Below are 55,433 nucleotides of genomic sequence, written 5' to 3'. Positions count from 1 at the left end.
GCAGCAAGACAAACTCTTCGGCAGACTTTCGGTCCATCGGGCTGGGGCGTCGGGGAACGTCAAAATATGCGACACGGGCGCTTGCCGGTTTTGAGCGCCAGAGGCCGGCTCAGGCGTACTGCTTCGCGATGGCCTGGGCTTGGTCGCGCACGGCCTCGCGCAGCGACTCCGGCTCGATCACCTCGGCATCGGTCCCGTAGCGGAGCAGCCACCGGGCCACGTAGTTCGCGTTCTCGAACTCGAACGTGGCGCGCACCCAGCCGCCTTCCTCGCGCAACTCCTGTTCCACGTCGGCGGGCACCTGGCGGCGGGCCCAGCGCCACGCGCGTGAGCGGAAGCGGACGGTCATGCGCACGTTTTGCGGGCTCTCGCCGCGCTCCCGGAGGTGCGATTTGAGGTCGAAGCCCTCGGGCGCCTGGAACGTCTCAAAGCGCGTGCGGAGCTTTTTGATCTGGTCCAGCCGGAAGTTGCGGATGTCCTCGCGCAGGTGGTCGTAGCCGATCAGGTTCCAGTGGTCGGAGTAGTACACGAGTCCCAGCGGGTCCACCAGGCGCACGGTCTCCTCGTCGCGAGAGGCCACGTAGTAGGTCATCTTGACGCGCCTCTGGCGCGCGACGGCCTCGGAAAGCTCGAACCAGAGCCCCTGCTCGTCGCCAGAGGCCGCGCGTTGGTCTTGCACCTCGTTGAACGGCGAGAGCACGGTCCGCTCCTGCAACCGGTCGATGTAGTCCCGGACGGAGTCGGGGAGGACCGATCGGATCTTCATCGCCACGGCGTCGGCGTCGGTGCGGAGGCTGGCGTCGGGCTGGAGCTTGGTAAACGCCGTGCCGACGAGGAGCGTGGCGGCCTCTCGCGCGCTGAACATGAGCGGGGGGAGCTGGTAGCCCTCCAGGATCTCGTACCCGCCCGCCTCGGCGTAGGTCAGCGGCACGCCGCTCTCGCCCAGCGTCCGCAGGTCGCGGAAGATGGTGCGGCGGCTGACCGCGAAGTGATCGGCGAGATCACGCGAGGTCATGTTGGGCCGGTTCTGCAACAGCAGCACGAGGGCGAACAGGCGCTCGGTCTTGTTGAGCGATCGGTCGGAGCGGGCCATGGGGGAGGGAGCGGGTGAGCCAGGGAGCGGACGACCGCGCGAATGGTCGCGCGCGTCTGCCAGAGGCGACGATACGCAGAGGGGGTGACAGCCGGATGTCAACGCCTCAATGTGCATCTCGTTCGCGTCTGCCGCGTTTGTTCACGCCAGCGGCCGCCTCTGGCGTCACCTGGCACGCGTGGCGCGCGGCTTGTATGCCGCACCCGTTCCGGGCGGCACCCGTTTTAGACCACTCACCACTGCACCCTCATGCGTTCCCTTCTTCTCGCCGCGCTCGTCTTCGTGGCTACGCCCTTCGCCTCGGCTCAGGTCACCTTCGGCCTCAAAGGCGGTCTCAACACCTCGTTCTACTCCGGCCCCAGCTCGGATGGCTTGGATCCCAAGCTCGGCGCCGTCGGCGGTGCCGTCGTGCGCTTTGACGTCAACCCCGGCTTCGGCATCGGGTTGGAAGCCCTGTACTCTCAGAAAGGCGCGAAGTACGTCGACCCGGTCAACTCGGAGTTCGATGAGACCTATGCCTTCGACTACATCGAGATTCCCGCGTACGTCCGCCTGTCCGTGCCCATCGGGCAAACGCTCGACGGTGGCGTGACACTCGGCGGCTACGCCGGCATTCCCATCAAGACCGGCGGCAACGACATTGACGGCGACTTCGACCTGGAGGCCAACACCGACTACGGCGCCCTGATCGGCCTCGACGTCGGCTCGGGTCCCTACTACGTGGAGGGCCGCTACTCGCTCGGCCTGGCGCAGGTGAGCGACGATGACACGTTCTTCCTGGACCTCCCCGCCAACGAGCTGCCGGACCTGAAGAACCAGACGGTTTCCCTCACCTTTGGCGTCCGCTTTGGCGGCAGCCGCTACTAGCCTCTGGCGCCAGAGGCCCTCCATGTGGCCTCTGGCGTTGCTTTGTCAAGGAACCACGCGTTCAGGGTCTCTGGTGGAACTCGCCAGAGGCCTAGCGTACACGGGCGCCCCGCTTTGCGGGAGTCTCTTTATCCCCCCTGGCCTGAGGCCTCTATTTCTATGCGCTTCTCTCTTCTCGCCTTCACGCTCGTGGCGTTTGCCGCCACCGCGCAGGCACAGTCCCCCTCGTTCGGTCTCAAGGCCGGACTCAACACCGCCACTCTCTTCTTCGACGATGACGGCGCCTTTGACGAGGACGGCATCGAGAAGCAGGCACGGTTGGGCTTTGTAGGCGGCGTCACGGCCGACGTGCCGTTCACGCCATCGCTCGGCCTCCGTACGGAAGTCCTGTACGCTCAGAAGGGCTTCAAGACGAGCTTCAACTTCGAAGGAACGGACGAGGCCGGTGATTTCGACGCCAGCCAGACCATCCAATTGGACTACCTGGAGGGTCCGGTTCTGCTCAACGTGATGATCCCGATGCAGAACGGTTTGGAGGTCGGTGTTCAGGCCGGCGCCGTCCCGGCGTTCAAGCTCCGCGCAGCGCTGAACTGCGGTGGTGAGGCCGACGACGACCAGTTCTGCGAGCCCGAAGGCGACGCCGCGCGCGAGGAGTTCGACTCGCAGTTCAAGTCGTTCGACCTCGGCGGCGCGCTTGGCCTGACGGTCGGCGCAGGCCCTTTCGCGGTTGACGCCCGGTACACTCTGGGCCTCCTCAACGTCGTAGACGAGGAGGAGCTTGAAGAGGACGACTCCGTCAAGAACGGCGTGTTCTCCATTGCAGCGATCTACCGCTTCGGCCGGTAACCCGAATCGGCAAAGAATCGAAAAAAGAGGCCCCTGGCGCGATGCCGGGGGCCTCTTCTCATGTCAGCCTCTGGCGCCAGAGGCTGGGTTCTCGCGCTACGCCTCGGGGCGCACTTCGAGAATCATCTTGCTGGGGTAGCCCGGCCCGAGAAGCGCTTTGAGATACGTCCGGCTGGTGGTGAGGCCGGGATGCGCCTCGTGCATGGCCGCGACCTCCTCGTCCAGGTTGCCGCCTTTCAGCGTCAGCAGACCGGGTTGCCAGACATCCTCGGCCTCTGGCGAGGGCGGCTCCGCCAGAGGCGTGAGCACCCGCTCGGTCCACGCCCACAGGTCCGCCAGAGGCGCCGTTGCGCGGCTTACGCAGTAGTGCGGCGCGGGGCCGTCGTAGGCCTCGGCGCGGCCGATCCAGACGCCGAGGTTGGGGAGCCCGAGGCGGCGCGCGAACGTCCGCACGGCCTCCATCTTCTTGCCCACGGCGTCCACGGCGACGAACTGCGTCTCGGGAAACGCGATCGCCAGAGGAATGGTGGGGAGGCCTCCGCCGGCGCCCCAGTCCACGACCACGGCTTCGGGCGGGAACGCCTTTGTCGAGAGCGCGAGGCTGTGCTTGAGGTGCACGCGTTCTAGCTCGCCCTCGCGTAGCGTGGTCGGCGCGACGAGGTTGACGTGCTTGTTCATGCGCACCAGCTCGGCGGCGAACCGGTCGAGCTTGGCGTTCTGGTCGGCGCTGAGCGCGGCGATGGGGTCGGTCATGCGGTGGCCTCTGGCGGAGAGACGGAATGGGAGGCGCCGTCGCCAGAAGCGGGGGAGGCGGGGCCGCGGAAGCGGCGCAAGAGGACCATCAGGCTTTGCACGTCGGCGGGGCTGACGCCGCTCACGCGCGAGGCCTGGCCCAGCGTTTCGGGTCGCACGCGGGTCAGCTTTTCGCGCGCCTCGTGGGAGATGGAGGTGACAGCCGTGAAGTCGAAGCCGTCCGGGACGCGCCAGCGCTCCAGGTCCTGCATCCGGTCGGCGGCGTCGCGCTCGCGCTCCAGGTAGCCCGCGTACTTCATCTCGGTCTCCACGCGCTCCGTGATGGGCTCCAGGCCGGGCGCCTCGGGGATCAGGTCGGCCTCGCCAGAGGCGCGCAGCAGGTCGAGAAGGGTCACCTCGGGGCGCAGCGCGATCCGGTTGAGCCGCGTCGGCTCCGCCAGAGGCGCTGTGCCGACGGATTCGAGGTACGGGTTGGCCGAAGCGGGCGTGACAGACGTGGACGTGATGCGGTCGGCCAGAAGCGCGGCGGCCTCGGCGCGGGCGTTCATGCGGTCCAGCCTTTCGCGCGTGGCGAGTCCGAGCGCGTAGCCGAGTGGCGTGAGGCGCCCGTCCGCGTTGTCCTGGCGCAAGAGGATGCGGTGCTCGGCGCGGCTCGTAAACATGCGGTACGGCTCGTCCGTCCCTTTTGCCACCAGGTCGTCCACGAGGACGCCGATGTAGGCCTGGTCGCGCCCGAGCACGAGCGGCCCGCCAGAGGCTAGGTCTCCCGGTAGGGACACACCGCTGGCGTGTTCGTTGGTCATGCCGCCAGAGGCCACGTCTGCGCCTCTGGCGCCCGTATCCCGCGCGGCGTTGATGCCAGCCATGAGGCCCTGCGCGGCGGCCTCTTCGTAGCCGGTCGTGCCGTTGATCTGGCCCGCGAGGTAGAGGCCTCTGGCGAGCTTGGTCTCCATCGAGCGGTAGATCTGGTGCGGCGGCACGTAGTCGTACTCGATGGCGTAGCCGGGGCGCAGCACGTGGGCGCGCTCCAGGCCGGGGATGAGGCGCAGCGCGCGGGTCTGGACCTCTTCGGGCAGGCTTGTCGAGAAGCCGTTGACGTAGACCTCGTGCGTGCGGCGCCCCTCGGGCTCCAGGAACAACTGGTGGCTCGTTTTGCTCGCGAAGCGGTCGATCTTGTCCTCGATGCTGGGGCAGTAGCGCGGCCCGCGGCCCTGGATGCGGCCGGCGTACATCGGGCTCTCTTCAAAGCCCTCACGCAGAATGGCGTGCACGGCCTGGCTCGTATGCGTGATGTAGCACGCCAGAGGCTCGTGCGGGAGCTCGTCGCTCATGAACGAGAACGGGCGCGGGTGCGGATCGCTGGGCTGCGGCGTGCAAGCGTCCCAGTCAATGGTCCGGCCATCCAGGCGTGGCGGCGTGCCGGTTTTGAGGCGGCCGGTCTCGAAGCCCAGGCGCGTCAGCGCCGCCGTCAGGCGACCCGCGGCAGCCTCGCCGTCGCGCCCTCCGGAGCGCTGCTGGTTGCCAACATGGATGGTCCCGCCGAGGAATGTGCCGGTCGTGAGGATGACAGCCCCGGCGCGGATCTCCATACCCGAGCGCGTCACGATGCCGACCACGCGCTTGCCGCCCGCGCCAGAGGCCCCGGCGGGTTGCGCCTCTGGCGCGGTGAGGAGGTCCACCGCGGCGTCCTGGCGGAAAAAGAGGTTCGGCGTGTTCTCCAGCGCCTCGCGGAGGGCCAAGCTGTACTCGTGCCGGTCGCTCTGGCAGCGCGGGCTCCACACGGCGGGCCCCTTGCTCGTGTTGAGCATTCGGAAGTGGACCGCGGTCTGATCCGCGATGCGGCCCATGAGCCCGCCCAGCGCGTCGATCTCGCGCACGATCTGCCCCTTGCCCACACCGCCGACGGCGGGGTTGCAGGACATCGCGCCGATCTTGTCCAGGCTCATCGTGAGCAGCAGGGTGCGGGCGCCGAGCCGGGCCGCGGCGTGCGCCGCCTCCGCCCCCGCGTGCCCGCCGCCGACCACGATCACGTCGTAGGTATCCATGGGTGTAGGTTTCGTTTTTCTCAGGATACAGCGCTCTATGGCGCCCGCACCTGGATTCCCGTCGAAGCTCGCTCGCCTCCAGGCGTGCTACCGCTGCGGCGCAGATGCCTCGCCAGAGGCGCCGGTCTGCGCGGCCTGTGGCCTCCCGTTTGAAAGCGAGGCGCCCGCTGAGTCGCCAGCGGCCCGCCCGCACGTTTTCCTCGCTCAGCGCTTCCGCGTGGTGCCTCTGGCGCTGCTCGCGGCCGGCCTCTTTCTCGTCGCGCTGATGCCGCTGTTCCTGAGCGGTCCGCTGTTCCGCACGCCAGAGGCCGTGTTCGCGATGCGGGTGCTCGGGTGGATGGCGATTGGGGTTGGCGCCTGGCTCGCGATCACCGGGGGCAGTCTGTTCCGCGATTGGTAGCCGCCTCTGGCGCCAGAGGCCGTGTGCCCCCCCGTAGGGACACACCGCTGGTGTGTCCGACCTACTGTCGGGCCTTTAGAACGCCCGACGCCCAGCGCGCCACAGAGGCCTCTGGCGTAGAGCGGCCTGAGCGGTAGGCGTATCCGGTACGCCTCTACTCCGCGCCCTCCCAGGTCAGGATGTCCTCCTCGTTCTTGGTCTCGGACTGCGGCGGTGAGGCCCACTCTTCGGCTTGCGGCAGCTCGGGCTTCTTCTCCGTGATGTTGTAGCCGAGCGCCTGCCATTGGTTGGCGAGGTAGGTGTTCCACTCCGCGTAGTGCGTCCACTCCTCGGGCAACTCGTCATCGGCGTAGATGGCCTCCACGGGGCAGACCGGCACGCAGGCGTTGCAGTCGATGCACTCGTCAGGGTTGATGACGAGGAAGTTGGGGCCCTCGTAGAAGCAGTCCACGGGGCAGACCTCGACGCAGTCGGTGTGCTTGCAGTTGATGCAGGGCTGGGCGACGACGTACGGCATAGCAGGAGGCGGGAGGCGGGCGCCAGAGGCGCCGTTACCGGAAGCGGGAGCGGGGCGGCTAAACTAGCGCACCCTCCGACGCACATCTGTGTTCCGCACCCCCGCTTCCCGTCTGCCCTCCGCTCTCCAGGCCCGGCCTCTGGCGATGGCGGTCCTCCTTCTCGGCCTGTTGCCCGCTCTCGCCGCGTGCGGGCCGTCCAACCGCCTGCGCGAGGTCTCGCTGGACCAGTCCCGCATCGCGATCGTCGCCGCGATTCCGCCGCACCCGCGCGTGCAGGCCGGGAGCCCGGAGGAGGGCGCGATCCGCCTGCGCGATCCGCTCGGCAGCATGGCGCGCGTCGGCACCGCCGCCGAGAAGTACCGGCAGGTGCAGCGTGCCCAGGCGCGGCTCGATAGCGCGGTAGCGCGCGTGGATGTCGCCGACCGCATCGCGCGGCAGGTCCTCGCGCAGAGCGCCGAGACGCTCCGCTTCTCTCCCGCCGCCCGTCCCTCTGGCGCCGACTTTATCCTCGACCTCCGTATCCGGGACTACGCGCTCGTGGCGGACTCCTTCGAGGGCGCCACGTTTTTCGTCATCGAAGGCGACCTGCTCCTCCTCGAAGCCGCCACGGGCCGCGAACTCTGGGACGGCCGCATCCAAGAGCGCGAGGTGCTGACCGGCTCGCTCTTCGGGCTCCCCGCCGCCGCGGGCAACGTCATCACCGCGCGAGCGCTTGCCGGCCTGTCCTCGGCCGAGATGGCAACGGGGCTGGACCGCCTCGCCGACTTCGCCGCGCAGCGCGTGACCGACCGCCTCCGCCGCGACTACGCCCGCTCCCGGGACGACTACGAGCGCCGCCGGTAGCCTCTGGCGCAAGGGCGAGCGCAAGGGGAGTGCTCCTACCTTCAGCCGATGCATCGCGACTACCGATCGGGTCTGAGCAATTCTTTCGTGCTCTTTTTTGGGACGGGCTTGGCCGCGTGGGCCGTTCTCGCGGTGGCATCATGGGGCGCAGAAAACAGCGTCTTCCCATACCCGATAGGGGGGGCGGCCTTTGTGGTGTTCCTCGCGGCTCCAGGACTCGTGGCGCTCAACCGTTGGCGGCGCGAGATCCCCGCCCCGCCGTCGCGGCGGCAGAGGCTACCGACGCCGTTCTGGAAAGCCGTGCAGGGACTCGTGGCAAGCAGCGGGACCGCGGGCGCGCTGCTCTGGGCCATCTCCAGACCCGAGCCGTGCGCGCCAGATGACTTTGAGTGCATGACGGTGGGGGACCCCACAGCGATGCTCGCATTTGGTCTCGCGCTCGTCGTTATCGCCCTTATCGCGAGCGCGGGGGCTGGCGCCGTTATCGGCATGATCATCCGCAGAGCCTCTGGCGCCAGAGGCTAGCGCGTGTAAACACAGAGCCGTACGTTCCGAGGCCCCACACGCCCACCGCCGTGGAACTCGACCCCGACCGGTGGGCGCGCATCGAGGCCGTCTTCGCGGACGCCGCCGAGATGCCGCCCCCCGAGCGCCGCTCCTTTCTCGACCGCGCCTGCCTGGACACCCACGGCGTCCCCGACGTCGCGCTCCGCGACGAGGTGTTGGCGTTGCTGAGCCTGGACGACGAGGCGACCGCGTTTTTCGGCGCGGGCATCGCGCGGGTTGTGGCGCCAGAGGCGTCGGCGGCGGAGCGCGGGCAACGCGTCGGCCCCTGGCGGCTGGTGCGCGAGGTGGGGCATGGCGGGATGGGGGCGGTATGGCTCGCCGAGCGCGCCGAGGGCGACTTCCAGCAGACCGCGGCGATCAAGCTGGTGCACCCCGGCCGCAGCGCTGAGGTGATCGAGCGGTTCTGCGCCGAGCGGCGCATCCTCGCAGGCCTCTCGCACCCGCACATTAGCCGCCTGCTCGATGGAGGCGTGACCGACGACGGCCGCCCGTACCTCGCGCTGGAGTACGTCGAGGGCGAGCCCATCACGGACTTCTGCGACGCCAGAGGCCTCGGTGTTGAGGCGCGGCTCACGCTTTTCGTGCAGGTGGCGCGCGCCGTGGCGTACGCGCACCAGAACCTCGTGGTGCACCGCGATCTGAAGCCGTCCAACGTGCTCGTGACCGCCCCCCGCGAGGCCTCTGGCGCCAGCGGCCCGCCGCAGCCCAAGCTGCTTGACTTCGGCATCGCGAAGCTGTTGGACACGCCGGAAACCGACCAGACGCGGACCGGCGCCTGGGTGCTCACGCCCGCCTACGCCGCGCCCGAGCAGGTCTCGGGCGGCGCCATCACCACCGCGACCGACGTGTACGGGCTGGGCGTGCTGCTCTACGAACTCCTGGCCGGCCACCGGCCCATCGAAGTCGGGCACCGGTCGCCGGCCGAGATCGAGCGGGCCATCGTGGAGACGATCCCGGCACCCCCCAGCCGCGCCCACGAGTCGCGGCCAGAGCGGACCCCTGGCGAACGGGGTCCCGGGAAACCGGCCTCTGGCGAGAGCCCCCAGCGAGCCATCGCGCGCCAGAGGCAGGCCACGCCGGAGAGGCTGCGGCGGCGGTTGCGCGGCGACCTGGACCGCATCGTTCTCAAGGCGCTCCGCAAGGAGCCGGGGCGGCGCTACCTCAGCGCGGGCGACCTCGCGCGCGACATCGAGCGGCACCTCCAAGGCCTGCCGGTGGAGGCGCGGCCGGACACGCTGGGCTACCGCGTGCGGAAGTTCGCCGGCCGGCACCGCGTGGGCGCGGCGGCCGCGGCCGTGGTCCTGGCGTCCATCCTCGCGGTTGCGAGCGCGGCGACGTGGGCCGCTGGCGAGGCGGCGCAGGAGCGGGACCGGGCGCTGGCGAGCAGTCAGATGCTGTTGGACTTGCTGGGCGATGTGGACCCGGACCAGACGGGAGGCCGCGAGGTCTCGGCCCTCGCGCTCCTGGACCGCACCGCCGAACGCCTCCGCACGGGCCTCCGGGGCGACGACCGCACGCGGGCGTCTGTCGAAGCGTCCATCGGCAAGATGTACGGGCACCTGGGCGAGTTCGAGCGCGCCGAAGCACTCCAGCGGTCGGCGCTCGCCACGCGCCAGAGGCTCTTCGCGCCCGCCCACCCCGACGTGCTGCAGAGCCAGGCCGACCTCGCGCTCCTCTTTTCCAGCCAGTCGCGGTACGGGGAGGCCGAGGCACTTCTCGCCGGCGCGATCGGGGACGGCGAGCGCGCCCTGGGCCCCGAGCATCCGGCCGTGGCGTCGCTCCACCACGCGATGGGAGTCAACCTGACGCAAGAGGGCCGGTTTACCGAAGCGGAGCCGCACCTTATTACTGCCCTCGCGGTCCGTCAGCGCGCGCTCGGCGACACCGCCGCCGCCGTTGCGCACACGACCGCGGCGTTGGGAAGCCTCTGGCGCCGCCAGGGGCGCCTGGAAGAAGCGGAGACCACGTATCGGCTCGCCGCCGACCGCTACCGCGCACTTTTCGGGCCGGACAACCCGCGGCTGGGGAGCGCGCTCAACGAGATCGGCGTGATCCGCAAGAACGGCGGCGATTACGAGGGAGCCGAACCGTTCTACCGTCAGGCGCTCAGCATCTTTAAGGCCGCCTACGGCGAGCGCCACCCGGAGTACGCCCTCGCGCTGAGCAACCTGGGGCTTCTAATCAAGGACCGCGCCGTCCTGCTCGGCGGCGACGAGGCACTTCTGGCGGAGGCCGAGCCTCTTCTGATCCGCTCTCTCGCCATCTACCGGGACCTACACGGCGACGACCACCTCCGCGTAGGGCACACCGAAGCCCACATCGGGATGCTGCACCTCGCCAGAGGCCACGGCCGCGAGGCCGAGCGGTGGTTCCGTCAGTCGCTCGCCACCCACGACCGCGCCGCGACGCCCGCACTCCACACCGCACGCCCGTACCCGCTAACGGGCCTCGGCGAATCGCTCCTCTTGCGCGGGCAGGTCGCCGAGGCGGAGGCGCCTCTTCGCGAGGCGCTCTCCATCCGGGAGCAGGCGACGCCCGGCCACTGGCGCATCGCCGAGGCGCAGAGCGCGCTCGCGGAGTGCCTCTGGCGCCTGAACCAGCGCGAGGTTGCGCGGGCACTCCTTCAAGCCGCCGAGCGTCGGATGCGGAGCGGCGACGGCGAGTTTGCCCGCCTCGCCATCGCTACGGCCGAACGCAGCCGGGTGATGGGGCTACGGTAAGCCTCTGGCGCCAGAGGGGCCGTCTCGCCAGAGGCCTGATAGGAGGCGTCTTAGTTGGTCGGATCGTCGGCCGTCCGCTGCGTGGGCGACTGGCCTTCGGGGAAGAATTCCAGCGCGGCGCTGTTCATGCAGTAGCGCTGGCCCGTGGGGCGGGGGCCGTCCGGGAAGACGTGGCCGAGGTGGCCGTCGCACCGCGCGCACCGCGTCTCGATGCGGCGCATGAACATCGACGTGTCCACGATCTCGCGGACGTGTTCGGGGTCGACGGGCTGGAAAAAGCTGGGCCATCCCGTCCCGGACTCGAACTTGCTGCCGCTCTCGAAAAGCGGCAGGCCGCACAGGTTGCAGGCGTAGATGCCGGTCTCCTTGTTGTCCAGCAGAAGGCCGCAGCCGGGGCGCTCGGTCCCGTGGTCCAAGAGGATGCGGCGCTCCTCGGCGTTCAGCCCGGCGGCTTCGACGGCGCGCTCGCGGGCGTCGCCGCGAAGAGGCGTGAGGTCGAAGCCGCTGGCGGAGGTTTTGGTGGTGGTCTCCATCGTTGTGTAAGGTGGTTGTTCGGTCCTCCAACGACGAGGGGATTGGGCGGGTTCGCGGCGGTCGGGAGTAGCCAGTATGGAGTGGCCAGTTGCAGAGGGCGGTCCGCTTCTGGCGCCAGAGGCCCGGTCCCTGCGTAGGGACACACCGCCGGTGTGTCCGCAAACCGAGCGCCAGAGGCTCGTCAGTCGATCCAGGTCAGCGTCAGCTCCCCGTCTGCGAGGCGGAGCCTCTCGCGGGACACGTAGCCGTTGTCGTCGCGCCACGTGATGACGCCGTCGTGGACCTCGCCAGAGGCCGTCCACTCTCCATGCGGCCACACGTCGAGGAGGAGGTACACCGTGACAAGTGGGTCGAACACAAATCCTCCGTAGGAGCGCCGTATCGCTCGGGTGTCGCTTTCAAAGACGATGACCTCCTTGTTGAAGTAGCCGCACGACGTGCTGACGAGGTTGACCCACGCACTTCCGGCGAGTTGCGAGCGCTCAAACCGGATAGGTTGATAGGCATCGTTCGCGAATGGGTCCGCCCGCTCCCAGACCTCAAGGCTCCCATAGTGCCACCCGCCCCAGAGCATCACGAGCGCCAGAGGCCAGAGCAGGCGCCTCTGGCGAGGCGTGCGGCCGAACGCGCGAACGGTCCGCGCGAGGGCGTAGAACACGAGCACGGTCACGCCGAGGAGCACGAGGAGCTTCCAAGCTGGGACCACGGCGAGGTCGCTTGGCCACGGGTCATACCCGTCGAGTTGGAAGCGCCGAGACGCGAGCCGGGACGGCGTATCCACCAGCAACCAGAACGCAGCCGAGGTAAGAGCCGAGAGCAGGAGAGTCGTGCGACGCGAGCTGTTCATGCACCGGAGACCGGGCGCGAGCGGGATCGTTGCTCCCGTCTGAGCCTCTGGCGCCAGAGGCCATCGCGCGAAGGTTCTGTTCCGGTAGCGCTTCCAAAAAGCCCGCCGGTTGACTTCGCCGCCAGGGGCGCGCATCTTGGCGCCCCGCATCCGCGGCTCGCTCATGACGCTTGTCTCCTCCCGCATCCGACGCCCTCGACGCCGACCGACTGGCCGGTCGAACGGGACGCGCATGCACGTTGGAGCCTGCTGAGCACACGCCAGCCGCCCTCTGATCTCAACGCCGACCCGTTCCCGGGCCGGCGTTTTCTGTTTCTGCCATGTCCATCGCTCTCGCCTTCTCCGGAGGCCTCGACACCTCCTTCTGCGTCCCGTACCTCAAAGAGGAGACGGGCCAGGAGGTCCACACCGTCACCGTCGACACCGGCGGCTTCTCCGGCGAGGAGAAGCGCCAGATCGACGCGCGCGCGAACAGTCTCGGCGCCGCGAGCCACACGATCATCGACGCCAGAGGCGAACTGTGGAGCCGCGTGCTTCAGTACCTCGTCAAGGGCAACGTGCGGCGTGGCGGCGTGTACCCGCTGTGCGTCGGGCCGGAGCGCGTGGTGCAGGCCGAGGCGCTCGTGAACGCGGCCAAAGACCTGGGCGCGAACGCCGTCGCCCACGGCTCGACGGGCGCAGGCAACGACCAGATCCGCTTTGACGGCGCGCTCCGCCTCCTGGCGGACGGCCTGGAGGTCATGACGCCCATCCGGTCGCTCCACCTCTCGCGAGAGGCTTCCACGGCCTACCTCCAAGAGCGCGGCTTCGCCGTCGAGGCCAAGACGACGGACTACTCGGTCAACGCCGGGCTCTGGGGCACGACCATCGGTGGCAAGGAGACGCACCGGCCCGACGGCGTCCTCCCCGAGGAGGCGTGGGTCGATACGGTCGCGCCAGAGGCGGCACCCGACACGGCCCGGCCTCTGGCGATCGGCTGGGAGCAGGGCGTTCCGGTCTCGCTCGACGGCGAGGCGATGGAGCCTGTGGCCCTCGTCGAGACGCTCAACCGCATCGGCGCCGAGCACGGCGTGGGGCGCGGCGTCCACGTCGGCGACACGATCCTCGGCATCAAGGGCCGCGTGGCGTTCGAGGCGCCAGCCGCGGCGATCCTGCTGGACGCGCACCTCGAACTGGAGAAGGTGGTCCTCACGCACCTCCAACTCACGCACAAGGCCGGGCTGGGCGATCTCTACGGCCGCCTCGTCCACGAAGGCCTCTTTTTCGACCCTCTGGCGCGCGACTTGGAAGCCTTTCTGGACTCCACGCAGCAGCGCGTGACGGGGACGACGCACACGAGCCTCTACAAGGGCACCGCCCGCGTCCTCGGCGCCAGCAGCCCCTACAGCCTCTTCGACGCCGGCGCCCGCTACGGCGAGGACAGCGGCCTCTGGGACGGCCGAGACGCCGAGGGCTTCGCCCGCATCTACGGCATCCAGGCTCGCCTCGCCGCCCGCGCCTCTGGCGAGGAGTAAACCGAAATACGTACTGCGTAAGGGCGCCTCTGGCGGCTCCGCAGCAGCGCGCATCCCCGAGCCGATTTCGCGTGCCACGACCGGGCACCCTTACGCATTCCGCATCACGCAGTACACGACCATGACCACCGTCACCGCCGACCACGTCGCCTCCTCCACCGGGCCGTGCGCGCTCTCCGCATCGGCGCGCGTCTCGCCGTACGTCGTGGCCGAGGAGGGGTACTGCCTCGCCGTCCGCGCGCTCGCGGACAAAGAGGTGTACAACCAGATCGAGGGCGCCGATGGCGTGTTCCGCACGATCAAGAAGGGCGAGATCCTGCTCGGGGCGCTGGGCGAGCGGCAGGCGCTGAAGGGCTACAGCGGGCGCATCCCGCGCCAGATCACGCCCGGCGACACGCTCCACGTGCTCAACATGGGCGGCATCCTCGGGCTCTGCCCGGCGGATCACCCCGACCTCGGTCCGGCGCTCCCGGTCGAGGTGCTCGGTGCGGTTGTCCACGGTGAGCCTGCGCGGCACGCGCGGATCCAGGAGCACGCGCTCGAAGCGCGCGAGCACCTCTCGGAGTCGGCCCCGCTCGTCTTCGTGAGCGGTACGGCGATGAACACGGGCAAGACCTTCGCTGCCGCCGCGCTCGTGGAGGGCCTCACCGCCAGAGGCTTCCGAGTGGCCGCGGCCAAGCTGACGGGCGCTGCGCTCCAGCGCGATGTCCGCGCGATGACGGCCGCTGGCGCCGTCTGCTCCGCGTCGTTTATCGAGGCCGGGCGCGTGGCGACGACCGGGCGCGAGGTCATCGCGACAGCCAAGGGCATCATCGCGCACCTCAACGGCTGCTCACCCGATGTGCTCGTCCTCGAACTCGGCGACGGCATCATCGGCCCCTACGGCGTGGACGGCATCCTGCGCGACATGGAGCTTCAGCGGCTCACCGCCGCGCACGTCCTGGCAGGCGCCGACCTCGCGGGCGTCTGGGCCGCGGACCAGATCTTCCGCAACCAGTACCGCTCGGAACTCGCCGTCGTCGTCGGCCCCACGACCGACACGGAGGTGGGCCGCCGTCACATCCAGACCGCCCTCGGCGTGCCCGCCGTCAACGCCCGGTCGGAGCCCGACCACCTCGCTGCGCTCGTGGCCGACGCCGTGCGCGACATGGCCGCGTGGCAGCGCACCCCGCACGCCCAGGCCGCTGGCGGCCTGCGCCGCGCCGTCCCCGGCTTGGGCACCGCGCTCGCGGACTGACCGCCTCTGGCGCCAGAGGCCTCTGGCGCTACCGCGCAAGCGTGTAAACGCAGGCGTGCGCAAACAGGGGGTGTATGCGATACGCCCCGACGATTTTGACCCCGTCCGGGCGTATCGCATACGCCCCTCCTCCCAGCCGACCGCCGCATGACCCACGACCTTAAATGCATCGCCATCCTGCACGGCGCGGGCTACGCGGGCGGCGAACTCGCGGCGCTGCTGCTTCGGCATCCGCACGTCGAGATCGCCGCCGTCACCAGCCGCAGCCACGCGGGCGAGCCTCTGGCGAAAGCGCATGCCCGGCTGCGCGGCACGACCGACCTGACGTTTACCGCGCCAGAGGCGCTCGACCCTTCGGGCGTCGACGCCGTCGTCGTCTGCGCCGAGCACGGCAAAGGCGCAGCGGCCGTCCACGCGCTGCGCGAAGCGGGCTTCGAGGGCCTCATCGTCGATCTCTCGGCGGACCACCGCCTGGCGCAAGAGGCATACGACGCGACGTATCCAGCGCCGCACCCGCACCCGGAGCAGATCGCCGATGCTGTTTACGGCCTCGCGGAGGTCAACCGCGACGCGATCCCCGGCGCCACGCTCGTCGCCAACCCCGGCTGCTTCGCGACCGCGATGGCGCTCGCGCTCTGGCCTCTGGCGGGACGCGCGGGGACCGCGCACATCACCGCGTTCACGGGCGCCAGCGGCTCGGGCGCGCGGCCTTCGCCCACCACGCACTTCCCCACGCGCGACGGCAACGCCCGCGCCTACCGCCCCTTTGCGCACCGGCACCAGCCCGAGGTGGAGCAGGTCGTGGGCGACGCGATGCAGATCCAGTTCGTGCCCGTCTCGGCGCCGTGGACGCGCGGCATCTGGGGCACGGCGCACGTCGCGCTAGACGCGCCTCTGGCGCCAGATGCCGTCGCTACTCTGTACCAGGAGGCGTACAGTGGCGCGCGCTTCGTCCGGCTCTCGCCAGAGGGGCTCCCGGAGCTCTTGCCGGTCGTCGGCACGCCGTTCTGCGACATCGGCTGGGTATCGGACGGCGACGCGCTGGTCGTCGGCTTCGCGCTCGACAACCTCCTCAAGGGCGCGGCCTCCCAAGCCGTCCAGAACCTCAACCTCGCGCTCGGGCTCCCCGAGACGGCGGGGCTCCTGCCGTGACGCCAGAGGCCTCTGGCGCCAGAGGCGCGGGCCCACCAGCACGGGTCCACCAGCGGGGGCGTCACCAGCGCGGGCGTATGCGATACGCCCCTACGATCGAATCCTGTTTGCTCCTCGGCGTCTCGGCTGATCTCAACTCGGAGCCGCAAGGCCCGCGAAACGCACCATGAACTCGGAACTCGGAACTGCACTTGACCCCCTCGCGCTCGAAGACGCGACCACGCTGCCGACCTACGCCAAGCCGCCTCTGGCGCTCGTGCGCGGCGAGAACGCGACCGTCTGGACGCACGACGGCCGCGAACTGCTCGACCTGTATGGCGGCCACTGCGTGGCGCTGCTCGGCCACTGCCCGCCGCGCGTCGTCGAGGCCATCCGCCACCAGGCCGGCGAGCTGCTGTTTTACTCCAACGCCGTCTACAGCCCCATCCGCGCCGAGGCGTCGAAGCGGCTCGTGGACATGGCACCCCCAGCCCTCACGCACGTCTTCTGGTGCAACTCGGGGACCGAGGCCAACGAGGCCGCGCTCAAGCTCGCGCGGACGGTCACGGGCCGCTCACGCATCGTGGCCATGACCGAGGCCTTCCACGGCCGCACGCTCGGCGCGCTCGCCACGACCTGGGGCGACGCCTACCACGAGCCCTATCGCGCGATCCTGCCCGAGACGACCTTCGTCCCCTTCGGCTGGGAAGGCGCCGTCGACGAGGCCCTCGCCTCTGGCGACGTGGCGGCTGTCATCCTGGAGCCCATCCAGAGCATGGCGGGCATCACCGAGGCGCCCCCGGCCTACTACCGCGCGCTCCGCGAGATCTGCGACCGCCACGGCACGCTGCTGGTATTCGACGAGGTCCAGACCGGCGTCGGGCGGACGGGCACGTTCACCTACGGCGAGCACATAGACGTGACGCCGGACATCGTGACGCTGGCCAAGAGCCTCGGCGCGGGCGTCCCCGTCGGCGCCGCGCTGGTCAACAGCCGCGTGGCCGATACGGTCAAGTCTGGCGACCAGGGCACGACGTTCGGCGGTGGAATGCTCGCGATGGCAGCCGTCCACGCCGCGCTCGGCCAGATCGCCGACGAGAACCTGATGGACCGCGCGCTCGAACTCGAAGCGGCCTTCCGCAAGAGGCTCGAAGGGGCCTCTGGCGTCGTCGAAGTCCGAGGCCGCGGCTGCCTGCTCGGCGTCGAACTCGACCGCGCCGCGAAGCCTGTGGCCGCCGCCCTGCGCGACGAACACAGCATTATGGTCGGCACCTCCAAGCACCCCCACACGCTCCGCCTCATGCCGCCGCTGACCACGCCTCTGGCGGCCGCCGCCGCGTTCGCCGACGCGCTGGACGCCGTGCTGAACGAGTCGTGATGCGCGATGCCTCGGACCGCGCCTAGCGCCAGAGGCCACCGCCGACTCAACCGACCGACCTCACGCATCCCGAATCCCGCATCATGCCCAACCTCACCTCCTGGTCCGACCTCCCTGACGACGTCTGGCAGCACTGCCTCGGCCGCGCCCGCCACTTCCGCGACACCCGCGAGTGGACCTCTGGCGCGAAGGGCAAATCCATCGCGCTGCTGTTCCTCAACCCGAGCCTGCGGACCCGCGCGAGCATGGAGTTGGCCGCGCATCATTTGGGCGCCGCGCCCGTCGTGATCACACCGGGGCAGGGCACGTGGGGCCTCGCGTGGGGCGAGGACGCGATGACCGGCGACGCCGCGGAGCACGTACACGAGGCCATCGGCGTCCTTGCGCGCTATGCGGATGCTATCGGCGTGCGCACGTTTGCGTCGCTCACCGACTACGACGCCGACCAGTCCGACGCCGCGCTCGGCGCGATCGTGGAGGCCTCTGGCGTGCCGGTGGTCAACCTGGAATCGGCCAAGTGGCACCCGTGCCAGGAACTGGCCGATGCGGCGGCGATCACGGAGACGCTGGGCGACCCGCGTGGCAAAAAGCTCGTCCTCTCGTGGGCGCCGCATCCGAAGGCGCTCCCGCAGGCGGTCCCCAACTCGGCGCTGCTCATGGCGGCGAGGCTCGGGATGGAGGTCGTCGTCGCCCGCCCCGAGGGCTTCTCGCTGGGAACGGACGTGATGGACCTCGCCAAAAAGACCGCCTCGCTCTCGGGCGGCAGCGTGACCGAATCGGCCGATCAGGACATCGCATTCGCGGGCGCCGACATCGTGTACGCCAAAGCGTGGAGCGGCGCGCTCGTCTACGACAACCCAGAGGAGGAGGAGTCCCGCCGCCTCGCGCGCATGGACGACTGGCGCATCACGAACCGCCTCATGATGCAGACCGACCGCGGCCACTTTATGCACTGCCTCCCCGTCCGCCGCGGCGTGGTCGTAGACGCCGAGGTGCTGGAGTCCGAGGACGCCATCCACTTGCTCCAAGCCGAGTACCGCCTCCACGCCCAGAAAGCGATTCTGGAGTGGGTCTGGGGGATGGGTTCCGAGTCCTGATCGCCCCTTCTTCCGAGTCGCCTCTGGCGCTCTCGTTTTTCGCCAGAGGCCTCGCCTGAAGGCTCTCTCCCCTACGGCCCCAACTCGGAACTGTGAACCCGGAACTCGGAACCACGATCATCAAGCTCGGCGGCGCCGTCGCAGCCTCGCCAGAGGCCTGCGCGAGCCTCTGGCGCGAGGTCGCGACGATCGGCGGGCCGGTCGTGGTCGTCCACGGCGGCGGGCCACAGGCCACCGACCTGGCGCGGCGGCTGGGGCACGAGCCGCGCATCGTCGCCGGGCGGCGCGTGACGAGTGACCTCGACCTCGACGTGGCGCTGTACGTCATGCGCGGGAGCGTCAACGCGCGGCTGGTGGGCTCGGCGAAGGCCTCTGGCGTAAACGCCGTAGGCGTCAGCGGCGCCGATGGCGGGCTGGTCGGCGTCGTGCGGAGGCCGCCGCGCGTGATCGACGGCGAGACCGTCGACTTCGGGCACGTCGGTGACGTGGTCGGCGTGGACCCTGCGCTGCTAGGGGCGTTGCTCGGCGCTGGCTTTACGCCCGTCGTCGCGAGCGTGTGCGCCGACCGCGAGGGCGACCTGTACAACGTCAACGCCGACACCGTCGCGCTCGAACTCGCCGTCGCGCTCGGCGCCGCGCGCCTGATCCTCGTCGCCGAGGCCTCTGGCGTCCGCCGCGACGCGGCCGATCCGTCCACGCTGATCTCGCGCCTCACGCCAGAGGCCATCGCGGCAGGTGTAGAAGCGGGCTGGATCGCGGGCGGGATGCGGCCCAAGCTCGAAGTCGCGCGCGAGGCGCTCAGCCGGGGCGTGCCTGAAGTCCGCGTGACATCGCCCGATGCGGTCTCGGACGCCACCCGTGGCACCACCATCGCGCCAGAGGCATGACCGACGTTCTAAGGCTCCACCACGACCTCGTCGCCATCCCGTCCATCAGCCGCGACGAGGGCGACGCCGCCGACTTCGTCGAGGCCTTCGCGAGAGAGCACGGCGCGGCCTCTGGCGTGTGCGTCGAGCGCAGCGAGCACAACGTCTGGTTCACGCTGGGAGACGGTGACGATGTGCTCATCCTCGCCTCGCACCTCGACGTGGTCCCGCCGAGCGACGGCCACCCGTTCGACCCGTTCACGCCGACCGTCCGCGGCGGAAACGTCTACGCCAGAGGCGCGGTCGACGCGAAGGCCTCTGGCGCCGCGATGCTCGCCGCGCTCTTGGATCTCGCCGCGAGCGGCTGGACGCCAGAGGCAGGACGGCTCGTCGTCGCCCTGACCGCGTGCGAGGAAGTCGGCTCCGATGAGAACGGGCTGGACTACCTCCGCCGCGAGGCGCCCACGTTCCCGACGCCCAGCGCCGCGCTCGTCGGCGAGCCGACCGACCTGCGGCCGTGCTTGGCGCAAAAGGGCCTGCTCGTGCTCCGCTGCACCGCCAGAGGCCGGACGGCCCACGCCGCGCGCGCGCACCTCGGCGTCAATGCCCTGACGGTCATGGCGCGCGACCTCTTGCGCGTAAGCGAGATGGAGATCGGCGCCGACGACCCGTTCCTTGGCCGCCCGACCGTGACCGCGACCGTGGCCTCTGGCGGAGGCCCCCGCAACGTCGTCCCGGACGAGGCCACGTTCTGGCTCGACGTCCGCTCCACGCCCGGCGCCTCGCACCCGCAGATGGCCGAGGAGATCGCCGAGCACCTCGAAAGCGAGGTCGCGATCCACTCCGCGCGCCTCGTGCCGTGTGCCACCTCGCCAGAGGCCAGGATTGCCCGCGCCTCTGGCGACGCGCTACGCGCACTCGGCATGGACGCCGAGCCTTTCGGCAGCCCGACCGCCTCGGACTGGGTGTTCCTCGCCGACGTGCCCGCGGTCAAGATCGGGCCGGGCGACAGCCGCCTCTCGCACACGCCGCAGGAGCACGTGCCGCAGGCCGAGATCGTCCGCGCTGTCGCCGTCTACCGCGCGATCGCCGAGTCCTACTTCTCGTGACGCCAGAGGTCCGCCCTGTGTCTCCGCGCGAAACTCACCTCTGGCGCCGCGGTTGTCCCGCAACCCCTCTTCCGGTCCCCATGCACCGCCTCGCGCTCTGCTTTCTCGCGCTCCTGCTCGCCGCCTGCGGCGACCCGCTTCCCGAGCACCTCGCGCCAGAGGACGACCTGACCGACGCCTCGTGGGCCCTGCTCGATCAGGACTCTTCGGCGGTCGCGTTCCCGGCCGATCTCGCCGGCCGGCCCGTCGTGCTCACCGCCGTCTACACGCACTGCCCGGACGTGTGCCTGATGACGATGGCGAACATGAACAACATCCGCAAGGCGCTCGGCCCCGACACCTCGCGCGTGCGCTTCGCGACCGTCACGTTCGACCCCTCGCGCGATACGCCCGCGGCGCTGAACGCCTATGCGCGCTCGTGGAACACCGGGCCGGACTGGAAGCTGCTCACCGGCAGCGAGGCCGAAATCGCGAGTCTGATGGAGCGCATCGGCGTCCGCTACGAAATCTCGCGCCGCGACACCCTCGCCTCTGGCGAGGCGACCTACTCCATCAGCCACACCGACAAGGCGCTCCTGCTCGACGCCAGAGGCCGCGTGGTGGAGACGTACGGCGGCAGCGCCGCCCTGCCAGAAATGGTTGCCGAGGACGCCCGCGCGCTCCTGGCCGCTGGCGCATAACCCCCCGATCCCCGCCAACATGACCCGCTCACTTTTCGCGCTCACGCTCGCCCTCGCGCTGAGCGCCTGCCAGACCGAGACGCCCGAGCCCGCCCCGTCCACTGATGCGACGCCAGAGGCCTCTGGCGCCGTGGCCTCCGGGTCCGTCTCGGTCTCGGACCCCTTTGTGACCGCCACGCCTGCCGGCGGGACCGGAGGTGTGTTCATGACGCTCACAGGAGGCGCCATGCCCGATACGCTTGTCGATGCGCGCTCCACCATCGCCGAGCGTGTGGAGGTCCACGAGACGTACGACGCCGGGGACGGCCTGCGCGGGATGCGCCTCGTCGAGAGCGGCATTCCGGTCGGCGTCGGGGAAACCGTGCGTCTCGCGCCCGGCGGCTACCACGTGATGTTGCTCGGCCTCGCGGACGAGCTCGCCGTGGGCGATACGCTGGAGATGGAGGCGGTCTTCGCCCGCGCCGGCGCCGTGCAGGTCCGCGTGCCCGTCGTTACGCTGGACCGCGTGCGCGAGGCGATGTAGCGCCTCTGGCGCCAGAGGCTAGCGCGGGATGAGCAGCAGCGCCTCCTGCCGCCCGTCGATGTAGCGGACGGTCTCGCCGTCGAAGAACGCGTCCTCTTCCAGCATGAACCGGACGCGCTGGCCGCCCCACTCCGGGACCGCCATCGCAACGTTGAGCTCGATGGAGTGCGCCGTGTTGGCATAGAGCGGGTAATCGCCGTTTCCGGGCACGCCGCCCTGCTGGTCCCACAGGCCGATCGTCGGCCCGGCGGCGTGGCCGTGGAGGCCGATAGGGTGCGTGTAGATCGTCGCGTCCAGGTTCTCGGCGCCAGAGGCTTGGAGCGCGTCGGCCAGGATCTCGTTGCCGGTCTTGCCTCTGGCGAAGGCGCCGGTCAGCAGGTCCTGCACGCGGTTGGCGGCGCGGAGGCCCGAAACCAGCCCTGCGGGCGCCTCAGTCTCGCCGGGGCGGAGGACGTAGGCCATCTGCTGCGTATCGGTCATGAGCCCGAGGTACGAGATCCCGAAGTCCACCCACACCAAGTCGCCGGGCTGGATCACGTTGGCGTCGGGGCGGGCGGAGAAGTCGCCCTCGGCGCGGGCACGGTCGCCAGAGGCCCCGGCCGCCTCTGGCGCACGCTGCACGCTCACGCCGGGGTGGAACCACGTTGTCAGCCCGAGCGCGCGGACGCGGTCGCGGTACCACCATGCGAGGTCGTCGGTCGTGGTCACGCCGGGCGTGATGGCCTCGCGCGAGAGGCCGGCGTGGATGATGTGCCGCGCGAGGCCGACGATGTGCGGGTACGTCGCCATCTCCTCCGGCGTGCGCGTCTCCAGCCAGCCCACCGCGAGGTTCTCCGCACCGACGAGCCTCTGGCGGAACGGATCTGACAGCGCCGCCCGCAAGGCCCGCTCCTCGGACGCGCTCAGGCCGTCCGCCAGCGCGAACGTCTCCGACGTGTTGATCCCGATGCGTTGCGGATCGCGCTCGGCGACGATCTCGGCCACGCGCGCCCACTGGTCGGGCTGCGCTTCCGGGTCCCAGGCGCGTGGGAACGGCCCCACGTCGTACCGCGCGACGGCCAAGCGCTCTACGCGCTCGCCGTCGTCGTGGAAGACCAGAACCGTGCGGCGCCGCGCGGCCAGCCACGTGGCGGGCAGCATCGTGGAGATCACCGGGTCCTCGTTGTACTCCCGCGCCGCGATGATCCACATGTCGATCCCCTCGCGCCGCATCAGTGCGGGCACGATGGCCTCCAGCCGAGCGTCCAGCCACCGGTCCATCACGGCGGCGCGCTCGCGCATGGGCAGCACGGACGGGGCCGCCTCTGGCGGGGTGGCCTGTGCGAAGGCCTCTGGCGCCAGAGGCGCGAGCAGGAGGAGAACAAGGAGAAAGCGGATCACGAGCGGCATGGCGAGTTCGCGCCAAGGGTAACTCTCCAGAGCCGCTCGCGTAGCCGCCGTTCCCCCCGCCAGAGGCCCATGTCCCGACTGCTCTCGCTGACCGCGCTCGCGTGGCGCACGCTGCTCCAGCACCCGCTCCAAACGTTTCTGTCCACGCTCGGGCTCGTGATCGGCGTGGCGTCCCTCGTGGCGATCCTCTCGCTCGCGGACGGCCTGGAGGAGTTCGCGCGCGAGCAGATCTCGTCCACGACGGACCTCCAAAGCATGTACGTGGACGCGCGGGAGTACGAGATGGTAGACGGCGTCGCGATCCGCCGCGACAGCGCCGTCGTGTTCGGTGACGCCGAGGTGGCCGCGCTCGTGGCGCACCTCGGGCCCGATGTGCGCGGCGGGTTGCGCCAGAGCCGGTCGGTCCTCGTGGAGCAGGACACGCTCCGCACCGCGGCCCGGCTCCACGTGGCTCAGCCGCTGATCTGGGAGTTGGCAGAGGTAGAGCTCGCAGCGGGCCGGTCGCTGACGGCGGAGGACTCCAACGCCGTCGTCGTGAGCGCGCCTCTGGCGGAGCGATTGGGCGGCGCGGAGGCGGCGCTCGGGCAACGCTTCTCGGTCGGTGGACAGGAGGCCGAGATCGTCGGCGTGAGGGATGAAGAGACGCCGGCGGTGTACGGGGCGTGGGCGCTCGCGGCGCCAGAGGCGTCTACGCTGGTCCTGCACGTGGCGCAGGCCGAGAACGTGAGCGAGACCACGGACCGCGTGCGCGCATGGCTGGACGAGCAGTTCCCGCAGGGCGCCGAGGGCTTCACCATCGCGACGGACGAAATGCGGACCGAGCAACTCGCCAAGGGGATGCTCATCTTCAAGCTCGTAATGGGGTTCATTACCGGCATCTCGGTCGTCGTCGGCGGCGTGGGCGTGATGAATGTGCTGCTGATGACCGTGACGGAGCGCACGCAGGAGATCGGCATCCGCAAGGCGACAGGCGCGCGCCGGCGCGACATCGTGGCGCAGTTCCTCGCCGAGGCCGTCATGGTCTCGGCGGCGGGGAGCGCGGTCGGTCTTCTGGCGGGGCTCGGGATCGTGTTCACGGCCGTGCCCATTATCCGCAGCCTCGCGGACGACATGCCGTTCCGCGCTGGGTTCTCGCTAGGCAGCCTGCTCGTCGTCGCGGCGGTCGCGGTCCTCGTCGGACTCGTGTTCGGCACGTACCCGGCGTGGCGCGCCTCGCGCCTGAGCCCGGTAGAGGCCATCCGGCGCGACTAGCCTCTGGCGAGCAAGCTTTCGGCGGTCGAGCCTCTGGCGCCAGAGGCCTAGCCCAGCTCGAAAAAGCGCCGGATGCGCTGCAAGAGCGAGGCCTGCGTGGTCGGCCCCTCGGTCTCGGCATCGGCGCGCGCGAGGGCGTCGGCGCGCTGGTCCAGGCGGAGGCTGGCCTCGGCGGCGAGGGCGTCGGCGAGCGCCTCGTTCTCGGCCAGGAGCAGCTTCATCTCCGCGCGCCGCACCTCGATGAGCTCCACCTCGCCGATGGCGCGGGCGTCGGCCGAGCGCGGGTCCCCGGTCAGGAGCGACATCTCGCCGATGACCTCGCCAGAGGCCACCTCGGCCACGCGCACGCGGCGGCCGTCCTCTTGCGGCAGGCGGATCTCGACGCGGCCGCGCAGGACCACGAACATGCTCCCGCCCTCGCTGCCGGCGCGGAGGATCGTCTCGCCAGGGCCGTACAGCAGCGTTCGCGCGCCGCGGGCGAGCCTCTGGCGCTCCTCCGCCGCCAGAGGCGCCAAGAGCGGTATCTCGCCCAGCCAGCGGGCGCGCTCCTCCACGGGGTCCTCCTCCGCCGGCGCTGCTGGCACGTACGGCACCTGCACCTCGTGGGGGAAGGGGATGGAGATGTCCTCGCGCGCAAAGGCGTACCACACGCGCTCGCGCACAAGCGCGTCCACGCTCGCGACCCGGAAGTAGTCGTCCACCCAGTAGAGGAGGTCGTACGTGATGGAGGAGTCGTCGAACGAGGCGAGGCGCACCTGTGGCGCGGGGCGCTCCGAGATCCCGGGAACGCCCACAATGGCGCTCAGGACGACGCGCCCGATCGTCTGCGGGGGCGTGCCGTACGGCCCGGAAAGAGGCAGCAGTCGTCGGACGGTCTGGCTGCGTCCGAAGACCTCCACGGGCTCTCGCGCGATCAGCGCGTTAGGGATCACGACGCGCGAGTCGTTGACGGTTTTTAGCGTCGTCGCTCGCCAGTTGAAGGCCTCTACGCGGCCTGTCTGCCCGTTGGCCTCTAGCACGTCGCCCAGGCGGAACGGCTGCTCGATCTGAAGCGAGATGCCCGCGAAGAAGTTGCCCAGCGTCTCCTGCAGCGCGAGGCCGAGCACGACCGACGCGACGGCGCTCGTCGCGATGGCCCCCGTCAGGCTCTGCCCAAACACGCCGCCCGCGATGAGGAGCCCCAGCACGAAGTACAGCACCATCGCCACGACGGCGTGAAGCAGCGCGGGCGCACGGTGCCCCTGTGAGCGGATAAACAGCGCGTCCAGCACGAAAAACCGGACTGCCTGCACGCCCAGCACGCCCGCGGCGGTCAGGAACGCGGCCAGAAGCCACCGCTGCGCCGCCGTAGCCGTCAGGCCGTGGTCGGCCGAGGCGAAGACGGCCTCTGGCGTGAGCGCGTAATACGCGGCGTACGCGATACCCAAAAGGACCGCGAACAGGAACGGGAGCCGGAGCGAGCGGAGCGGTCGGGTCATGTGCACGCAAGATGCGCCCGGGCGTGCCCCCGCGCCAGAGGCCTAGCCCTCGCTTTCCTCGCGCGCTCGTGCGCGCAGCCGCGAGAGGTGCCGGCCGAACTGCCGCATCACGAACAGGTGCGCCACGGCCTGCGTCAGCCGGTACAGTCCCCACGGGAGCCTCGGCGCGAAGTCGTGGATCGCCGCGATCAGGCACCGGCCGTCCAGGACCGAGCGGAACTCCAGGCGCGCGCGCGATCCCGCCTCGGCGTCGTAGAGCAGGCCGCCCGTGACGTAGAACAGCGCGCGGTCCGGGTGGCTCCGGTCCGGCGAGTACGTCAGCTCCAACACGGGCTTGGGCAGCGGCGTGGCGTAGAACCGGGCCGTGACCTCGCCAGAGGTGGCGTCGGCTTCGAGGCTGGTGTCACCTCGGGCGCGGTGCGGGCTCTCGCCAGAGGCTTTGACGCGGACGCGGATGATGGGGCCCGCGAAGTCGTCGAGCCAGCGCATGTACTCCATGCCTGCCCACTGCGCCGTCCGCCCGGGCGGGAGGTCGAAGCGCTGAACCGATCGGACCAGTTGGGCGCTCTTGATGGCGCGGTCGTCGGACTTGCGGTGCGAGCGCCGCGGATCGGGAAGGAGGCGGCTGTCCTCGTCCAGAGCGCCGTCCAGGGCCTCCTCGAACGAGAGCGCCTCTGGCGCGATGGCCTGCTGCACGGGGTTGTCCGTGACCACCATGTCGTGCCGGAGGCTGGCCACGAGCGGCCCGGCGAGGGCGCGCGGGCTTCCGGTGATAAGGCTGATCCACAGCGTGGACAGCTTGGGCGTGATCACGGGCACGCCCACCATGGGACGCTCGAAGCCCATCACGTCGGCGGCACGCTGCATCATCTCGCGGTACGACATCGGGCTGGGCCCGCCGATGTCGAAGTGCCCCGTGCACGCCTGTGGCGCGTCGAGCACGAGCCGGATCGCGCGGATCACGTCGCGCAGCGCGATGGGCTGCGTGTCAGAATCAGTCCACGAGGGGAGGACCATCGCGGGCAGGCGGCGGACGAGGTTGACGAGGATGCCGAGCGACGAGCCCCCCGGCCCGATCACGAGCCCGGCGCGGAGCGTCGTAACCGGCGTGGCGTGCGCACCGAGCGTCCGCTCCACTTCCCAGCGGCTGCGGAGGTGGCGCGAGAGGTCGTCCGTCTCGGGCGGCAACAGGCCGCCGAGGTAGATGATCTGCCGAAGCCCGGCGGTCTCGGCGGCTCGCGCGAAGTTGTCCGCGAGCACGAGGTCGAGGTCCGCGAACGTGCCCTGCGTGAGCCGCGAGGACGGCAGCATGGAGTGGACGAGGTAGATCGCGATGTCCACGCCCTCCAGCGCCTGCTCCAGCTGGAGCAGCGAGTACAGGTCGCAGTGGCGCCACTCCACGGGATCGCCCGGCTCGCGCTGCGCCGCTTTGTTGGGCGAACGCGTCAGCCCGACCACGCGGTAGTCCTCAGCGAGCGACTCGCGCAGGGCCGCGCCGACAAAGCCTGTGGCCCCCGCAATCGCGACGGTGAGGCGGGAGTCCAGCATGTCTCGGCGAGGGGAGGGGAGCGCCCCTGGCGCGAGGCGGGCTCCGGGTACAAAAAGCGCCTCTGGCGCGGACGCCAGAGGCGGGAAACGGGCGACGCCAGCGTTTAGCGGCGGCGCAAGATCAGCGCGAGCCCTCCGAGGGCCGCGAGCACTGCGGCACCGTAGAGCACCTTGCGTGGGACCGGCGGCGGCGTGACCTCGACGGGTACGCCGAGCGCACGCGAGATCAGGCCGGGTTCGGCTTCGGAGCCGATGCGGCCTACGGCACGGCCCCCGACCTGGACTTCGACGTCCACGTCGTGATCGCGCAAGAGGCCCGCAAGCGTCCGCACGAGGTCTGCGCCCGGGCGGTGTGCGCGCATCACGCGCCACGCCGTTTGCGGCTCGTCTACTTCGATGACGACGCGTTTTCCCTGGCCCCTGACCGCGACGGGGTGGCCGTCTACGGTCAGGTCCAGGTCGGCTTCGATGTGCAGCGGGCGCCGCACTAGTTCGAGTTGAGCGCGCCGCCGTGCTCCTCGTCGCGGGTGCGGATGCGGAGCGTGCCACTCATCTTCCAATCCGCGTGGGTGGCGTTCTTGCCTGCGCCGCTGGGGACGGAGACGTTGAAGTCCTCGAAGGTGTACTCGATCACCGCGCCGCGGCCGGTGAGCTTGTCCCAGAGGCCAATGGCCAGCTCGGGCCAGGTCTCAGTGTGGCCGATGGGGGTGTCGACTTTGTCGGTGGCGTCTGCCATGTCGGAAATGCGTTGGTGAAGGGGTGTCTCTCACCAGTCCTGGGCGCGCGCTGTTTCTCGATCTCACCGCCGCAGCGCCTTCGAGGGTTTTCCCTATGGCACGCGTCGGCCGTCCCCTCTGGCGAGGTCATGCGGCGGCGCGCCAGAGGCCCCGGTAGCCAACCGCGAGCGTGGCCAGCCGGGCAGCCATAAACGCGGTGATGCCCCACCACACGCCCGCCAGCCCGAGGCCCAGCGGGAGGACCAGCGCGATCACCGCGCAGCCCACGAGCGCGGACACGCACATCGCGAGGGCGAGAAAGCGGAAGCGCTCGGCGCCCATGAACACGCCGTCCCACACGAACACGAGCGCGTTCAACGGCTGCATCGCGGCTACAAAGGGGAACAGCATCGCCACGCCAGAGGCCACCTCGGGGTCGTCCGTGAACAGGCCGATCAGCCACGGTCCCCCGAGCCAGAACGCGATGCCGAGCGCGGCGCCGGTGACGAGCCCGAACGCCAGAAGCCGGTCGGAGACCTCGCGGGCCTTCGCCATTTCGTCCATGCCGCGGTAGCGCGCCACTAGCGCCTGCCCGGCGACCGCGAGGGCGTCCACGACCAGCGCGAGGAACAGCCACAGCTCACGCGCCACCTGGTGCGCCGCCACCGCCCGCGTGCCCAGCCGCGCGGCGACGGCAGTCGCGAACGTCAGCGTGCCCACCAACAGAGCCACCCGCAGCGCGAGGTCTCCCCCGATCTGCACGAGCGGCCGGATCACGGCCCACTGCAGCCTCTGGCGCCGGACCGGCGGCGCGGTGCGCGTGCCGCGCAGGAGGAGCCACACGAACACGCCCGCGCCAGAGGCCTGGGCGATCACCGTGGCCCACGCGGCCCCGGCGAGCCCCCAGCCCAGCCCGAAGATGAGCAGCGGGTCGAGAACGAGGTTGACGAGGTTGAGGCCGAGCGTGACCCACAGCGGCGTCCGCGTGTCCTGCGCGCCTCGGAACGCGCCGTGGCCCACCATGATGACGAGCACGGCCGGCGCGGCCAGCGCGCGGATCCGGAGGTACACCAGCGCCTCGTCCAAGAGCGCGCCAGAGGCGCCCATCACGCGCAGAACGGGCACGGCGAACACCTCCAGGGCCGCCATCGCGAGAAGCCCGGCGCCGAGCGCGAGCGCCAGCGCATGCCACACCAGCCGGCTCACTTCGTCGCCTTCGCCTCTGGCGTGGGCGCCGGCTACGAGCGGCGTGGTCCCGTACGCGAGGAAGTTGAACGCCAGGAACGCGAACCCGAACACAGCAGTGCAGACCCCGAGCGCCGCCAGAGGCACGACGCCGGTCTGCCCCACGAACGCGGTGTCGACAAGCGACACCAGCGGGTCTGCCGCCAGCGCGCCGAGCGCGGGGACGGCGAGCGCGGCGATCTCTCGGTCGGTGGGGCTCAGGCGCATAAGGAGGCCAGAGGCCTCTGGCGGCGGCACAAAAAAACGGCCGCCACGCACGAAGCGCGGCGGCCGTCCGGGGTGGAGCATAGCGGAGTCGAACCGCTGACCTCCTCGCTGCCAGCGAGGCGCTCTACCAGCTGAGCTAATGCCCCGGCAGGACGACAAAGGTAGGCCTCTGGCGCGGCGCGCGTCAATGGACACAGCGCGAAGACGAACGGGACCCCGGGTGGAGAGCCTCTGGCGCGCGCTTCGGCCGGCCTCTTGCGCCGGTAGATTCCGCGAGCCTCGCCTCTCTCCGATCCCACCATGCCCCTCCCGTTCACCGTCGCCAAGTTTGGCGGCACGTCCGTGGGCACGCCCGAGCGCGTGCGCGGCGTGGTCCGCCTCACGCCAGAGGCGGGCTCCGAGCGCCGCGTGGTCGTGGTCAGCGCCTTTGGGGGCGTCACCGATGACCTCCTGGCCGCGATCCAGCACGCCGTGGACCGCACGGGCGAGCACCGGGACCGCTTGGGATCCATCCGCAAGCGGCACACCGACGCGCTCGCTGTCCTCACGCCAGAGGGCGAGCGCGGGCCTCTGGCGGAGCGCCTGGACGCCATCTGGACGCAGGTTGGTGAGCTTCTCGATGGCGTCTCGCTCCTGCGCGAGTGCACGCCACGCGTCCGCGCGGCCATTATCACGGCCGGCGAGCGTGCCAGCGCGCCGCTCGTAGCCTCGGCGTTCCGCGCCGCAGGCGTTGAGGCCGTGGACCTGGACGCCAGCGGCCTCGTCCGCACAGACGCGCGCTTCGACGAGGCGACCGTGGACATGGAGGCGACGCGCGAGCTGGTGCGCGAGGCGTTCGAGAACGTGCCGCCAGAGGCCGTCGCGGTCGTGACCGGCTTCGTGGGGAGCACCGAGGACGGCGTGCGGACCACGCTCGGCCGCTCGGGCTCGGACTACACCGCGACCATCCTCGGCGGCGCGCTGGACGCCCGCGAGGTCGTGATCTGGACCGACGTGAGCGGCGTGCTCTCCGCCGACCCGCGCATCGTGCCCGAGGCGTTTACGCTCCCGCGCCTGAGCTACGGCGCCGCGGCTGAGCTCGCGCACTTCGGTGCCAAGGTGCTCCACCCGCGGACGATGCGGCCTCTGGCGAACGCGCGCATCCCGCTCCGCATCGCCAACACCCTCGCGCCAGAGGACGCCGGGACGACGGTCGGGCCGATGGACGACGCCGGGCCGGGCCGCATCGACGCCGTCACGGCGGTGCGCAGCGCGGCGCTCGTGCGCGTGACCGGCACGGCGTCTCTGGAGGTGCCGGACCTCGCCGCCCGCGTGTTCGGGCCTCTGGCGGAGTCCGAGATCCCGGTCTTTCTCGTCGCGCAGGCGTCGGCGGAGGGCAGCCTGTGCCTCGCCGTCCGCGAGGCCGACGCCGCACGCACCGTGGCGACGCTGCGCCAGAGGCTCGCGAGAGAGATCGAGCGCGGCGACGTGCTGGGCGTGGAGGCAGAGGGCGGGGCCGCCGTGGTCGCAGCCGTCGGGGCGCACCTCGAAGGCGCGCCGGGGCTGGCCGGCCGGCTGTTCGCCACGCTCGGGCGCGCCCACGTCAACGTCCGCGCCATCGCGCAGGGCGCCAGCGCGCACACCATCTCGTGCGCCGTCGCGGACGCCGACGCCGTGGCGGCCATCACGGCCTTGCACGAGGCGTTCGCGCTGAGGCGGATCCGCGCCCACGTCGCCGTGATCGGGGCGGGCACGCTGGGGCGGCGCCTCTTGCGCCTTCTCGGCGAGCGGCAGGACGCGCTGCTCGCCGGTGACCTCAACCTCCGCCTCGTCGGCCTCGCGAACTCCTCGCGCCTGCTCCTCGACCCGGCCGGGCTGGAGCCCAGCACCGCACCGGATGCTCTCGCAGGGGCGCCAGAGGCCGACCTCGATGCCGTGGTGGAGCGCCTCGCGGGGGCCCGCGTCGAGCGTCTCGTCGTGGTCGACGCCACGCCGAGCGGGGCCGTCGCCGCCCGCCACGCTGACCTGCTCCGCGCGGGCGTAGCCGTGGTGACGCCCAACAAGGCCGCGACCGCGATGCCTCTGGAGGCGTGGAGGCAGACGCACGCTGCCGCCCGTGAGGGCGAGGTCCCGTACCTCTACGAAGCCGCCGTCGGCGCCGGCCTCGGCGTCGTGGCCCGCCTGCGCGATCTGGTGCGGACCGGCGCGCGCGTGCTCGCCATCGAGGGCGTGCTCTCGGGCACGCTCTCCTACGTGCTCACGCGGATGCGCGCGGGCGCCCGCTTTTCCGAGGCCGTGCGCGAGGCCCACGAGGCGGGCTACACCGAGCCGGACCCCCGCGAGGACCTCTCGGGCCGCGACGTCGCGCTCAAGCTTTCGCTGCTCGCGCGCGAGGTCGGGCTGGACGTCAACCCGGAGGACGCGCAACTGGAGAGCCTCGTCCCCGACGCGCTCCGCGGCGTGCCCCTCGCCACGTTCTGGGAGCGCCTCCCGGAGTCCGACGACGCCTGGGCCGAGCGGATCGCCGCCGTCGGCGGGGGCGAGGTGCAGTACGTGGGCCGCCTCGCCGAAGGCGGCGCGATCCGCGCCGGCGCCGAGGCCGTCCGCGCCGAAGCCGGCTCCCTTCTCGCCGCGCTCCGCCCCTCCGAGATCGCCATCGTGGTGCACACGGAGCGGACCGGCGACCACCCCATCTTTTTCCAGGGCCCCGGCGCCAGCGCCGACGTGACCGCCGCCGTCCTCCTCGCCGACATCGTCCGCGCCGCCGAACTCATGCGGTAGCCTCTGGCGCCAGAGGCCCCCACCCCGAACAACAGAATGAAGCTCGCATTGGTAGGAACCGGCCGGATGGGCCAGGCCGTCGAGGCCGTCGCGCTGGAGCGCGGCCACGAGATCGTGTCGCGCTTCGACGAGGCGCGCCCCCTTCTGGACTCGCGCGATCCCGAGACGCTCCACGGCGCCGAGGTCTGCATCGACTTCACCGCGCCCGATCTCGCGCTCGACCACTTGCATCAGTACGCCTTCTGGGGCGCCGACGCCGTCGTCGGCACGACGGGCTGGTACGACGACCTCCCGAAGGTGGAGGAGTGGGTCGAGGAGGGCCAGAACGGCGTGCTCTACGCGCCCAATTTCTCGCTCGGCGTCGCGCTCGTCGTCCGCGCGCTCCAGGGCATGCTCCCGCTTCTAGACGAGCTGGACGACTACGACGCGTGGGTCCACGAGCTCCACCACACAGGCAAGGTGGACAGCCCGAGCGGGACCGCGCTTCACCTCGCGAACACGCTTCTGGCGGGCCTCTCGCGCAAAACGCGCGTCGAGCCCGAGACGCAGCACGGGGCGATCTCGCCAGAGGCGCTCCACGTCAGCAGCACGCGCGCGGGGCACATCTTCGGCGAGCACACCGTGGGGCTGGACAGCGCCGTGGACCAGATCACCGTCACGCACCGCGCCAAAGACCGCCGGGCGTTCGCCTCTGGCGCCGTGCGCGCGGCCGAGTGGGTGCGTGGCAAGACCGGCCTGTTCACGCTCGACGACATGCTGGAGGACTGGGGGCCGGTGGGGAGTCGCCAGTAGGGAGTGGCAGAGCGCCAGAGGCCTCTGGCGCCAGAGGCGAACCCGCGGCGGCGGCTCCGCGTCCACGGCGCGATCTTGCCCCGCACCTTTTCTACTCCCATGGGACCGTCCCGCCAGATGCTCTTCCGCGGCATCGCGCCCGCGCTCGTCACCCCGTTCGACGCCTCGGGCGCGATCGACGAGGCCGCGTTCCGCCGCATCATCGACTTCACCATCGACGGCTCCGGCGGCCACGCCGGCGTCGAAGCCCTCGTCGTGCTGGGCACGACGGGCGAGAACCCGACGGTCACGCACGACGAGCGCAAGAGGCTCGTCGACCTCGCGCTGGAGCACACCGCCGGGCGCGTGCCCGTCATCGTCGGCACGGGCACGAACAACACCGCGCAGTCGGTGGCTTTCTCGCAAGAGGCGGCGGCCTCCGGCGCGGACGGCCTGCTCGTCGTCGGCCCGTACTACAACAAGCCGACGCCAGAGGGCGTGCGCGGCCACGTGAGCGCCATCGCTGACGCGACGGACTGCCCCATCGTGCTGTACAACGTGCCCGGCCGCACGGGCTCCAACCTCACCGCCGAGACCACGCTGATGGTGGCGGAGGCGGTCCCGAGCGTGGTCGGCGTTAAGGAGGCCAGCGGCAACCTCAACCAGGTCGCGGACATCCTCGCGCACCGGCCCGAGGGCGTCGCCGTCTATTCCGGCGACGACGACCTCACGGTCCCCATGCTCGCGCTCGGTGCCGACGGGCTCGTAAGCGTGATCGCCAACGCCGTCCCGGGCGCCATCAGCGAGATGGTCCGGCTGGGCCTCGCGGGCGAATTCGAGGGCGCCCGCGTCCTCCACTTCCACCTTCTCGACGCCATGCGCGCGAGCTTCCACGAGGCCAACCCCGGGCCCGTCAAAGCCGTCCTCGCCGAGATGGGCCTGATGGAGAACGCCCTCCGCTTGCCTCTGGCGCCGCTCTCGGACGCCGCAAGAGGCGGCGTGATGGACGCGTACCGCTCCCACTTGGCGCCCCCTGCCACCACCCCCGCCGCGCGATGAAAACGTCTACCCCTGCCGAGTCGCTGGAGAACTACCTCGCCGCCTGGAACGCGACCGACGCCGACGATTGCTCGGCGCGTCTCCTCGCCGGCTGCGCGCCCGATGTCGTCCTTCTGGACCCCAACGCCGAGCGGCCGCTGAACGGCTGGGCTGCCGTGGCCTCCCACATCGCGTACTTCCGCGAGCGCCACGGCCACCGCATGGAGCCCACGGGCCACATCGACGCGCACCACGGCGTTTGCCGCCTCCCGTGGCGCTTAGCTGATGGTGACGACGTGCACTCCACCGGCGTCCTGATCGCCGATGCCGCGGGGGACGGCCGCCTTCAGCGCATCCTGCACTTCGTGGACGCGCCCGCTCCCACGCCCTCCGCGAACTAGCCTCTGGCGCCAGAGGCCGCTCTCATGGAATTGCTGCGTGGCCTCGCGATCCTGTTCGGCGCCGCGTTCGCGGTCGGCGCTCTCGCCGCGCTGCTATTTCGCAAGAGGCAGGGGTGGCTCTCCGGCGCCGCCATCGTCGTTCTCGGCTCGTGGCCGTTGTGGATCATGCTGTCACAGGCGACGACCTGCACGATGGGCGACGACGACTCCTGGGCGGTCACGCTCGGGCTCTGCTCCATCCTCGCGGGCGGCGCGGTTCCGCTCCTTGCAGCTTCTGGCGCGGCGTGGAGGAACCACCGCGCGATGGTCCCGCTTCTCACCCTCGCGCCGCTTCTGTTCTACGTCCCGCACATGCTGGAAACGGGCTGGGGCGAGCACTCGCTCTGCGGCCCCGAGTACACCTTGTACGCAGCCAGCCGCCCCCTCGCGCTGGCGTTCTACCCCGTGATGTGGGGCTACGGCCTCCTGCTCTCGGCTCTCGCATTTCTCCCTTTTCTTCGCCAGAGGCCACCCTCTGCACCTCCCGCCCCATGACCGACCTCCAGACCCGCCTCGACGCTCTCACTTCCCAGGACTCTCCCGACCGCGACGACGCCCGCGCGGCCGTCTCGGACCTGCTCGACGCGCTGGAAGCGGGCGAGGCCCGCTCCGCCGAACGCGACGCCAGCGGCCTCTGGCGCGCCAACGGGTGGGTCAAGCGCGGCATCCTGCTCGGCTTCCGCGTCGGCGCGATCGTGGATCAGTCCGTGGGGCCGTTCGCCTTTTTCGACAAGGACACGTACCCCACCCAGGCGTTCTCACCCCAGGCCGGCGTGCGCATCGTGCCCGGCGGGTCGACGGTCCGCCGCGGGTCGTACCTCGCGCCCGGCGTCGTCTGCATGCCGCCGATGTACGTCAACGTCGGCGCCTACGTGGACAGCGGCACGATGGTGGACAGCCACGCGCTCGTGGGGAGCTGCGCGCAGATCGGTAAGGACGTGCACCTCTCGGCCGCTGCCCAGGTCGGCGGCGTGCTGGAGCCCATCGGCATGGCGCCGGTCGTGATCGAGGACGGCGTGTTCGTCGGCGGCGGCTGCGGCGTCTATGAGGGCACCGTCGTGCGCGAAAACGCCGTCCTGGCCGCGGGCGTCATCCTCACGCGGAGCTCCCGCGTCTACGACCTCGCCAACGAGACCACGCTGCGGGCCTCTGGCGACGCGCCGCTGGAGATCCCCGCGGGCGCCGTCGTCGTGCCGGGCACGCGCGCGGTCGATTCCGACTTCGGCCGCGAGCACGGCCTCTCGCTCTCGGCGCCGATGATCGTCAAGTACCGCGACGCGAGCACGGACGCGAGCACGACCCTGGAAGAGGCGCTGCGGTAGGCCTGTAACGAGCGGGGGCGGCCTCTGGCGCCAGAGGCCGCGCCTCCCTTAGCGCCTGAATAGCGAGCCGACGAGCGCCACGACGGCCGTGTAGAGCGCGGCGCCGAGCCACACGCCGAACACGAGGAACAGCGTCCGCGTGCCCTCGTCGAGCGCCATCAGGATGACCATCAGCCCGTTGTGCACGGCCGCGAGGACGAGCGCGCCGACAAACGCCGTGAACGGGTCCAGCCGCAGCATCTCCCCGCGCTCCGAGCGGAAAATGCCGACCACGAAGCCGAGGATCGTCTTGATCAGCGCTCCCAATCCCACGAAACTGCCGAGAATCAAGAAATCTGCACCGAGCCCCGCCGCGAACCCCGCGATGGCCCCCGTGACGCGACCGTAGCGCAACGCCATGATCGCGACGTAGAGCAGGACAACGTCGGGAACGACTCCCCAGATGGGAAGGCGGCTGAAAATGAGCCACTGGGCGAGTACCACGCCAAGGCCGATGAGCACTTGACGGACGAGGGTCGGCATTCGAAAGGCGGTCGGGAAAGGAGGCGCAAAGCTACACCGGGCGGCGGCGGGAACCGGCTACGCGCCAGAAGCTGGCCGGGTCCGGCGAACCTGGGGACCTCGCGGGCGTGAGAGCCTACGATCCTCCCCGATGAACCAGTGGTGTACGCCGCGCTTTACGCCTCCCGCCCGATCCAGCCGATGTCCGAAGAGGACCTCGCTGAGATACTGGCTGTCTCGCGGCGTAAGAACGCCGAGCGGGGCATTACAGGCCGTCTGGTGTACGCCGCCACAGAAGGCGAGGTGGGGCTGTTCGCTCAGTGGATTGAGGGGGAGGACTGGCGCGTGCGCGAGTTGCTGTACTTCTCCATCCTGTGCGACGCGCGCCACGCGTTCGTAGGACGCCCCTTCGAAGGCCCGATCGAGCGCCGGCAGTTCCCTTCTTGGACGATGGAGTTCGAGCGGTTGGGGAGCGAGGAGATCGTGTCGGCCGAGATCGATTCCCTCGTGGCGCGGGCGCACACCATCCGGCCCCAAGCAAAGCGGAAGATGCGGATGTCGCCAGAGGCGACCCGCAGGCGGCACGCGCCGACGGGCTAAAGCTGACCGGCTAGGCGCTCGCGCCTCTGCGTTCGGCAGCCAATCGCCTTTAAAGCGCGTGGAGCCTCTGGCGGAGCGAGGCCACGTCCACGCGCCCCGGCGTGCCGGGCGTCTGATAGGACTCCAGCGCCTCGGCCTCTGGCGGAACGGAGAGCGCGCCGAGGTGCGTCCCCACCTCGCGGTAGGCGTCGCGGAACGCCTCGCCAGAGGCGACGCGGTCGAGCGCCTCGGCAGTTGCGAACAGGTCGGGGGAGAGCGCCTCGCGCATGGCCCGCTCCTGCCATTCGATGCCGGGCAGGACAGCGCCGAGCGCCGTCATGAGGTCTTGCGCGGCCATGACGGCGCGCATGGTGGCCTCCTTGGTGAGCTGAAGGTCCCGGTGGTAGCCGCCGGGGAGACCGGCCGGGAGCGTGAGCAGCAGGTGGAGCTCGGCGGTAAGGCGGTGGACCGTTGCGCGGGCCAGCTCCAGCACGTCCGGGTTCCGCTTTTGCGGCATAATGGACGACCCGGTCGTGTACTCGTGCGGGAGCGTCACGAAGCCGAACTCCGACGTGGCGAACAGCACGAGGTCGCTTGCGAGGCGGTTGGCGGTCAGGCCCATCTGCACCAGCGCGTGGACAACCGAGGCCTCGGCTTTGCCGCGAGAGAGCTGGACCGCGGTCACGTTTTCCTGCACGCGCGGGAAGCCCAGGCGCTCAGCGACCTCTCGGCGCGGGAGGTCCAGGCTGGGCACGCCGTAGCCTGCGGCGCTGCCCCACGGGGAGGCGTCGGCGCGGGAGGCGGCGTCGGCGAGTCCTGCGAGGTCGTCGAGCAGGAGCTCGGCGTAGCCGGCGGCCCAGAGGCCGGCCGTTGTGGGCATGGCGCGCTGAAGGTGCGTGTAGCCCGGCATGAGCAGCGCGTCGCCCCCTTCGGCGTGCTCGATCAGCGCGGCGCAGGCCTCGCGCCCGCTGCGGGCGATGGCGCCGAGCGCGTCGCGCAGCCAGAGCCGCAGCGCGACGAGCACCTGGTCGTTTCGGGAGCGTCCGGCGTGGATCTTCTTGCCCGCCTCGCCCACGCGCGCCGTCAGCTCGCGCTCGATCACGGTGTGCATGTCCTCGTCCTGGGGCGTGACCGCGATCTGGCCATCGACCCAGGCGTCATAGATGTCCGTGAGCGCGTCGCCGATCTCCTGCTCCTCGGCTTCTGTAAGCACGCCCGCGAGGCGGAGCCCGTAGGCGTGCCCGCGCGTGCCCTCCACGTCGTACGGGAGCAGGATCGTGTCCCACCGCCAGTCCTCGCCGACGGTGAAGCGCGTGACCCAGTCCGCGGCGGCGGTGCCTTTGTGCCAGATGGCGCGCGGGGACGGGGACTCGGGGGCGGTGGGCGTGGGCTCGCTCATGTGAATCGGCCTATCGGGGGGCAGGGCCTCTGGCGCCAGAGGCTACTGCGAGGGAGGAGGAGGTGAGGCCGGCGCACCGCTCGTCGGCGGTGGCAGCATGTCTTGCGTCTCCTCAGCAGGCGCCGGAGAAGCGGGCGCGCCGCCGAGGGCCTCTTGCGCGGTGCTGGCCGCGTCGTCAGCGCGAGGCGCGGGGACGGCGCCCTGAGAGCCGGTGGTGGCTTCGTAGGCGTCTTGCTCGGCGTTGTCGGCGCCGGTGTGGTCGGGGTTGCCGCCGTCGGGGCGGTTCTCGAACTGGCATCCCGCGAACGAGATCGCGAGGAAGAGAGCGAGGAGAGAGCGCTTCATGGCTCGCAGGGTAGGGAGCCGCAACCTACTCCGCTTCGCGCGGGGCCTCACTCGAATTGCGCGAGCACCGCGGCCACGCCCTGGGCGTAGCCAGGCCCGTGCGTAAGGTGGTTGATGCGGTGGAAGAGGTTGTAGACCTCGCGCCGTGCCGCGTAGCCAGGCGCCAGAGGCCACGCCTCCCGGTAGCCTTCGTAAAAGGCGGGTGCGAAGCTGCCGAACAACTCGGTCATGGCGAGGTCGGCCTCGCGGTCGCCGACGTACACGGCCGGGTCGATCAGCGCGAAGCGTCCGCCAGAGGCCGCGAGGGCGTTGCCGGCCCACAGGTCGCCGTGGAGCACGCTGGGGTGAGGACGCGCGGGCAGAATCTCGGGTAGTCTCGCGACGAGGCGCGCCAGGGGCCCGTCCCACTCGGCCTGCCACGCGTCGGCACCTGCTCCAGACACCGATCCGGAGGCGCGGACGACCTCGGCCTGGGCGAGCAGGCGGCGCTCGCCGAAAAACGTGGGCCAGTCGTTCAGCCAGCCGTTGTGCTGTGGCTTGCTGCCGATCCAGTTGTCGGCGTGCCACCCGTAGGCGCCAGAGGCCCCGGCGGTCTGCGCCTCTGGTGGCTCGGCGCGGTGGAGCGTGGCGAGAGCGCGCCCGAAGCGCCGCCAGTCCCCGGGTGTAGGATCACCGGGTTCGATCCAGGGGAGCAGCAGCAGGCCCTCGGCCTCTGGCGCGCGGTTGACGGCCAGCAGCGGCTCGGGCACGAGAAGCTCTGCGCCGCTGGCGTGGGCGGCTTCGCGGAGCGCGGCGAGGCCCTCAGCTTCGGCCTCGAACGAGTCGCCGCCCGGACCGGCGTTCCACTTCGCGAGAAAGGTGCCGCCAGAGGCCTCGATGCGGGCGGCCTGCGAGGTGTCGCCCCCGCCGATGGGGCGCGTGCGTGTGATGGTGCCGGTGAGGGGTTCGAGCCTCTGGAAGCGGGAGTCGGAGGGCATGGCGCCTAACCTAGTGCTGCTGCGGGAGGCGCCGTAGGTTCGCGCCATGCCCGATCCCGACCTCCAGGCCCGCCTCGACGCGCTCGAAGCGCGCGTGGCCGACCTTGAAGCGCGCCTCTCGCGCCGCCCCTCCCGTGCCTCTGGCGAGGCTCGCCCCGCGCGCCAGAGGCCGGCGGCGCCCCCGGGCCTCCGCGTCAAGTGGGCCGAGGCCAAAAGCGAGGACGTGCTCGGCAAAGTGGGCATCGCGCTGTTCCTCGTCGGCGTGCTGTTCTTGCTCAAGGAAGCCGTGGACCGCGGGTGGCTGACGGCGGCGGTTCGCGTTGGTGGCGCGGGCGCGCTCGGCGCGGCGCTCGTGGCCGTGGGGCTCCGGCTGCGGCGCCAGAGGCCGGTTTTGGGCCGGCTGCTCACCGGCGGCGGCATCGCAACGCTCTACGGCGCGCTGTGGACGGCCTCGGCGCTGTACCCGCTGCTCCCGGCTTCGGTCGCGCTCGCGGGGATGGCTGGCGTGGCGGTCTTTTCGCTAGTGCTGGCCTCTCGCGAGGATGACGCGGCGCTCTCGGTCGTGGGCACGCTCGGCGCGCTGATGACGCCGCTGCTGCTCTACCGCGAGGGCGGGCAGATGGCGCTCCTGATGGGCTACCTCGCCGTCGTCATGATCGGCGCGGGTGTGGTGTACTGGCGGAAAGGGTGGGCAGCGCTCGTGGGCGCGGCCTCTGGCGGAGGCTGGGGCGTGGTCCTCGTCGCGTGGATCGTGGGCATCTGGCCCGCGATGGTCGAGGCGACGGGCACGGACCGGTTGGCGTTTACGCTCGGCGCCGTCGTGGTCTGGCTCGCGACGGGGATCCTGCCCGTCCTCCGGCGCCAGAGGCTCGGTGCTCTCGCGGAGCCGGTGTTCGAGAAATGGCCGTCGCTCCTGCGACCGGTCTCGCTGGCGGTCCTCGCGGCACCTCTGGCGCTGATCGGGCTTGTAGACGCGGCGTGGACGTGGACGACGCCGGCGTTTGTCGGCATCGCGCTGGTGCTCGCCGTCGGCTACGCGCTGGCGTCGCGGGCGGTGCGGCCTCTGGCGGGGCCTCTGGTGCTGGCGTCGGCGGGCCTCGTGGCCTGGGCCGCGGGCCGCGCGCTAGGCATCGACGACATGCGGCTGGCGGCAACGCTGACCGCGCTCGGCTGTGTGCTCGTGTGGGTGGCACGCCGCGATCACCAGCGCGACGTGGCGCTCGTGGGCCATGCGCTCGCGATGAGCGCAGCGTTCGTGCTCGTCGTGCTGCTGACCTTCGCGGTCGGCTTCCCGTTCGAGCAAGCGCTGGAGCCCCTCGCGGCGGGGCAGTTCTGGCGTGTCCTGTTGGCCGCCGCGCTCGGTGCAGGCGCGCTGGGCTGGACCGGCTTCACGTCCGGCCGCACCACCTCCGCCAGAGGCTTCCACCTGACGGCGGCGCACTTGGTCATCCTCGCGTGGCTGCGCGTCGCGCTCGGGCCTCTGGCGAACGGCACGTCGCTGACGAGCGCGGCGTGGGGCGTGTACGGCATCGCGCTCGTCGTCGTCGGCCTGCGGCTGGGCGACGATCTGGTGCGGAGCATCGGGCTCGGGACGGTTCTCGTGACGGTCGCGAAGGTGCTGCTGATTGACCTGGCGCAGGTTTCGGCGCTCTCGCGCATCCTGCTGTTCATGGGCCTCGGTGGGCTGCTCCTGCTCGTCAGCTATCTCGTGCCGAGCCTCTTGCGCGGGCGTCCCGCCAGAGGCGAGGGGCCGGGCGCGAGCGGCGAGCCGCCGCATCCGCCGGGCGACGGGCTCTCGGAGCCGCCCCTGCCGCCGGTCCCGGTGGAGCGGGAGGCGTAGCGCCAGAGGCACCTCGCAATCACCATGCATCTAAACTCTCACATACTCGCCCACAGGCATTCATCGTCGCATCGCGCGGAGATTGAGCGTAGCGAGAGGTGCGGGTGCTTCTACTGTATGGCGGTGTATCCACCTGAAGCTGTGGCGGAGTGGATTGATGAGGGGAACGGTGGTGAGACCGCACTTTGCCCATCGTGCGGGATCGATTCCGTAATCGGCTCGGCCTCGGGCTATCCGATTACAGGAGCCTTCCTCGGCCGGATGAATGCACACTACTTCTGAACCTCTGGCGCCAGAGGCTCATGCATTCACCACGCGGACGGTCACCAGCAACTGTCCCACGTGGCGCTGCGTGTGCTCCGCCGCATGCACCAGCGTGCCGATGACTGTCGAGGGCAACTGATCGCGTCCGACGCCGCGCCACTCGGGGAGCGTTGCCGGGTCCGTCGCGCGGAGTTGGGCCAGCGCGGCGTCCACGCCCTCCGCGAAGGCGTCGAATAGAGCCTCTGGCGTGAGCGCGGGATCCTCCACGCCCTCGGCGTGAAGGTGCGCGAACTGGGCGTCCGAGAGCGGCTCGCCTCTGGCGTAGGTCAGCATCCGGTCCAGCACGCCCGCGAGGTGTTGGAGGTGGAAGCCCGCCGAGGCTGCACCGCCAGGGCGCCGCCAGAGGCGGTCGGCAGGCAGGTCGGCCACGAGCCCCGCCACGTCCTCGCGCGCCTGCAACAGCGCGTGCGCGACGGGCTGGAGCAGCGCTGGGATACCATCGACAGGGCCGCGGAGCCAGACTTCAGGTTGGGACATGAGCGGCGCCAGAGGCTAGCCCAGCGCGCGGCGGACGGCGCGGCGCGTGAGCTCCACCGTCGCGCCGTAGACGAGGTGCGAGCCCAGCTCCCACACCCACCACGCATCGGGAAGCTCGTCGGGGTCGGCCTGCAGGCCCGCCAGAGGCAGCGTGGAGCCGTGCGTGCCCGCGAAGAGGACGCCCGCGGCGGGGAGGCCGAAGCCGACCTCGATATCGGTGATCTCCGCGAGGACGCCGTACGTCAGCCCCGCACCTGTCCCGAAGGCCCAGTGGATGCCTTCCTGCGCTTTCATCTTCTCGTCGCGCGAGAGCTTTACGCCGACCACGTCGGTGGCCTCTTGCGCCATCTTGGCCGGCGGCATCCGGTCGGGGTGCCCCTGCACGTCGGCGCCCGGGAGCTCCTTCTCGGCGTGCGTGGGCGGAAACCACTTCTCGCCGAGGTCCTGGAGGATGGGCTCGGCCTTGCTTTTGACGAACGTGCCGACGGCACCGGCGACGAGGCCGGCGACGGCGCCTTTGAGGAGAGAACGGTCAGACATGGGTAATCGGAGAGGTGCAGCCCTGAGACGACCCGCCCCGCGTGTAGGTCCGCGCGCCACCGTCATGGAATCCCTGAATCGCGCCTCTGGCGCCAGAGGCCGCGCCGCCTTGATGAACCGCGCGCGAAGCGCTAGCGTGCACCCCTCCCCGATATCCCGCGCGCGATGCAACGCCCTCCCATCCAGAGACCCGGGCCACAGGCCCACAACGGACACGCCTCTGGCGCCACGCTCCGGCCCGTCACGCTCGTCGTGAACGGCCAGACCGTCGAGGGCCGCGACGGCGAGTGGCTGGCGGGCTTGCTCGACCGGGTCGACGCCGAGCGCGGCGAGCCTCTGGCGATGAGCGGGGCGCCCGGCGGCGTGAGCGTGCCGCACGTCTGCTTCGACCCCGCGCTCGGCCCCATCCAGACCTGCGACACCTGCTGGGTCCGTGCCGACGGCGAGCTCGCGCGCGCCTGCGCCGTCCCAGTCTACAACGGGATGACCGTCGACACCCTCGCGCCAGAGGCCGCCGACGCCCGAGAGGAGGGGATGCACCGCATCCTGGGCCACCACAACCTCTACTGCACGGTCTGCGACCGGAACAACGGAGACTGCGAGGTCCACAACGCGACCAAGCATGTCGAGATCGACCACCTCCGCTACGAGTTCGAGCCCAAGCCGTACGACATCGACGCGAGCCACCCGTTCTACCAGTACGACCCCACGCAGTGCATCCTCTGCGGCAAGTGCGTCGAGGCTTGCCAAGAGGTGCAGGTGACCGAAACGCTCAGCATCGGGTGGGACCTGGACGTGCCGCGCGTGCTCTGGGACGGCGGCGCGCCGGCCGGCGAGTCCTCGTGCGTGAGCTGCGGGCACTGCGTCACGGTCTGCCCCTGCAACGCACTCATGGAAAAGACCATGATGGGCCAAGCAGGCCACTTCACGAACCTCAAGCGCGACGTCTTCGAGCCCGCCGTGGACGTGGTCAAGGCCGTCGAGCCGTTTATCGGCAACAAGCCCATCTTCGGGCTCAGCGACGCCGAGGCGAAAATGCGCGAGGCCTCGGTCCAGAAGACCAAAACGGTCTGCACCTACTGCGGCGTCGGCTGCGCCTTCGACGTGTGGACGCGCGAGCGCCGCATCCTCAAAATCGAGCCGCACGACGGCCCCGCCAACGGCATCTCGACGTGCGTCAAGGGCAAGTTCGGCTGGGACTTCGTCAACGCTCCCGAGCGCCTGCGCACGCCGCTAATCCGGAGTGACTCTGGCGGAATGGGGTACGGGGTACGAGGTACGGGGTACGGGTCGGCGCCAGAGGCCTCTGGCGATGTACCCGGTACCCCGCACCCTGTACCCGCCTCGCCAGAGGCCGAGACCTTCCGCGAGGCCACCTGGGACGAGGCGCTCGATACGGTCGCCCGGCGGATGCGCGCGATCGCCGACGAGCACGGGCCGGACAGCGTCGCGTTTATCGCCTCCAGCAAGGCCACCAACGAGGAGAGCTACCTCGTGCAGAAGATGGCCCGCGCCGTCTTCGGGACGAACAACGTGGACAACTGCTCCCGCTACTGCCAGGCGCCCGCCACGATGGGCCTCTGGCGGACCGTCGGCTACGGCGGCGACGCGGGCACGATGGACGACATCCGCGCTGCGGATCTGGTGCTGATGGTGGGGACCAACACGGACCAATCGCACCCTGTCCTCGCGGCGCACCTCCGCGCGGCGCAAAAGAAGCGCGGCCAGACGCACATCGTCGCCGATATCCGCTCGCACCTCACGGCCCAGCGCGCCGACCTCTTTCTGCAACCGAAGCCGGGAACGGACCTCATCTGGCTCAGCGCCGTCGCCCGGCACATCTTTGATCAGGGCTGGGAGGACCGCGCCTTTCTCGATCAGTGGGTGAACCACGAGAGCGTCTACCGCGAGAGCCTGGAGCCGTTCACGCTGGAGTTCGCGGCCGAGCGGACCGGCCTCTCGCCAGAGGCCCTGCGCGACGCGGCCTACCAGATCTCGCACGCCGAAACGGTCTGCGCACTCTGGGCGATGGGCGTCACGCAGCATAAGATGGGGTCGGACACGAGCACGGCGATCTCCAACCTGCTCCTCGCGACCGGCAACTTCGGCAAGCCGGGGACCGGCGGCTACCCGCTCCGCGGCCACAACAACGTGCAAGGCTGCTCGGACTTTGGGTCGATCAACACGTACTTCCCCGGCTACCAGAAGGTGGAGGACGACGAGGCCCGCAAGACCTACGAGCACGCCTGGGGCGTGAGCCTGAGCGCCAAAAAGGGCCTGGACAACCGCGAGATGATCGACGCCATCCACGAGGGCTCGCTTAAGGCGCTCTTCCTCGTCGGCGAGGAGATCGCGCTCGTGGACGCCGACGCGCACCACGTGCAAGACGCGCTGAGCAAGCTGGACTTCTTCTGCGTCCAGGAGATCTTTTTCTCCAAGTCCGCCGAGTTCGCCGACGTGGTCCTCGCCGCCTCGCCCAGCCTGGAGAAAGACGGCACATTCGTCAACACAGAGCGCCGCATCCAGCGGCTGTACCGCGCGATGGAGCCTCTGGCGGAGTCGCGTCCCGACTGGGAGATCCTGACCGACCTCGCGAAGCGCCTGGGCCACGACTGGGGCTACACGCACCCGAGCGACATCATGGACGAGGTCGCCGCCACGACGCCTCTTTTCGCGGGCGTCAATTACGCGCGCCTCGCGGGCTACAAAAGCCTCTGCTGGCCCGTCGCCGAAGACGGGACCGACACGCCGCTCCTCTACACCGAGGAGTTCCACCTCCCCGAAGGCAAGGCGCGGCTCTACCCGCTGGAATGGACCGAGCCCAGCGACCAGCCCGACGACGAGTACGACCTGCACCTCAACACGGGCCGCAACCTGGAGCACTTCCACGTCGGCAACCAGACGCACAAGTCGGCCGGGCTCAACTCCATCGTGCCCGGCACCTACGTCGAGGTCGCCGAGCCTCTGGCGAGCGCCAGAGGCCTGGACACCGGCGATTGGGTGCGGCTCATCTCGCGGCGCGGCGCCGTCAAGGCGCAGGTGCTCGTAAGCGATCAGGTGCGCGACAACGAACTGTACATGCCGCTGTCGTCGGCCGAGCACGCCGTCAACTACCTCACGTCGAGCGTGGTGGACCCGGACAGCCACACGCCCGCTTACAAGGAGCTAGCGGTCAAGATGGTCAAGCTAGACGGCCCGCCAACCGGCGAGCGCCGCAAGAGGCCCATCAAGCTCACGCACCACCGCTACGGCACCCCCACCCCGCAGGACGGCGTGGAGGTGCAGCGGAAGTGGGACCGGCCGGACTACGAGCTTCCCGTCATCCAGCGCCCGCCCGTCGGGTACACGCAGAGCCAGACCTAGCCCGCGGCGCCTCTGGCGCCAGAAGCCTGAGCTCCGTCCTCTCTCCCCCAACCGGTGTCATCGCGAGCGAAGCGCGGCGATCTCGCGACGCCGAGCTTGAACCCACCAGACCGCTTCGCTCGCGCTGCCTCTGTCTACCCTGCGGGGTCCAGCGACACTCGTCTCAGGGCTGTAGCCTCTGGCGCCGCGCTCTCGCCAGAGGCGCCGCAAGTCCCCAGCCCCACGTCCCTAGTCCCTTCCCGCGATGGCCTCCCCGATTACCTACGACTACCCGCCCGGGCCGCCCGGCCAGCAGACGTTCACGGCTGCGGATGACCTCGCGCGGCTGCTCGAAACGCTCCACACCTCGGGCACGCTGCGGACGCTGAACGGGCTTCTGGCGCAGTTACAAGACGTCATGGCGGTCGTGCTGGACGGCCTCAACACCGACGAGGGCCGCAACGGGATCGCGAACCTCCTCGTCCTCGCCAAGCTCCTCGGCCGGATCGACGCCGACGGGCTGGACCGCTTTGTCGTCGCGCTGGACCGCGGGCTGGAGGCTGCCGGCGAGCGGCTGGAGGAAAAGGACGACGCGCCCGGCTCGCTGACGGTCCTCAAAAAGCTGCGACAGCCCGAGGTGCGCCGCGGGCTCGACGCCGCGCTCACGCTTCTCGGCACGCTCGGGACGCAGCTCAGCGATCCGCAGCCGCCGGTCTACTCCAGCCACGACGGCAAGGACGGCGCCGAGCCTTAGGCCTCTGGCGGCCACGCGCGCTGCACGATGTGCGCATCGGGCGGTGCCGCGACTGCCGCCCGATACCCTTCTGGCGCCGCGAGAGGATGGAGGCGCCAGAGGCGATTGCCATCGCGCCACAGCGGCTTGGTCGCGTCCCGAGCATCGAGCGCGTCGAGGGTTCGTGGATCGCGCGAGAACCCATCGCCAGAGGCCTTGAGCGCGGCCTCTTTCCACACCCAGAGCTGTGCGAATAGATCGGCCGGGGCGTGAGCTAGTGCCAAAAGCTCTTGCTCCGCCGGGGAGCACACGACAGGCAACAGAACCCGGACCTCCTCCCACGGCCGGCGCCGCTCTAGGTCTACACCGACCGCCTGGCCTCTGGCGACGGCAATCATCGCGTGGTCGCCTGCGTGCGTGAGGTTGAAGCCCACGTCGCCAGAAGTCACCGCAGGCTTTCCCCAGGCATCCGTACGGAAGGCGATGGCCTCTGGCGCAATGCCGAGTGCCGCGCCGAGGATCTGGCGGAGCGCACAACGTCGCGCGGTAAAGCGCCGCCCGTCGGCCGCGAAGCGGTAGCGTCGGGCTTGCTCTTCTTCGTCGGCGCTGAGAATGCCGCTTTGTGCGCTTCTGGCGAGGTCTATGGTCCACACGTGAACCTCGCCAGAGGCCGGCCGCGCGCTCACGTCGCGCCGTTCTGCGCCGCCTTGAGTTCCTCCATCAGGCACTTCGCCAGAGGCTCTACGTGTGGGGGCTCTAGAAAGTCGTTGTGCGTTCCAGGGGTCGGGTAGATGCGCAGGCCCTCAGGGATCACGTCGGACCACTGGGTCGCCAGGGGGACCCCGTATGCGGGCGCGGTCCGGAACAGGACCGTGTTGCCGCGATACGGTCGCACCCGGTACGCCATGAGCGCATCGTGGCAGGCCGTCATAAGCCGGCGGTGCACGTCCGGCCGTGAGGTGTCGCGGAGGACGGTAGGTGCCCGCGTTCCCACGCGCCGTGCGCGCTGAGCACCTGCGCGGACGTAGGCCGCAGGGCCGGATCGCGCTCGCCGCCATTCGACGCGTGCGCGCCATCCCGCGTGCCGCGCCACCTGCCGCGCTTTGGTCAGGCGGGACTGCGCCAGAGGCGGCCGGCTGTCTAGTAGGGCGAGGAGCCCAACGGTCTCGCCAGAGGCCTGTAATTGCTGCGCCATCTCGAACGCGACGGCGCCCCCAAACGAGGAGCCCGCGAGGTAATACGGGCCTGCGGGCTGGACGCTGCGAATCTCCCGGATGTAGTCCACGGCCATCTCCTCAATGGTGGTCGCGAGCCTCTGGCGCCCGTCGATGCCTCGTGCCTCGATGCCATAAAACGGCTGGTCCGGTCCGAGGCGATGGGCGAGCTCGCGGAACGAAAGCACGTGCCCGGCCATGCTATGCACGCAAAACAGCGGGGGGCGCTCGCCTTCAGGTTGGAGAGCCACGAGGGGCGTCCATTCCGTCTCGGCACTCAGCCGCTCGGCGATCTGCGCGACGGTCGGGGCGTGGAAAAACGTCACGAGCGGGAACGAGACGCCCAACTCGGCCTCAATTCGAACGGCGATCTGCGCCGCTAGGAGGGAGTGTCCCCCGAGGTCGAAGAAATCGTCGTGGCGCCCCACGCGCTCCACGCCGAGGGCCGCCTGCCAGACCGACGCAAGGCGCTTCTCCATCTCGCCCTGCGGTGCTTCGTAGGCGGCCTCTGGCGTGACCTCCGCCAGGGGCTCGGGCAGCGCGCCTCGGTCCAGCTTGCCGTTGGGAAGCTGCGGCAGCGCGTCCAGGAGCACCACGGCGGTCGGGACGGCGGCGGACGGAAGCTGGGACGCGAGGAAGTCGCGCAAGCCTGCTGTCGTACTGCCGGAAGCTGTGTCGCCGCGCCAGAGGACCACGTAAGCCGCAAGCTCGTGGGCCTCTGGCGCGGCGTCCGCGCGCGAGAACGGGACGACGGCGCAGGCGCTCACGTCGGGGTGCGAACTGAGAACGGCCTCGACCCCCGCCGGGTCCACACGGACGCCGCGGACCTTGACCTGCCGGTCCACGCGGCCGAGGAAACGCAGCGAGCCGCTGGCGTCCGAAACGACTCGGTCGCCGGTGCGGAATACCGGCCCTGAGGCGATCGGGTTGGACGCGAAGCGCTCTGCGCTGAGGCCGGGCCGCGCGTGGTAGCCGCCCGCTACGCCTGCGCCGCCGACCAAGAGCTCGCCCGGCACGCCCGCCGGGACCGGATTGCCGTACCCGTCCACGACGACGAGTTGCGTGTTCGAGATCGCGCGGCCGATGGGGACCGTCGCGCCAGAGGCCTCTGGCGGTGCTGCTTCTGGCGCGAGGACGTGCGCCGTCACATCGGCGGAGACCTCCGTCGATCCGTAGAGGTTGAGCAGCGTTGCCGTGGGGTGCGCACGGGCAAAGCGCGCGGCGAGGTCTGCCGCGAGGGGCTCGCCACTGGCGGTCCAGAGCGTGAGGCGCGGTAGGCGCTCGCCGAGGTCCGGCGCGCGGTCCAGGATCGCGCGGAGCAGCGAGGGCACGAGGACGACCCGCGTGGCGCCTGTTTCCGCCAGAGCGTCCACGAACGCCGCCGGATCGCGCACGGCCTCTGGCGGAACGACGTGGAGGGGAACGCCTGCCGCCAGAGGCCCCAGGATTTCCCACACGCTGTCCACGAACGAGAGCGCGGTCTTTTGCACCGCCACCTCGCCCTCGCGCCACGGGAACGCCGCCTCCATCCACCCGATACGGTTGACGATGCCGCGGTGGAGCCCGATCACCCCCTTGGGCTGACCTGTCGATCCTGACGTGTACAGGACGTACGCGGCCTCTGGCGCTGCGTCCCGCGGTTCACCCCCGGCGGACTGAGCCTCCGTCGCCAGAGGCGAGCCGTCGGGCGCGAGGGTGAGCGTGGGTACATCTCCCAGAGGCGCGAGGCCGTGCGCGGTGAGGACCAGGCGCGCGCCGCTGTCTTCCAGCATGAACGCGAGGCGCGAGGCCGGGTACCCGGGGTCCAGCGGGACGTACGCCGCGCCCGACTTCAAGACGCCCAGCAGCGCTACAACCGCCGAGGCGCCGCGGGGTATGTGGAGCGCGACACGGTCTCCCGGCCCGAGGCCTCTGGCGCGCAAGAGGACCGCGACCGCCTCCGCGCGGGCGTCGAGGTCGCCGTGAGTGAGGGCGATCTCACCGTCGCGGACCGCGACACGGTCGGGCGTGCGGAGGGATTGGGCGTGCACGAGCTCGTGCGCGGTTTCGGCCGCCAGAGGCGTGTCAGGACCGGTCCAGGCGGTGAGCATCGCGCGGGCCTCGTCCTCGGGCATCACGGGGAGGTCCCCGATGCGGGCCTCTGGCGCGTGCGCAAGCGCGACGAGAAGCGCGTGGAACCGGTCGAGCAGGCGCTCCATCGTCGCCGCGTCGAACAGCGCCGTGGGGTACTCGAACTGTAGGGACTCCATCCCGGCCAACTCGGTCACGATGCCGACAAGCTCGAACTGCGCGCCGCCGCGGTCGAGGTCCACCGGCTCCATCTCCACGCCGCCGAGTTGCGTCGTCGGGAGCGGCACGTTGATGTGGTTGAACATCACCGAGACGAGCGGCGGGCGGCTCGGATCGCGCTCCGGGTGGAGGTCGCCGATCAACTCTGCAAAGGGATACGCCTGGTTGGCAAACGCGTCGACGACGGTCTCCCGGATGCCGCTCAGCGCGTCCTCGAAGCGCGGGTTGCCCGCCAGGTCCGCGCGAAGCACAATCGTGTTGAGGAACAGCCCGACGAGGCGCTCCATCTCCGGCGTCTCGCGGCCCGCGATGGGCACACCAACGGCCACGTCCGCGCTGCCCGTCCACCGGTGGAGAAATACCTGGAAAGCCGCCAGAAGCGTCATGAACAGCGTTGCGCCGTTGGCCTGGCTTACGCGCCGGAGCCCCTCCAGCACCTCTGGCGCCAGAGGCCGCGAGACCATCGCACCCTCGAAGCGCTGCTCCCGAGGGCGCACGCGGTCCGTGGGAAGGTCCAGCGGCTCCACGCCTGCCAACTGCTCCAGCCAGTACGCGCGCTGCGGCTCCAGTGCGCCCGACTCCAGCCTCTGGCGTTGCCACCGCGCCACGTCGGTCATCTGCACCTCTAGCGGCGGCAGCGCCTCTGGCGAGAGGCCACCGTAAACGGCCGACAGCTCGCCCAGGAGAACGCCCAGCGACCACGCATCGCCGACGATGTGCGGCATCGTGAGCAAGAGCACGGAGGTGTCGTCCGCGAGGCGGTAGAGCACTGTGCGGAGGTGCGCCGCGCTTTCCAGGTTGAACGGGCGGCGGACCACGGCGCCCATCTTGCCACTCAGCATCGTCTCCCGCTCGGCCTCTGGATAGGCGCGAAGGTCCACGGCGGTAAGCGCGTAGTCGGGTTCGCTTAGCCGCTGCACCAGGCCCCCATCTTCGGTGACGAACCGCGTCCGGAGTCCGTGGTGGCGCTGGACGAGCGCGCCGAAGGCGGCCTCTAGCGCCTCGGCATCCACCTGGCCCTTTAGGCGAACGGCGCCCGCGATGGTATAAGCCGTGCCGTCAGGGTCCAGACGGTGGAGCATCCACATCCGCTCCTGCGCGGGCGTGAGCGGGGCGTCACCCTCGCCAGAGGCCACGAGCGGGACCGCCGCGTCGGCCTCTGGCGCTGCGGCGCGCTCCAGGGCTTCGTCGACCGCGGCGGCCATGCCGGCAACGGTCGGGATGCGGAAAAGCGCGTCCAGGGGCACATCCACGCCGTACGCCTCGCGCACGCGCGCAGCTACCTGTGCCACGCCGATGGAGCTTCCGCCAACCACGAAAAAGTGATCGTCGCGCCCGAGGGTTTCGACCTTCAGCACCTCTCGCCAGAGGCGTGCAACGGTGGCTTCGGTATCGGTCTGGAGCGGGAGGGCGGAGCCGTCGCCAGAGGCGCCGAGCTGGCTGATGCCGAGGATCTTCATGGGACTACCGGGCGGCGAGGAACTGCTCGCGTGCCTTGTACCGCTGAATCTTCCCCGAGCGCGTCCGCGGCAAGCTTCCCGCTTCCACAACGACGACGGAGAGCACGGGCAGGTTGATCGCTTCTCCAACGGCCTGGCGCACGGCGCTCGCGATGCTCTCGACGTCGGGCTCCGCCTCTTCCGTCTCGACGATCGTGACGAGTTGCTCCTCGCCGTTCTCCTCGATTGAGAACGCCGCGCTCGCGCCCTGCACCAGCGCCGGGTGCGAGTTCTCAGCAAGGGCCTCCACGTCCACGGAGTACAGGTTCTTGCCGCGCACGATGATCATGTCCTTGAGCCGCCCGGCGACGTACAGCTGCCCCTCGTGGTAGAACCCGAGGTCGCCGCTGCGGAGGTAGCCTCCCTCGCCGGTATCGGCGCGGACGCCGCCAAACGTCTCGGCGGTTGCCTCCGGGTTCTCCCAGTAGCCGTCCGCCACGCTGGCCCCTCGGATCCACATCTCGCCGACGCGGCCCTCGGGAAGAGGGAGGTGCGTCTCGGGATCGAAAACAGTTACGGTGCGGTCTTCATTGGGAGGCACAATCCCGCAGCGCACGATCATCTGCGCGCCAGGGGCCTCTGGCGAGACGGCGACCGCGCGGCCGTCCAGGAGTTCGTCGCGGTCGAAGGCCGTGGCGAGGTGGACCGGCGCATCCGGGGCTTGTTCGATGTAGAACGTGCCGACGCCGAAGCCCTCGGACATGCCGTAGGCCATCTGGTACGCGCGCCGGTCGAAGCCGTAGGGCTCGTACATCTCGGCGAAGGCGTCGAGCGTGTCCAGGCGAATGGCTTCAGAGCCGAGGGCGATCGCCTTCCACGTGCTGAGGTCGAGCCCCTCGCGGTCCTCTGGCGTGCTGCGGTCCACACACATCTGGAGCGCGAAGTTGGGGGCCGTCGTGATGCCTCCTTCGTAACGCGTAATAGCGTGGAGCCACCGCGTGGGCTTCTCCATGAACGCCACTGGTGAGAGGATAACGGCCGTGCGGTCGCAGTAGAGTGGCTGGAGCACGTTCGCAAACAGGCCCATCGCGTGGCTCAGTGGAGCCCACGAGACGATGGGGGACTCGTGCCCGCTGATGCGCTCCATCATTTCCTTCAACGGGCGCAAGCGGTCGATGATGACCCTGTGCGTGAGGCGCGTCCCACGAGGGCGCCGCGTCGAGCCCGAGGTATAGAGCAGCGTCGCGATGTCGTCCCGCGAAACGTCCGGGCGCGTCCAATCGTCGCCAGAGGCCTCTGGCGCGTCGGCCGCCACGACGGGCGTCTGCGAGCCCGTGGCCGCGAGCATGCCCTGGATCATGGGGGCAATCGCGGCCGAGGTCAGCAGGACCGATGGCTTGGAATCGGCGGCGAAGGAGAGGAGGTCGTCCGGAGACTGGCCCGGGCGCGGCGGGAGAACCGGGACCGGATACAGGCCTGCGTAGAGCGCGCCGAAGAACCCCAGGATGGCTTCGTGCCCGGGCGCGAAGAGCAACATCGCGCGGTCCCCAGGCTGCGTCATCGTCTGCAACTGCGCTGCGAGCGCTCGCGCATGGCGGTCGATCTCACCATAGGTGAGCCGCACTTCGTCGCTCTCACCATCCGGGAGGTAGATCACAGGGGCGGCCGTTTCTTGAGAGGCGCGCTCCAGCAGGATGTCGACGAGAGTAGAGGGCTGAGACACAGGGCAATGGCTTGGGAAGTAGGGGAAACTACTAGGCCGGACTTTTATATCCGTACAGATAGGGCCCGGCCCGCAAAAAACAGAGGGTCTGCGGCCCCGAACTCCCCCGAGTGCGCGCCCGGGGAACGCGAGGCCACGCGAGGGCCTACACGAGGCCTCTGGCGCGCGCTTCCAGCGCCAGAGGCCCCTCTCTTCCCATGCCGTTGCTCTCTACCTCTGGCGCCCGCGCGCTCCCTGTTGTGCGCGTGCGCGGCGGGCAGGCCGAGACGGCCGATGACTGGCTCGCGGCAGAGGAGCCGCTGGAGATCCGCCTGATGTGGGGCGATCGCGTGCAGCGCCTCGCGGTGACCATGCGGACGCCCGGCCACGACGCCGACCTCGCGGTCGGCTTTCTCGTCGGTGAGGGCGTGATCCGGTCGCCAGAGGACGTGCTGGACGCGTTCCACGCGCCGATCCAGGGGGGGCAGACCGACCCCAACATCGTCGCCGTTCGGCTCGCCTCTGGCGTCACGTTCGACGCCGGACGGCTGGAGCGGCACGTGTACACGACCTCCAGCTGCGGCGTGTGCGGCAAGGCCTCGCTGGAGGCGGTCGGAGTCATCACCGGGGCGCCTCTGGCGCCGGGGCCGAGGCTCACGCCAGAGGCCATCCACGCGATGCCCGCTCTGCTACGCGAGGCGCAGGACGTCTTCGAGCAGACCGGCGGGCTCCACGCTGCGGCGCTGTTCAGCGTGTCGGGCGGCGGGGCCTCTTGCGACCTCCTGCGCGTCCGCGAGGACGTGGGGCGGCACAACGCCGTCGACAAGCTCGTGGGCTCCTACTTCGCCTCTGGCGAGACCGTCCCGCCACAGGCGGTGGTGCTCGTGAGCGGGCGCGCGAGCTTTGAGCTGGCGCAGAAGGCGCTCGTGGCAGGGATCTCCGTCCTGGCCGCGGTCGGTGCGCCGTCGTCGCTCGCGGCGGACCTCGCGCGGGAGCACGGCATGACGCTGCTCGGGTTCGTCCGCGACGGACGCTTCAACGTCTATGCGGGCGCCGAGCGGCTCGATCTGAGCGCCTCTGGTGACCGCTGACGCCAGAGGCGGGACTCGCTAGACCTCGTGGAAGACCTCCTCGTAGTCCATCCGCGGGCTGCGCGGGTGCCACGCGCCTTCCTCAGCGGGGACGCCGAGAGTGACGACCATGAACGAGCGCCACGACGTGTCCGCGAGGAACTCGGCGTCGACGCCAGAGGCGTCGAACCCGCTCATGGGGCCGGCGCCGAGACCGGCGGCGCGGACGCCGAGGAGGAAGTAAGCCGCCTGCAACGCCGCGTTCTCGTGCGCCGAGGCGACGCGCGGGGCCTCTTGCGCGAACCAGTCCTTCGCGCCCGGCGCGTGCGGGAGGAGGCGCGGGAGGTTCTCGTGGAAGTCCGTGTCGTAGGCGAGGACGGCGACGAGGGGCGCGGTCGCGACCTTGCCCTGGTTGCTGTCCATCATGAACGGGACGAGCCTCTGGCGCGCGTCGCCGGAGCGGACGAGGAGCACGCGGAGCGGCTGGCCGTTGACGGCCGTGGGCGCCCAGCGGACGAGGTCGTAGATGGCGCGGACCTGCTCGTCCGTCACGGGCTCGTCGGCAAAGGTGTACGTCGTGTGCGCCTCGCGGAAGAGGAGGTCTTGCGCCTCGGAGTCGAGGGCGAGGAGAGCGGAGGTGTCGGGGAGGACCTGCATGCGGATAGGGGATCGGTGGCGGCTTGAGCGATGTGGACCATTTATTTGTTTCAACAAGCTTATGCGAACGAGGTGCCGCCTGCCGGACCCTCGCGCGAGGCCACGCGTGAGATCGCCGCCACCGCCGACCGCTATGAAACTCCGTATCAAGGGCGACTCCATCCGCCTCCGCCTGACTCAGACCGAGGTCAAGACGCTCGCCGAAACCGGCGCCGTCGAGAGCGCGATGCGCGTCGCGCCAGAGGCTGCGCTCGCGTACGGCCTCCGCGCCT

51 protein-coding genes and 1 tRNA gene (2 of these 52 running past the window's edge) are annotated in these 55,433 nt (G+C 70.5%); 28 read left to right on the top strand and 24 right to left on the bottom strand.

Going from position 1 to position 55,433, the window contains the following annotated elements; genetic code table 11:
* Nucleotides 1–37, bottom strand: the 5' end (the start) of a protein-coding gene (locus tag BSZ36_RS13915; protein WP_094549988.1) for a MarR family winged helix-turn-helix transcriptional regulator. The gene continues 413 nt to the left of window position 1, outside the view; 37 of the gene's 450 nt are visible here — the first part of the coding sequence; it begins with the start codon at nucleotides 35–37; its stop codon lies off the left edge, out of view.
* A 72-nt stretch (nucleotides 38–109) separates the two neighbouring features.
* The gene (locus BSZ36_RS13910; RefSeq protein ID WP_094549986.1) at nucleotides 110–1,093 is read right to left on the bottom strand and encodes a helix-turn-helix transcriptional regulator; all 984 of its coding nucleotides are present in this window, start codon (nucleotides 1,091–1,093) and stop codon (nucleotides 110–112) included.
* A 249-nt stretch (nucleotides 1,094–1,342) separates the two neighbouring features.
* Between BSZ36_RS13910 and BSZ36_RS13905 the strand changes: the two genes are divergently transcribed.
* A complete protein-coding gene (locus BSZ36_RS13905; protein ID WP_094549984.1) occupies nucleotides 1,343–1,960 on the top strand; it encodes a porin family protein in 618 nt (205 codons plus the stop codon).
* 159 nt (nucleotides 1,961–2,119) lie between these two features.
* A complete protein-coding gene (locus tag BSZ36_RS13900; RefSeq protein ID WP_094549982.1) occupies nucleotides 2,120–2,806 on the top strand; it encodes a porin family protein in 687 nt (228 codons plus the stop codon).
* A 96-nt stretch (nucleotides 2,807–2,902) separates the two neighbouring features.
* On the opposite strand, the gene BSZ36_RS13895 is transcribed toward BSZ36_RS13900, so the two are convergent.
* Both BSZ36_RS13895 and mnmG read right to left on the bottom strand, forming a co-directional pair.
* Complete coding sequence (locus tag BSZ36_RS13895) at nucleotides 2,903–3,559, bottom strand: 16S rRNA (guanine(527)-N(7))-methyltransferase RsmG (RefSeq protein ID WP_094549980.1); 657 nt, start codon at nucleotides 3,557–3,559, stop codon at nucleotides 2,903–2,905.
* Complete coding sequence (mnmG, locus tag BSZ36_RS13890; protein ID WP_094549977.1) at nucleotides 3,556–5,604, bottom strand: tRNA uridine-5-carboxymethylaminomethyl(34) synthesis enzyme MnmG; 2,049 nt, start codon at nucleotides 5,602–5,604, stop codon at nucleotides 3,556–3,558. The genes BSZ36_RS13895 and mnmG overlap by 4 nt, the downstream gene beginning before the upstream one ends.
* A gap of 37 nt (nucleotides 5,605–5,641) precedes the next feature.
* Here mnmG and BSZ36_RS13885 point away from each other — a divergent pair, with 37 nt between their 5' ends.
* Nucleotides 5,642–6,004, top strand: coding sequence for a hypothetical protein (locus tag BSZ36_RS13885; protein WP_094549975.1), 363 nt, complete (start codon nucleotides 5,642–5,644; stop codon nucleotides 6,002–6,004).
* Between the two features lie 154 nt (nucleotides 6,005–6,158).
* Here BSZ36_RS13885 and BSZ36_RS13880 read toward each other — a convergent pair whose 3' ends face one another.
* The gene (locus tag BSZ36_RS13880; RefSeq protein ID WP_094549973.1) at nucleotides 6,159–6,521 is read right to left on the bottom strand and encodes a ferredoxin family protein; all 363 of its coding nucleotides are present in this window, start codon (nucleotides 6,519–6,521) and stop codon (nucleotides 6,159–6,161) included.
* An 88-nt stretch (nucleotides 6,522–6,609) separates the two neighbouring features.
* On the opposite strand from BSZ36_RS13880, the gene BSZ36_RS13875 reads away from it, so the two are divergent.
* The 3 genes from BSZ36_RS13875 to BSZ36_RS13865 are packed head-to-tail and all read left to right on the top strand — an operon-like array spanning nucleotide 6,610 to nucleotide 10,652.
* Entirely contained in the window at nucleotides 6,610–7,365 is a 756-nt protein-coding gene (locus tag BSZ36_RS13875; protein WP_143536903.1) for a hypothetical protein, read from the top strand.
* A gap of 48 nt (nucleotides 7,366–7,413) precedes the next feature.
* Nucleotides 7,414–7,890: a hypothetical protein gene (locus BSZ36_RS13870; protein ID WP_094549968.1), complete on the top strand. Its 477-nt coding sequence runs from the start codon at nucleotides 7,414–7,416 to the stop codon at nucleotides 7,888–7,890.
* Nucleotides 7,891–7,940: 50 nt separating this feature from the next.
* Nucleotides 7,941–10,652: a serine/threonine-protein kinase gene (locus BSZ36_RS13865; protein WP_094549966.1), complete on the top strand. Its 2,712-nt coding sequence runs from the start codon at nucleotides 7,941–7,943 to the stop codon at nucleotides 10,650–10,652.
* A 50-nt stretch (nucleotides 10,653–10,702) separates the two neighbouring features.
* On the opposite strand, the gene msrB is transcribed toward BSZ36_RS13865, so the two are convergent.
* Complete coding sequence (msrB, locus tag BSZ36_RS13860) at nucleotides 10,703–11,185, bottom strand: peptide-methionine (R)-S-oxide reductase MsrB (RefSeq protein WP_094549964.1); 483 nt, start codon at nucleotides 11,183–11,185, stop codon at nucleotides 10,703–10,705.
* A 182-nt stretch (nucleotides 11,186–11,367) separates the two neighbouring features.
* Nucleotides 11,368–12,198, bottom strand: coding sequence for a hypothetical protein (locus BSZ36_RS13855; RefSeq protein WP_143536902.1), 831 nt, complete (start codon nucleotides 12,196–12,198; stop codon nucleotides 11,368–11,370).
* 155 nt (nucleotides 12,199–12,353) lie between these two features.
* On the opposite strand from BSZ36_RS13855, the gene BSZ36_RS13850 reads away from it, so the two are divergent.
* From BSZ36_RS13850 to BSZ36_RS13810, 9 genes are all read left to right on the top strand, one after another.
* Complete coding sequence (locus tag BSZ36_RS13850) at nucleotides 12,354–13,547, top strand: argininosuccinate synthase (RefSeq protein ID WP_094549960.1); 1,194 nt, start codon at nucleotides 12,354–12,356, stop codon at nucleotides 13,545–13,547.
* A 121-nt stretch (nucleotides 13,548–13,668) separates the two neighbouring features.
* Nucleotides 13,669–14,784, top strand: a complete 1,116-nt coding sequence (locus BSZ36_RS13845) for a hypothetical protein (RefSeq protein ID WP_179271201.1) — start codon at nucleotides 13,669–13,671, stop codon at nucleotides 14,782–14,784.
* A gap of 147 nt (nucleotides 14,785–14,931) precedes the next feature.
* Nucleotides 14,932–15,936, top strand: a complete 1,005-nt coding sequence (gene argC / locus BSZ36_RS13840; RefSeq protein ID WP_094549958.1) for an N-acetyl-gamma-glutamyl-phosphate reductase — start codon at nucleotides 14,932–14,934, stop codon at nucleotides 15,934–15,936.
* A gap of 166 nt (nucleotides 15,937–16,102) precedes the next feature.
* Nucleotides 16,103–17,293 carry an aspartate aminotransferase family protein gene (locus BSZ36_RS13835; RefSeq protein WP_094549956.1) on the top strand — a complete coding sequence of 397 codons (1,191 nt, stop codon included), beginning with the start codon at nucleotides 16,103–16,105 and terminating at the stop codon, nucleotides 17,291–17,293.
* Nucleotides 17,294–17,376: 83 nt separating this feature from the next.
* Complete coding sequence (locus BSZ36_RS13830; RefSeq protein WP_094549954.1) at nucleotides 17,377–18,390, top strand: N-acetylornithine carbamoyltransferase; 1,014 nt, start codon at nucleotides 17,377–17,379, stop codon at nucleotides 18,388–18,390.
* 92 nt (nucleotides 18,391–18,482) lie between these two features.
* On the top strand, nucleotides 18,483–19,277 hold the full coding sequence (gene argB / locus BSZ36_RS13825) for an acetylglutamate kinase (RefSeq protein ID WP_218827672.1): 795 nt from the start codon (nucleotides 18,483–18,485) through the stop codon (nucleotides 19,275–19,277).
* Nucleotides 19,274–20,365, top strand: coding sequence for a M20/M25/M40 family metallo-hydrolase (locus BSZ36_RS13820; protein ID WP_094549952.1), 1,092 nt, complete (start codon nucleotides 19,274–19,276; stop codon nucleotides 20,363–20,365). The genes argB and BSZ36_RS13820 overlap by 4 nt, the downstream gene beginning before the upstream one ends.
* An 80-nt stretch (nucleotides 20,366–20,445) precedes the next feature.
* Nucleotides 20,446–21,045, top strand: a complete 600-nt coding sequence (locus BSZ36_RS13815) for an SCO family protein (protein WP_094549949.1) — start codon at nucleotides 20,446–20,448, stop codon at nucleotides 21,043–21,045.
* Between the two features lie 19 nt (nucleotides 21,046–21,064).
* A complete protein-coding gene (locus tag BSZ36_RS13810; RefSeq protein WP_094549947.1) occupies nucleotides 21,065–21,568 on the top strand; it encodes a copper chaperone PCu(A)C in 504 nt (167 codons plus the stop codon).
* 18 nt (nucleotides 21,569–21,586) lie between these two features.
* On the opposite strand, the gene BSZ36_RS13805 is transcribed toward BSZ36_RS13810, so the two are convergent.
* Entirely contained in the window at nucleotides 21,587–22,948 is a 1,362-nt protein-coding gene (locus BSZ36_RS13805; RefSeq protein WP_218827671.1) for a M24 family metallopeptidase, read from the bottom strand.
* Between the two features lie 78 nt (nucleotides 22,949–23,026).
* Between BSZ36_RS13805 and BSZ36_RS13800 the strand changes: the two genes are divergently transcribed.
* Entirely contained in the window at nucleotides 23,027–24,208 is a 1,182-nt protein-coding gene (locus BSZ36_RS13800) for an ABC transporter permease (RefSeq protein ID WP_094549942.1), read from the top strand.
* 47 nt (nucleotides 24,209–24,255) lie between these two features.
* Here the strand turns inward: BSZ36_RS13800 and BSZ36_RS13795 are convergent, their stop codons facing one another.
* The 6 genes from BSZ36_RS13795 to BSZ36_RS13770 form a co-directional block, all read right to left on the bottom strand.
* The gene (locus tag BSZ36_RS13795) at nucleotides 24,256–25,686 is read right to left on the bottom strand and encodes a mechanosensitive ion channel family protein (RefSeq protein WP_094549940.1); all 1,431 of its coding nucleotides are present in this window, start codon (nucleotides 25,684–25,686) and stop codon (nucleotides 24,256–24,258) included.
* A gap of 42 nt (nucleotides 25,687–25,728) precedes the next feature.
* Nucleotides 25,729–27,234, bottom strand: a complete 1,506-nt coding sequence (locus tag BSZ36_RS13790) for an NAD-dependent epimerase/dehydratase family protein (protein ID WP_218827670.1) — start codon at nucleotides 27,232–27,234, stop codon at nucleotides 25,729–25,731.
* Between the two features lie 104 nt (nucleotides 27,235–27,338).
* Nucleotides 27,339–27,722, bottom strand: a complete 384-nt coding sequence (locus tag BSZ36_RS13785) for a hypothetical protein (RefSeq protein ID WP_094549938.1) — start codon at nucleotides 27,720–27,722, stop codon at nucleotides 27,339–27,341.
* Nucleotides 27,722–27,970, bottom strand: coding sequence for a hypothetical protein (locus BSZ36_RS13780; protein ID WP_094549936.1), 249 nt, complete (start codon nucleotides 27,968–27,970; stop codon nucleotides 27,722–27,724). Before BSZ36_RS13780 ends, BSZ36_RS13785 begins: the two co-directional genes overlap by 1 nt.
* 127 nt (nucleotides 27,971–28,097) lie before the next feature.
* Nucleotides 28,098–29,483 carry an MATE family efflux transporter gene (locus tag BSZ36_RS13775; RefSeq protein ID WP_218827669.1) on the bottom strand — a complete coding sequence of 462 codons (1,386 nt, stop codon included), beginning with the start codon at nucleotides 29,481–29,483 and terminating at the stop codon, nucleotides 28,098–28,100.
* A tRNA-Ala gene (locus tag BSZ36_RS13770) sits at nucleotides 29,476–29,548 on the bottom strand. The genes BSZ36_RS13775 and BSZ36_RS13770 overlap by 8 nt, the downstream gene beginning before the upstream one ends.
* Before the next feature lie 154 nt (nucleotides 29,549–29,702).
* Here BSZ36_RS13770 and thrA point away from each other — a divergent pair.
* The 6 genes from thrA (at nucleotide 29,703) to BSZ36_RS13740 (ending at nucleotide 35,733) form a co-directional block, all read left to right on the top strand.
* Entirely contained in the window at nucleotides 29,703–32,162 is a 2,460-nt protein-coding gene (thrA, locus tag BSZ36_RS13765) for a bifunctional aspartate kinase/homoserine dehydrogenase I (RefSeq protein WP_094549934.1), read from the top strand.
* A gap of 36 nt (nucleotides 32,163–32,198) precedes the next feature.
* Nucleotides 32,199–32,954, top strand: a complete 756-nt coding sequence (gene dapB / locus BSZ36_RS13760) for a 4-hydroxy-tetrahydrodipicolinate reductase (protein WP_094549932.1) — start codon at nucleotides 32,199–32,201, stop codon at nucleotides 32,952–32,954.
* A gap of 99 nt (nucleotides 32,955–33,053) precedes the next feature.
* Entirely contained in the window at nucleotides 33,054–33,992 is a 939-nt protein-coding gene (gene dapA / locus BSZ36_RS13755) for a 4-hydroxy-tetrahydrodipicolinate synthase (protein WP_094549930.1), read from the top strand.
* Complete coding sequence (locus tag BSZ36_RS13750; RefSeq protein ID WP_094549928.1) at nucleotides 33,989–34,372, top strand: nuclear transport factor 2-like protein; 384 nt, start codon at nucleotides 33,989–33,991, stop codon at nucleotides 34,370–34,372. Before dapA ends, BSZ36_RS13750 begins: the two co-directional genes overlap by 4 nt.
* Nucleotides 34,373–34,396: 24 nt before the next feature.
* Nucleotides 34,397–34,906 (top strand): hypothetical protein, encoded by a 510-nt coding sequence (locus BSZ36_RS13745; RefSeq protein ID WP_094549926.1) that lies wholly within the window; start codon nucleotides 34,397–34,399, stop codon nucleotides 34,904–34,906.
* The gene (locus BSZ36_RS13740; RefSeq protein ID WP_094549924.1) at nucleotides 34,903–35,733 is read left to right on the top strand and encodes a 2,3,4,5-tetrahydropyridine-2,6-dicarboxylate N-succinyltransferase; all 831 of its coding nucleotides are present in this window, start codon (nucleotides 34,903–34,905) and stop codon (nucleotides 35,731–35,733) included. Before BSZ36_RS13745 ends, BSZ36_RS13740 begins: the two co-directional genes overlap by 4 nt.
* 48 nt (nucleotides 35,734–35,781) lie before the next feature.
* Here the strand turns inward: BSZ36_RS13740 and mreD are convergent, their stop codons facing one another.
* A complete protein-coding gene (mreD, locus tag BSZ36_RS13735; RefSeq protein ID WP_094549922.1) occupies nucleotides 35,782–36,255 on the bottom strand; it encodes a rod shape-determining protein MreD in 474 nt (157 codons plus the stop codon).
* Between the two features lie 138 nt (nucleotides 36,256–36,393).
* Between mreD and BSZ36_RS13730 the strand changes: the two genes are divergently transcribed.
* On the top strand, nucleotides 36,394–36,834 hold the full coding sequence (locus tag BSZ36_RS13730; RefSeq protein WP_342760087.1) for a BLUF domain-containing protein: 441 nt from the start codon (nucleotides 36,394–36,396) through the stop codon (nucleotides 36,832–36,834).
* Nucleotides 36,835–36,883: 49 nt separating this feature from the next.
* On the opposite strand, the gene argH is transcribed toward BSZ36_RS13730, so the two are convergent.
* From argH to BSZ36_RS13715, 3 genes are read right to left on the bottom strand one after another with little or no spacing between them, the layout of a single operon-like run.
* The gene (gene argH / locus BSZ36_RS13725; RefSeq protein ID WP_179271200.1) at nucleotides 36,884–38,212 is read right to left on the bottom strand and encodes an argininosuccinate lyase; all 1,329 of its coding nucleotides are present in this window, start codon (nucleotides 38,210–38,212) and stop codon (nucleotides 36,884–36,886) included.
* 42 nt (nucleotides 38,213–38,254) lie between these two features.
* Nucleotides 38,255–38,557 carry a hypothetical protein gene (locus tag BSZ36_RS13720; protein ID WP_094549920.1) on the bottom strand — a complete coding sequence of 101 codons (303 nt, stop codon included), beginning with the start codon at nucleotides 38,555–38,557 and terminating at the stop codon, nucleotides 38,255–38,257.
* Nucleotides 38,558–38,604: 47 nt separating this feature from the next.
* A complete protein-coding gene (locus BSZ36_RS13715; protein WP_179271199.1) occupies nucleotides 38,605–39,534 on the bottom strand; it encodes a fructosamine kinase family protein in 930 nt (309 codons plus the stop codon).
* Between the two features lie 46 nt (nucleotides 39,535–39,580).
* On the opposite strand from BSZ36_RS13715, the gene BSZ36_RS13710 reads away from it, so the two are divergent.
* Nucleotides 39,581–41,374: a DUF2339 domain-containing protein gene (locus BSZ36_RS13710; protein WP_094549918.1), complete on the top strand. Its 1,794-nt coding sequence runs from the start codon at nucleotides 39,581–39,583 to the stop codon at nucleotides 41,372–41,374.
* A 300-nt stretch (nucleotides 41,375–41,674) separates the two neighbouring features.
* Here BSZ36_RS13710 and BSZ36_RS13700 read toward each other — a convergent pair whose 3' ends face one another.
* Together BSZ36_RS13700 and BSZ36_RS13695 are read right to left on the bottom strand one after the other, a co-directional pair.
* Nucleotides 41,675–42,175: a DinB family protein gene (locus BSZ36_RS13700; protein WP_094549913.1), complete on the bottom strand. Its 501-nt coding sequence runs from the start codon at nucleotides 42,173–42,175 to the stop codon at nucleotides 41,675–41,677.
* A 15-nt stretch (nucleotides 42,176–42,190) separates the two neighbouring features.
* Nucleotides 42,191–42,715 (bottom strand): DUF1440 domain-containing protein, encoded by a 525-nt coding sequence (locus BSZ36_RS13695; RefSeq protein ID WP_094549911.1) that lies wholly within the window; start codon nucleotides 42,713–42,715, stop codon nucleotides 42,191–42,193.
* Nucleotides 42,716–42,880: 165 nt separating this feature from the next.
* Between BSZ36_RS13695 and fdhF the strand changes: the two genes are divergently transcribed.
* On the top strand, nucleotides 42,881–46,078 hold the full coding sequence (gene fdhF, locus BSZ36_RS13690) for a formate dehydrogenase subunit alpha (protein WP_094549909.1): 3,198 nt from the start codon (nucleotides 42,881–42,883) through the stop codon (nucleotides 46,076–46,078).
* 244 nt (nucleotides 46,079–46,322) lie between these two features.
* Nucleotides 46,323–46,811, top strand: a complete 489-nt coding sequence (locus tag BSZ36_RS13685) for a helical membrane plugin domain-containing protein (protein WP_094549907.1) — start codon at nucleotides 46,323–46,325, stop codon at nucleotides 46,809–46,811.
* On the opposite strand, the gene BSZ36_RS13680 is transcribed toward BSZ36_RS13685, so the two are convergent.
* Genes BSZ36_RS13680 through BSZ36_RS13670 form a run of 3 tightly spaced genes read right to left on the bottom strand, consistent with a single transcriptional unit; the run spans nucleotide 46,808 to nucleotide 53,455 of the window.
* Nucleotides 46,808–47,518 (bottom strand): 4'-phosphopantetheinyl transferase family protein, encoded by a 711-nt coding sequence (locus tag BSZ36_RS13680; RefSeq protein ID WP_143536901.1) that lies wholly within the window; start codon nucleotides 47,516–47,518, stop codon nucleotides 46,808–46,810. The two genes, BSZ36_RS13685 and BSZ36_RS13680, sit on opposite strands and share 4 nt — an antisense overlap.
* On the bottom strand, nucleotides 47,473–51,753 hold the full coding sequence (locus BSZ36_RS13675) for an amino acid adenylation domain-containing protein (protein ID WP_094549903.1): 4,281 nt from the start codon (nucleotides 51,751–51,753) through the stop codon (nucleotides 47,473–47,475). The genes BSZ36_RS13680 and BSZ36_RS13675 overlap by 46 nt, the downstream gene beginning before the upstream one ends.
* A gap of 4 nt (nucleotides 51,754–51,757) precedes the next feature.
* Nucleotides 51,758–53,455, bottom strand: a complete 1,698-nt coding sequence (locus BSZ36_RS13670; RefSeq protein WP_179271198.1) for a fatty acyl-AMP ligase — start codon at nucleotides 53,453–53,455, stop codon at nucleotides 51,758–51,760.
* 197 nt (nucleotides 53,456–53,652) lie between these two features.
* On the opposite strand from BSZ36_RS13670, the gene fdhD reads away from it, so the two are divergent.
* Entirely contained in the window at nucleotides 53,653–54,525 is an 873-nt protein-coding gene (fdhD, locus tag BSZ36_RS13665) for a formate dehydrogenase accessory sulfurtransferase FdhD (protein ID WP_094549899.1), read from the top strand.
* A gap of 18 nt (nucleotides 54,526–54,543) precedes the next feature.
* Here the strand turns inward: fdhD and BSZ36_RS13660 are convergent, their stop codons facing one another.
* Nucleotides 54,544–55,161 carry a malonic semialdehyde reductase gene (locus BSZ36_RS13660; protein ID WP_094549897.1) on the bottom strand — a complete coding sequence of 206 codons (618 nt, stop codon included), beginning with the start codon at nucleotides 55,159–55,161 and terminating at the stop codon, nucleotides 54,544–54,546.
* A 133-nt stretch (nucleotides 55,162–55,294) separates the two neighbouring features.
* Between BSZ36_RS13660 and BSZ36_RS13655 the strand changes: the two genes are divergently transcribed.
* On the top strand, nucleotides 55,295–55,433 hold the 5' end (the start) of the coding sequence (locus BSZ36_RS13655; protein WP_094549895.1) for a DUF7009 family protein. It continues 230 nt past the right edge of the window; the window shows 139 of its 369 coding nt (coding positions 1–139); the start codon lies at nucleotides 55,295–55,297; its stop codon lies beyond the right edge, outside the window.

This window comes from Rubricoccus marinus (assembly GCF_002257665.1).
Lineage (GTDB): Bacteria > Bacteroidota > Rhodothermia > Rhodothermales > Rubricoccaceae > Rubricoccus > Rubricoccus marinus.
The sequence above is the reverse complement of the archived record's forward strand: the minus strand, read 5'-3'. Positions and strand labels throughout refer to the sequence as shown.

Coding starts and splice junctions, on each gene's coding strand:
- BSZ36_RS13910 (WP_094549986.1), bottom strand. CDS start 1,093: ATGGCCCGCTCCGACCGATCGCTCAACAAGACCGAGCGCCTGTTCGCC.
- BSZ36_RS13905 (WP_094549984.1), top strand. CDS start 1,343: ATGCGTTCCCTTCTTCTCGCCGCGCTCGTCTTCGTGGCTACGCCCTTC.
- BSZ36_RS13900 (WP_094549982.1), top strand. CDS start 2,120: ATGCGCTTCTCTCTTCTCGCCTTCACGCTCGTGGCGTTTGCCGCCACC.
- BSZ36_RS13895 (WP_094549980.1), bottom strand. CDS start 3,559: ATGACCGACCCCATCGCCGCGCTCAGCGCCGACCAGAACGCCAAGCTC.
- mnmG (WP_094549977.1), bottom strand. CDS start 5,604: ATGGATACCTACGACGTGATCGTGGTCGGCGGCGGGCACGCGGGGGCG.
- BSZ36_RS13885 (WP_094549975.1), top strand. CDS start 5,642: ATGGCGCCCGCACCTGGATTCCCGTCGAAGCTCGCTCGCCTCCAGGCG.
- BSZ36_RS13880 (WP_094549973.1), bottom strand. CDS start 6,521: ATGCCGTACGTCGTCGCCCAGCCCTGCATCAACTGCAAGCACACCGAC.
- BSZ36_RS13870 (WP_094549968.1), top strand. CDS start 7,414: ATGCATCGCGACTACCGATCGGGTCTGAGCAATTCTTTCGTGCTCTTT.
- msrB (WP_094549964.1), bottom strand. CDS start 11,185: ATGGAGACCACCACCAAAACCTCCGCCAGCGGCTTCGACCTCACGCCT.
- BSZ36_RS13855 (WP_143536902.1), bottom strand. CDS start 12,198: ATGAGCGAGCCGCGGATGCGGGGCGCCAAGATGCGCGCCCCTGGCGGC.
- BSZ36_RS13850 (WP_094549960.1), top strand. CDS start 12,354: ATGTCCATCGCTCTCGCCTTCTCCGGAGGCCTCGACACCTCCTTCTGC.
- BSZ36_RS13845 (WP_179271201.1), top strand. CDS start 13,669: ATGACCACCGTCACCGCCGACCACGTCGCCTCCTCCACCGGGCCGTGC.
- argC (WP_094549958.1), top strand. CDS start 14,932: ATGACCCACGACCTTAAATGCATCGCCATCCTGCACGGCGCGGGCTAC.
- BSZ36_RS13835 (WP_094549956.1), top strand. CDS start 16,103: ATGAACTCGGAACTCGGAACTGCACTTGACCCCCTCGCGCTCGAAGAC.
- BSZ36_RS13830 (WP_094549954.1), top strand. CDS start 17,377: ATGCCCAACCTCACCTCCTGGTCCGACCTCCCTGACGACGTCTGGCAG.
- BSZ36_RS13820 (WP_094549952.1), top strand. CDS start 19,274: ATGACCGACGTTCTAAGGCTCCACCACGACCTCGTCGCCATCCCGTCC.
- BSZ36_RS13815 (WP_094549949.1), top strand. CDS start 20,446: ATGCACCGCCTCGCGCTCTGCTTTCTCGCGCTCCTGCTCGCCGCCTGC.
- BSZ36_RS13810 (WP_094549947.1), top strand. CDS start 21,065: ATGACCCGCTCACTTTTCGCGCTCACGCTCGCCCTCGCGCTGAGCGCC.
- BSZ36_RS13800 (WP_094549942.1), top strand. CDS start 23,027: ATGTCCCGACTGCTCTCGCTGACCGCGCTCGCGTGGCGCACGCTGCTC.
- BSZ36_RS13795 (WP_094549940.1), bottom strand. CDS start 25,686: ATGACCCGACCGCTCCGCTCGCTCCGGCTCCCGTTCCTGTTCGCGGTC.
- BSZ36_RS13790 (WP_218827670.1), bottom strand. CDS start 27,234: ATGCTGGACTCCCGCCTCACCGTCGCGATTGCGGGGGCCACAGGCTTT.
- BSZ36_RS13780 (WP_094549936.1), bottom strand. CDS start 27,970: ATGGCAGACGCCACCGACAAAGTCGACACCCCCATCGGCCACACTGAG.
- BSZ36_RS13775 (WP_218827669.1), bottom strand. CDS start 29,483: ATGCTCCACCCCGGACGGCCGCCGCGCTTCGTGCGTGGCGGCCGTTTT.
- thrA (WP_094549934.1), top strand. CDS start 29,703: ATGCCCCTCCCGTTCACCGTCGCCAAGTTTGGCGGCACGTCCGTGGGC.
- dapB (WP_094549932.1), top strand. CDS start 32,199: ATGAAGCTCGCATTGGTAGGAACCGGCCGGATGGGCCAGGCCGTCGAG.
- dapA (WP_094549930.1), top strand. CDS start 33,054: ATGGGACCGTCCCGCCAGATGCTCTTCCGCGGCATCGCGCCCGCGCTC.
- BSZ36_RS13750 (WP_094549928.1), top strand. CDS start 33,989: ATGAAAACGTCTACCCCTGCCGAGTCGCTGGAGAACTACCTCGCCGCC.
- BSZ36_RS13745 (WP_094549926.1), top strand. CDS start 34,397: ATGGAATTGCTGCGTGGCCTCGCGATCCTGTTCGGCGCCGCGTTCGCG.
- BSZ36_RS13740 (WP_094549924.1), top strand. CDS start 34,903: ATGACCGACCTCCAGACCCGCCTCGACGCTCTCACTTCCCAGGACTCT.
- mreD (WP_094549922.1), bottom strand. CDS start 36,255: ATGCCGACCCTCGTCCGTCAAGTGCTCATCGGCCTTGGCGTGGTACTC.
- argH (WP_179271200.1), bottom strand. CDS start 38,212: ATGAGCGAGCCCACGCCCACCGCCCCCGAGTCCCCGTCCCCGCGCGCC.
- BSZ36_RS13720 (WP_094549920.1), bottom strand. CDS start 38,557: ATGAAGCGCTCTCTCCTCGCTCTCTTCCTCGCGATCTCGTTCGCGGGA.
- BSZ36_RS13715 (WP_179271199.1), bottom strand. CDS start 39,534: ATGCCCTCCGACTCCCGCTTCCAGAGGCTCGAACCCCTCACCGGCACC.
- BSZ36_RS13710 (WP_094549918.1), top strand. CDS start 39,581: ATGCCCGATCCCGACCTCCAGGCCCGCCTCGACGCGCTCGAAGCGCGC.
- BSZ36_RS13700 (WP_094549913.1), bottom strand. CDS start 42,175: ATGTCCCAACCTGAAGTCTGGCTCCGCGGCCCTGTCGATGGTATCCCA.
- BSZ36_RS13695 (WP_094549911.1), bottom strand. CDS start 42,715: ATGTCTGACCGTTCTCTCCTCAAAGGCGCCGTCGCCGGCCTCGTCGCC.
- fdhF (WP_094549909.1), top strand. CDS start 42,881: ATGCAACGCCCTCCCATCCAGAGACCCGGGCCACAGGCCCACAACGGA.
- BSZ36_RS13685 (WP_094549907.1), top strand. CDS start 46,323: ATGGCCTCCCCGATTACCTACGACTACCCGCCCGGGCCGCCCGGCCAG.
- BSZ36_RS13675 (WP_094549903.1), bottom strand. CDS start 51,753: ATGAAGATCCTCGGCATCAGCCAGCTCGGCGCCTCTGGCGACGGCTCC.
- fdhD (WP_094549899.1), top strand. CDS start 53,653: ATGCCGTTGCTCTCTACCTCTGGCGCCCGCGCGCTCCCTGTTGTGCGC.
- BSZ36_RS13660 (WP_094549897.1), bottom strand. CDS start 55,161: ATGCAGGTCCTCCCCGACACCTCCGCTCTCCTCGCCCTCGACTCCGAG.